The sequence below is a fragment of the Dietzia natronolimnaea genome (assembly GCF_002289575.1).
GTDB classification, from domain to species: domain Bacteria; phylum Actinomycetota; class Actinomycetes; order Mycobacteriales; family Mycobacteriaceae; genus Dietzia; species Dietzia natronolimnaea_A.
Genome location: NZ_NTGA01000024.1, coordinates 1 through 55,873, shown reverse-complemented (window position 1 = coordinate 55,873; position 55,873 = coordinate 1). Strand labels below are relative to the sequence as shown.

At 70.0% G+C, this 55,873-nt stretch carries 58 protein-coding genes and 2 pseudogenes (1 of these 60 cut by a window edge); 31 read left to right on the top strand and 29 right to left on the bottom strand.

Annotated features, from left to right (window positions below):
- Positions 1-183 carry the final stretch of an AzlC family ABC transporter permease gene (locus tag CEY15_RS13730; protein ID WP_031264360.1) on the top strand. 522 nt of this gene lie to the left of the window's left edge, so 183 of the gene's 705 nt are visible here — the last part of the coding sequence; its start codon lies beyond the left edge, outside the window; it ends in the stop codon at positions 181-183.
- The gene (locus CEY15_RS13725) at positions 180-530 is read left to right on the top strand and encodes a branched-chain amino acid transporter permease (protein WP_428844202.1); all 351 of its coding nucleotides are present in this window, start codon (positions 180-182) and stop codon (positions 528-530) included. The genes CEY15_RS13730 and CEY15_RS13725 overlap by 4 nt, the downstream gene beginning before the upstream one ends.
- A 59-nt stretch (positions 531-589) precedes the next feature.
- Here the strand turns inward: CEY15_RS13725 and CEY15_RS13720 are convergent, their stop codons facing one another.
- Positions 590-1,834, bottom strand: a complete 1,245-nt coding sequence (locus CEY15_RS13720; protein ID WP_017835168.1) for a cytochrome P450 — start codon at positions 1,832-1,834, stop codon at positions 590-592.
- 85 nt (positions 1,835-1,919) lie between these two features.
- Between CEY15_RS13720 and CEY15_RS13715 the strand changes: the two genes are divergently transcribed.
- Positions 1,920-2,360 carry a MarR family winged helix-turn-helix transcriptional regulator gene (locus CEY15_RS13715; protein ID WP_017835169.1) on the top strand — a complete coding sequence of 147 codons (441 nt, stop codon included), beginning with the start codon at positions 1,920-1,922 and terminating at the stop codon, positions 2,358-2,360.
- On the opposite strand, the gene CEY15_RS13710 is transcribed toward CEY15_RS13715, so the two are convergent.
- The 3 genes from CEY15_RS13710 to CEY15_RS18170 all read right to left on the bottom strand — a co-directional run bounded on the left by CEY15_RS13710 (position 2,361) and on the right by CEY15_RS18170 (position 4,061).
- Positions 2,361-2,921: a GNAT family N-acetyltransferase gene (locus tag CEY15_RS13710; protein WP_095718924.1), complete on the bottom strand. Its 561-nt coding sequence runs from the start codon at positions 2,919-2,921 to the stop codon at positions 2,361-2,363. It lies immediately after the preceding gene.
- 100 nt (positions 2,922-3,021) lie between these two features.
- On the bottom strand, positions 3,022-3,312 hold the full coding sequence (locus CEY15_RS18175) for a hypothetical protein (RefSeq protein WP_141244266.1): 291 nt from the start codon (positions 3,310-3,312) through the stop codon (positions 3,022-3,024).
- Between the two features lie 542 nt (positions 3,313-3,854).
- The gene (locus CEY15_RS18170; protein WP_141244265.1) at positions 3,855-4,061 is read right to left on the bottom strand and encodes a hypothetical protein; all 207 of its coding nucleotides are present in this window, start codon (positions 4,059-4,061) and stop codon (positions 3,855-3,857) included.
- A gap of 313 nt (positions 4,062-4,374) precedes the next feature.
- Here CEY15_RS18170 and CEY15_RS13705 point away from each other — a divergent pair, with 313 nt between their 5' ends.
- Both CEY15_RS13705 and CEY15_RS13700 read left to right on the top strand, forming a co-directional pair.
- Positions 4,375-5,076, top strand: coding sequence for a type 1 glutamine amidotransferase domain-containing protein (locus tag CEY15_RS13705; protein ID WP_095718923.1), 702 nt, complete (start codon positions 4,375-4,377; stop codon positions 5,074-5,076).
- Positions 5,077-5,080: 4 nt separating this feature from the next.
- Positions 5,081-5,932 (top strand): alpha/beta fold hydrolase, encoded by an 852-nt coding sequence (locus CEY15_RS13700; protein ID WP_095718922.1) that lies wholly within the window; start codon positions 5,081-5,083, stop codon positions 5,930-5,932.
- Between the two features lie 26 nt (positions 5,933-5,958).
- On the opposite strand, the gene CEY15_RS13695 is transcribed toward CEY15_RS13700, so the two are convergent.
- A complete protein-coding gene (locus CEY15_RS13695; protein WP_095718921.1) occupies positions 5,959-6,942 on the bottom strand; it encodes a bile acid:sodium symporter family protein in 984 nt (327 codons plus the stop codon).
- Between the two features lie 106 nt (positions 6,943-7,048).
- Here CEY15_RS13695 and CEY15_RS13690 point away from each other — a divergent pair, with 106 nt between their 5' ends.
- Both CEY15_RS13690 and CEY15_RS13685 read left to right on the top strand, forming a co-directional pair.
- A complete protein-coding gene (locus CEY15_RS13690) occupies positions 7,049-7,432 on the top strand; it encodes a YidH family protein (protein WP_017835177.1) in 384 nt (127 codons plus the stop codon).
- A complete protein-coding gene (locus CEY15_RS13685) occupies positions 7,429-7,797 on the top strand; it encodes a DUF202 domain-containing protein (protein ID WP_095718920.1) in 369 nt (122 codons plus the stop codon). Before CEY15_RS13690 ends, CEY15_RS13685 begins: the two co-directional genes overlap by 4 nt.
- A gap of 81 nt (positions 7,798-7,878) precedes the next feature.
- Here the strand turns inward: CEY15_RS13685 and CEY15_RS13680 are convergent, their stop codons facing one another.
- The 3 genes from CEY15_RS13680 to CEY15_RS13670 all read right to left on the bottom strand — a co-directional run bounded on the left by CEY15_RS13680 (position 7,879) and on the right by CEY15_RS13670 (position 9,688).
- A complete protein-coding gene (locus CEY15_RS13680; RefSeq protein ID WP_031264364.1) occupies positions 7,879-8,457 on the bottom strand; it encodes a hemerythrin domain-containing protein in 579 nt (192 codons plus the stop codon).
- Positions 8,458-8,615: 158 nt separating this feature from the next.
- Positions 8,616-9,161: an SdpI family protein gene (locus CEY15_RS13675; protein ID WP_031264365.1), complete on the bottom strand. Its 546-nt coding sequence runs from the start codon at positions 9,159-9,161 to the stop codon at positions 8,616-8,618.
- Entirely contained in the window at positions 9,158-9,688 is a 531-nt protein-coding gene (locus CEY15_RS13670) for a MarR family winged helix-turn-helix transcriptional regulator (RefSeq protein WP_017835181.1), read from the bottom strand. Before CEY15_RS13670 ends, CEY15_RS13675 begins: the two co-directional genes overlap by 4 nt.
- Before the next feature lie 96 nt (positions 9,689-9,784).
- Between CEY15_RS13670 and CEY15_RS13665 the strand changes: the two genes are divergently transcribed.
- Both CEY15_RS13665 and CEY15_RS13660 read left to right on the top strand, forming a co-directional pair.
- On the top strand, positions 9,785-10,288 hold the full coding sequence (locus CEY15_RS13665; RefSeq protein WP_095718919.1) for a DoxX family protein: 504 nt from the start codon (positions 9,785-9,787) through the stop codon (positions 10,286-10,288).
- A gap of 261 nt (positions 10,289-10,549) precedes the next feature.
- Positions 10,550-13,576: a leucine--tRNA ligase gene (locus CEY15_RS13660; protein ID WP_095718938.1), complete on the top strand. Its 3,027-nt coding sequence runs from the start codon at positions 10,550-10,552 to the stop codon at positions 13,574-13,576.
- 205 nt (positions 13,577-13,781) lie between these two features.
- Here CEY15_RS13660 and CEY15_RS13655 read toward each other — a convergent pair whose 3' ends face one another.
- From CEY15_RS13655 to CEY15_RS13645, 3 genes are read right to left on the bottom strand one after another with little or no spacing between them, the layout of a single operon-like run.
- Entirely contained in the window at positions 13,782-14,171 is a 390-nt protein-coding gene (locus CEY15_RS13655; protein WP_095718918.1) for a hypothetical protein, read from the bottom strand.
- 2 nt (positions 14,172-14,173) lie between these two features.
- Positions 14,174-15,070 (bottom strand): SDR family NAD(P)-dependent oxidoreductase, encoded by an 897-nt coding sequence (locus tag CEY15_RS13650; RefSeq protein ID WP_095718917.1) that lies wholly within the window; start codon positions 15,068-15,070, stop codon positions 14,174-14,176.
- Positions 15,067-15,609: a nuclear transport factor 2 family protein gene (locus CEY15_RS13645; protein ID WP_095718916.1), complete on the bottom strand. Its 543-nt coding sequence runs from the start codon at positions 15,607-15,609 to the stop codon at positions 15,067-15,069. The genes CEY15_RS13650 and CEY15_RS13645 overlap by 4 nt, the downstream gene beginning before the upstream one ends.
- A gap of 24 nt (positions 15,610-15,633) precedes the next feature.
- Here CEY15_RS13645 and CEY15_RS13640 point away from each other — a divergent pair, with 24 nt between their 5' ends.
- On the top strand, positions 15,634-16,068 hold the full coding sequence (locus CEY15_RS13640) for a nuclear transport factor 2 family protein (RefSeq protein WP_095718915.1): 435 nt from the start codon (positions 15,634-15,636) through the stop codon (positions 16,066-16,068).
- A 7-nt stretch (positions 16,069-16,075) separates the two neighbouring features.
- On the opposite strand, the gene CEY15_RS13635 is transcribed toward CEY15_RS13640, so the two are convergent.
- On the bottom strand, positions 16,076-17,452 hold the full coding sequence (locus CEY15_RS13635; protein WP_095718914.1) for a lipase family protein: 1,377 nt from the start codon (positions 17,450-17,452) through the stop codon (positions 16,076-16,078).
- A gap of 394 nt (positions 17,453-17,846) precedes the next feature.
- Here CEY15_RS13635 and CEY15_RS13630 point away from each other — a divergent pair, with 394 nt between their 5' ends.
- Positions 17,847-18,569, top strand: coding sequence for a hypothetical protein (locus CEY15_RS13630; RefSeq protein ID WP_052308359.1), 723 nt, complete (start codon positions 17,847-17,849; stop codon positions 18,567-18,569).
- Positions 18,570-18,584: 15 nt separating this feature from the next.
- Here the strand turns inward: CEY15_RS13630 and CEY15_RS13625 are convergent, their stop codons facing one another.
- The 3 genes from CEY15_RS13625 to CEY15_RS13615 form a co-directional block, all read right to left on the bottom strand.
- Positions 18,585-19,499 (bottom strand): hypothetical protein, encoded by a 915-nt coding sequence (locus tag CEY15_RS13625; RefSeq protein WP_095718912.1) that lies wholly within the window; start codon positions 19,497-19,499, stop codon positions 18,585-18,587.
- Positions 19,500-19,517: 18 nt separating this feature from the next.
- Positions 19,518-20,387, bottom strand: coding sequence for an alpha/beta fold hydrolase (locus CEY15_RS13620; protein ID WP_017835191.1), 870 nt, complete (start codon positions 20,385-20,387; stop codon positions 19,518-19,520).
- A gap of 279 nt (positions 20,388-20,666) precedes the next feature.
- Complete coding sequence (locus CEY15_RS13615; RefSeq protein WP_095718911.1) at positions 20,667-21,884, bottom strand: alpha/beta hydrolase family protein; 1,218 nt, start codon at positions 21,882-21,884, stop codon at positions 20,667-20,669.
- A 110-nt stretch (positions 21,885-21,994) separates the two neighbouring features.
- On the opposite strand from CEY15_RS13615, the gene CEY15_RS13610 reads away from it, so the two are divergent.
- A complete protein-coding gene (locus CEY15_RS13610; protein WP_095718910.1) occupies positions 21,995-22,888 on the top strand; it encodes an SDR family NAD(P)-dependent oxidoreductase in 894 nt (297 codons plus the stop codon).
- A gap of 53 nt (positions 22,889-22,941) precedes the next feature.
- On the opposite strand, the gene CEY15_RS13605 is transcribed toward CEY15_RS13610, so the two are convergent.
- The 5 genes from CEY15_RS13605 to CEY15_RS13590 all read right to left on the bottom strand — a co-directional run bounded on the left by CEY15_RS13605 (position 22,942) and on the right by CEY15_RS13590 (position 25,693).
- Positions 22,942-23,517 carry a hypothetical protein gene (locus CEY15_RS13605; RefSeq protein WP_095718937.1) on the bottom strand — a complete coding sequence of 192 codons (576 nt, stop codon included), beginning with the start codon at positions 23,515-23,517 and terminating at the stop codon, positions 22,942-22,944.
- Positions 23,514-23,657, bottom strand: coding sequence for a hypothetical protein (locus CEY15_RS18510; RefSeq protein ID WP_017835195.1), 144 nt, complete (start codon positions 23,655-23,657; stop codon positions 23,514-23,516). The genes CEY15_RS13605 and CEY15_RS18510 overlap by 4 nt, the downstream gene beginning before the upstream one ends.
- Before the next feature lie 52 nt (positions 23,658-23,709).
- Entirely contained in the window at positions 23,710-24,600 is an 891-nt protein-coding gene (locus CEY15_RS13600) for an alpha/beta fold hydrolase (RefSeq protein ID WP_095718909.1), read from the bottom strand.
- A gap of 65 nt (positions 24,601-24,665) precedes the next feature.
- Entirely contained in the window at positions 24,666-25,514 is an 849-nt protein-coding gene (locus CEY15_RS13595) for a hydrolase (RefSeq protein WP_017835197.1), read from the bottom strand.
- Positions 25,511-25,693 (bottom strand): hypothetical protein, encoded by a 183-nt coding sequence (locus CEY15_RS13590; protein WP_017835198.1) that lies wholly within the window; start codon positions 25,691-25,693, stop codon positions 25,511-25,513. The genes CEY15_RS13595 and CEY15_RS13590 overlap by 4 nt, the downstream gene beginning before the upstream one ends.
- Positions 25,694-25,840: 147 nt before the next feature.
- Between CEY15_RS13590 and CEY15_RS13585 the strand changes: the two genes are divergently transcribed.
- Positions 25,841-26,443: a GyrI-like domain-containing protein gene (locus tag CEY15_RS13585; protein ID WP_095718908.1), complete on the top strand. Its 603-nt coding sequence runs from the start codon at positions 25,841-25,843 to the stop codon at positions 26,441-26,443.
- A 17-nt stretch (positions 26,444-26,460) separates the two neighbouring features.
- Here the strand turns inward: CEY15_RS13585 and CEY15_RS13580 are convergent, their stop codons facing one another.
- Positions 26,461-27,894 carry a sugar porter family MFS transporter gene (locus CEY15_RS13580; RefSeq protein ID WP_095718907.1) on the bottom strand — a complete coding sequence of 478 codons (1,434 nt, stop codon included), beginning with the start codon at positions 27,892-27,894 and terminating at the stop codon, positions 26,461-26,463.
- Positions 27,895-28,071: 177 nt separating this feature from the next.
- On the opposite strand from CEY15_RS13580, the gene CEY15_RS13575 reads away from it, so the two are divergent.
- Positions 28,072-28,446, top strand: a complete 375-nt coding sequence (locus CEY15_RS13575) for an SgcJ/EcaC family oxidoreductase (RefSeq protein ID WP_017835201.1) — start codon at positions 28,072-28,074, stop codon at positions 28,444-28,446.
- 191 nt (positions 28,447-28,637) lie between these two features.
- Positions 28,638-28,919, top strand: a complete 282-nt coding sequence (locus tag CEY15_RS13570) for an Lrp/AsnC family transcriptional regulator (RefSeq protein ID WP_095718906.1) — start codon at positions 28,638-28,640, stop codon at positions 28,917-28,919.
- A 49-nt stretch (positions 28,920-28,968) separates the two neighbouring features.
- Here CEY15_RS13570 and CEY15_RS13565 read toward each other — a convergent pair whose 3' ends face one another.
- The 3 genes from CEY15_RS13565 to CEY15_RS13555 all read right to left on the bottom strand — a co-directional run bounded on the left by CEY15_RS13565 (position 28,969) and on the right by CEY15_RS13555 (position 31,391).
- Positions 28,969-30,042, bottom strand: coding sequence for a 2-dehydropantoate 2-reductase (locus CEY15_RS13565; protein ID WP_095718905.1), 1,074 nt, complete (start codon positions 30,040-30,042; stop codon positions 28,969-28,971).
- 72 nt (positions 30,043-30,114) lie between these two features.
- Positions 30,115-30,789 carry an SDR family oxidoreductase gene (locus tag CEY15_RS13560; RefSeq protein WP_017835204.1) on the bottom strand — a complete coding sequence of 225 codons (675 nt, stop codon included), beginning with the start codon at positions 30,787-30,789 and terminating at the stop codon, positions 30,115-30,117.
- Between the two features lie 65 nt (positions 30,790-30,854).
- Positions 30,855-31,391, bottom strand: a complete 537-nt coding sequence (locus tag CEY15_RS13555; protein ID WP_245847620.1) for a MarR family transcriptional regulator — start codon at positions 31,389-31,391, stop codon at positions 30,855-30,857.
- 103 nt (positions 31,392-31,494) lie between these two features.
- On the opposite strand from CEY15_RS13555, the gene CEY15_RS13550 reads away from it, so the two are divergent.
- Entirely contained in the window at positions 31,495-32,307 is an 813-nt protein-coding gene (locus tag CEY15_RS13550) for an alpha/beta fold hydrolase (protein WP_095718903.1), read from the top strand.
- 72 nt (positions 32,308-32,379) lie between these two features.
- On the opposite strand, the gene CEY15_RS13545 is transcribed toward CEY15_RS13550, so the two are convergent.
- Positions 32,380-34,515: a PhoX family protein gene (locus tag CEY15_RS13545; protein WP_095718902.1), complete on the bottom strand. Its 2,136-nt coding sequence runs from the start codon at positions 34,513-34,515 to the stop codon at positions 32,380-32,382.
- A 217-nt stretch (positions 34,516-34,732) separates the two neighbouring features.
- Here CEY15_RS13545 and CEY15_RS13540 point away from each other — a divergent pair, with 217 nt between their 5' ends.
- From CEY15_RS13540 to CEY15_RS13520, 5 genes are all read left to right on the top strand, one after another.
- On the top strand, positions 34,733-35,788 hold the full coding sequence (locus tag CEY15_RS13540) for an ABC transporter ATP-binding protein (protein ID WP_095718901.1): 1,056 nt from the start codon (positions 34,733-34,735) through the stop codon (positions 35,786-35,788).
- 281 nt (positions 35,789-36,069) lie between these two features.
- On the top strand, positions 36,070-37,344 hold the full coding sequence (locus tag CEY15_RS13535) for an ABC transporter substrate-binding protein (RefSeq protein WP_095718900.1): 1,275 nt from the start codon (positions 36,070-36,072) through the stop codon (positions 37,342-37,344).
- 117 nt (positions 37,345-37,461) lie between these two features.
- Positions 37,462-38,451 carry a carbohydrate ABC transporter permease gene (locus CEY15_RS13530; RefSeq protein ID WP_095718899.1) on the top strand — a complete coding sequence of 330 codons (990 nt, stop codon included), beginning with the start codon at positions 37,462-37,464 and terminating at the stop codon, positions 38,449-38,451.
- Entirely contained in the window at positions 38,448-39,395 is a 948-nt protein-coding gene (locus CEY15_RS13525; protein WP_176475119.1) for a carbohydrate ABC transporter permease, read from the top strand. The genes CEY15_RS13530 and CEY15_RS13525 overlap by 4 nt, the downstream gene beginning before the upstream one ends.
- A 6-nt stretch (positions 39,396-39,401) precedes the next feature.
- Positions 39,402-39,626, top strand: a complete 225-nt coding sequence (locus CEY15_RS13520; RefSeq protein ID WP_095718898.1) for a hypothetical protein — start codon at positions 39,402-39,404, stop codon at positions 39,624-39,626.
- Positions 39,627-39,655: 29 nt separating this feature from the next.
- Here the strand turns inward: CEY15_RS13520 and CEY15_RS13515 are convergent, their stop codons facing one another.
- The 3 genes from CEY15_RS13515 to CEY15_RS13505 all read right to left on the bottom strand — a co-directional run bounded on the left by CEY15_RS13515 (position 39,656) and on the right by CEY15_RS13505 (position 42,172).
- On the bottom strand, positions 39,656-40,456 hold the full coding sequence (locus CEY15_RS13515; protein ID WP_095718897.1) for an LLM class F420-dependent oxidoreductase: 801 nt from the start codon (positions 40,454-40,456) through the stop codon (positions 39,656-39,658).
- A gap of 106 nt (positions 40,457-40,562) precedes the next feature.
- A complete protein-coding gene (locus CEY15_RS13510; RefSeq protein WP_095718896.1) occupies positions 40,563-41,033 on the bottom strand; it encodes a DUF4334 domain-containing protein in 471 nt (156 codons plus the stop codon).
- A complete protein-coding gene (locus CEY15_RS13505; protein WP_095718895.1) occupies positions 41,030-42,172 on the bottom strand; it encodes an acyl-CoA dehydrogenase family protein in 1,143 nt (380 codons plus the stop codon). Before CEY15_RS13505 ends, CEY15_RS13510 begins: the two co-directional genes overlap by 4 nt.
- Positions 42,173-42,286: 114 nt before the next feature.
- On the opposite strand from CEY15_RS13505, the gene CEY15_RS13500 reads away from it, so the two are divergent.
- The 3 genes from CEY15_RS13500 (at position 42,287) to CEY15_RS13490 (ending at position 46,103) form a co-directional block, all read left to right on the top strand.
- Positions 42,287-43,783, top strand: a complete 1,497-nt coding sequence (locus CEY15_RS13500; RefSeq protein WP_095718894.1) for an aldehyde dehydrogenase family protein — start codon at positions 42,287-42,289, stop codon at positions 43,781-43,783.
- Between the two features lie 7 nt (positions 43,784-43,790).
- Entirely contained in the window at positions 43,791-44,888 is a 1,098-nt protein-coding gene (locus CEY15_RS13495; protein WP_095718893.1) for an oxygenase MpaB family protein, read from the top strand.
- Between the two features lie 255 nt (positions 44,889-45,143).
- Complete coding sequence (locus CEY15_RS13490; protein ID WP_095718892.1) at positions 45,144-46,103, top strand: oxygenase MpaB family protein; 960 nt, start codon at positions 45,144-45,146, stop codon at positions 46,101-46,103.
- Between the two features lie 40 nt (positions 46,104-46,143).
- Here CEY15_RS13490 and CEY15_RS13485 read toward each other — a convergent pair whose 3' ends face one another.
- Positions 46,144-47,361 carry a TetR/AcrR family transcriptional regulator gene (locus CEY15_RS13485; protein ID WP_095718891.1) on the bottom strand — a complete coding sequence of 406 codons (1,218 nt, stop codon included), beginning with the start codon at positions 47,359-47,361 and terminating at the stop codon, positions 46,144-46,146.
- 162 nt (positions 47,362-47,523) lie between these two features.
- Here CEY15_RS13485 and CEY15_RS13480 point away from each other — a divergent pair, with 162 nt between their 5' ends.
- The 7 genes and pseudogenes from CEY15_RS13480 to CEY15_RS13450 form a co-directional block, all read left to right on the top strand.
- Entirely contained in the window at positions 47,524-48,741 is a 1,218-nt protein-coding gene (locus tag CEY15_RS13480) for an acetyl-CoA C-acetyltransferase (protein ID WP_095718890.1), read from the top strand.
- Positions 48,742-48,783: 42 nt separating this feature from the next.
- The gene (locus tag CEY15_RS13475) at positions 48,784-50,994 is read left to right on the top strand and encodes a 3-hydroxyacyl-CoA dehydrogenase NAD-binding domain-containing protein (protein WP_095718889.1); all 2,211 of its coding nucleotides are present in this window, start codon (positions 48,784-48,786) and stop codon (positions 50,992-50,994) included.
- Positions 50,994-51,979: pseudogene (locus CEY15_RS13470) on the top strand (NAD(P)H-dependent flavin oxidoreductase). Before CEY15_RS13475 ends, CEY15_RS13470 begins: the two are co-directional and overlap by 1 nt.
- Positions 51,976-52,773 carry an enoyl-CoA hydratase-related protein gene (locus tag CEY15_RS13465; protein ID WP_095718888.1) on the top strand — a complete coding sequence of 266 codons (798 nt, stop codon included), beginning with the start codon at positions 51,976-51,978 and terminating at the stop codon, positions 52,771-52,773. The pseudogene CEY15_RS13470 and the gene CEY15_RS13465 overlap by 4 nt, the downstream one beginning before the upstream one ends.
- 39 nt (positions 52,774-52,812) lie before the next feature.
- Positions 52,813-54,407 (top strand): annotated as a pseudogene (gene fadD5 / locus CEY15_RS13460) (fatty-acid--CoA ligase FadD5).
- Between the two features lie 41 nt (positions 54,408-54,448).
- On the top strand, positions 54,449-55,183 hold the full coding sequence (locus CEY15_RS13455; RefSeq protein WP_095718887.1) for an MlaE family ABC transporter permease: 735 nt from the start codon (positions 54,449-54,451) through the stop codon (positions 55,181-55,183).
- Between the two features lie 59 nt (positions 55,184-55,242).
- On the top strand, positions 55,243-55,873 hold a 631-nt coding region (locus tag CEY15_RS13450; RefSeq protein ID WP_141244264.1), incomplete at its 3' end, for a transposase.

The following is a 55,873-nucleotide window of genomic DNA, read 5'->3' as shown; positions in this document are numbered from 1 at the left end:
CTCGCGGTGGACGCGTGGCGCGCCTCGGGAGATCTACCGGCGCCTGTGATCGGGCTGGTGTGCGGTCTGGTGGCGGCGTGGCTCGCGCCGGACCAGATGCTGATCGTCGGGTTGTGCGCCTTCGTGGTGGTGTTGATCGCGCGGTACGCGTGGGCGGCCCGCGAGGGGCGGGAACCGACGTGAACTCTGCGGTGACCGACGTCCCCGTGCCGGGTGCCGGCTACCTGCTCGCCGGGTTGGGCGTGATGTTCGTCGTGACGGTGGCACTGCGCGCCGCTCCGTTCGTCGCGCTGACCAGGCTCCGCGACTCGCGTCTCGTGCGCTATCTGGGCCGCACGATGCCAGCCGGTGTGATGGCCGTGCTGGTGGTCTACACCCTTCGCGACACCACTGTCGAGCTCGGTTCCTGGCTGCCCGCCGCCGCGGCGCTGACACTCACGCTGACCGCGCACCTCGCATTTCGGCGCGCAGCGGTGAGCATCATCCTGGGAACGGCGACCTACATGGTCCTTTTGGCCGCGCTCGGGTGAGCGTGGCCCGGCCTGTCCCCCGCCGCCAGTGCCACCGCCAGCGTTCGGCGAGTCGCTGCTCAGTGGGCCACGGGGCAGGCGCCCAGCTCCACCTTCCACTCGGTGAGGCCGTTGAGCCACCCGGACCGCAGCCGGGTGGGTTCGCCGAGTGAGGTCAGGTCGGGGAAGAAGTCGGCGACGGCGTTGAAGATCAGCTCGAGCTGCATCCGCGCGAGATTGGCGCCGAGGCAGTAGTGGGGACCCTGCCCACCGAAGGTCACGTGCGGGTTCGGGTCGCGCAGGATGTCGAACGTGAACGGGTCCTCAAACACGTCCTCGTCGAAGTTGGCCGAGCCGTAGCAGATCAGCACGCGGTCGCCCTTGGCGATGGACACGCCGCCGATCTCGACGTCCTCCATGGCGGTGCGCTGGAACTGGGTGATCGGAGACGCCCACCGGAGGATCTCGTCATACGCCGTCTCGGGCCGGTCGCGCTTGAACAGCTCCCACTGGTCGGGGTTCTCGAGCATGGCCACCATCCCGTGGGTGGTGGCGTTGCGGGTGGTTTCGTTTCCGGCCACCGCCAAGAGCGTGACAAACCAGCCGAACTCGTCGGCAGAGAGGTGCTCGCCGTCGACGTCGGCCTGGACGAGCTTCGTCACGATGTCGTCTCGCGGATTGGCGGCCCGGTCCTCGGCCATGGCGTTCGCGTACCCGATGAGTTCCATGGACGCGATGGCGGGAGCGTCCGGGTCGCCGCCGGCGTCGTAGCTGGTCATGATGTTGGACCACTCGAAGATCTTGTGGCGGTCCTCCTGCGGCACGCCCAGCAGATCCGCGATCGCCTGCAGCGGGAGCTCGGAGGCGATCGCGGTGACGAAGTCGTCGGCGTTCGACTCGGCGGCGGCCGTGACGATCTGACGCGCCCTGTCAGCGAGCTCGTCCCGCATCCCGGCTACGCCGCGGGGGGTGAACCCGCGGGAGATGATGCGCCGGTGCTTCTTGTGGATCTCGCCGTCCTCGTTGACGAGCATCTCCCGCTGGGCCTCGATGATCGAGCGGTCGGTGCCCTCGGAGAACCGCGGGATCATCGTGTTCTCCCCCGCGGAGAACAATTCTCCGGTGAGGCGCGAGATCTCCTTGACGTCGGCGTGCCTGGTCACCAGCCAGTAGTGGTCGTCATCGAAACCGTCTGAGCCGGGTCGCTTGTCGACGCGGCGGATCGGCTCGGACTGCCGGAGCTGGCGCCACTCCTCATGTGGGAGCCGCTTCTCGAACAGGTCCGGGTTGGTGAAGTCGAATCCCGCCGGGATGGTCACGTTCACGGTGTCTCCTGCGCCTCGTCCCCCGCCGGGGTCGGCAGGTGTGGGAAAGGTGAATAGTGGTAACTATATACACGTGGCGCTATCCGTGAGTGAGATTCTCGACCGCGCGTTGATGCTGGCCGAGGAGATGTCGGGCTCGATCGAGCGCGCCGCGGCGAACTACGGACTCACCGTTCCTCGGCTCGAGTTGCTGTTCGTGCTGGGCCTCGAAGGCGAGTGCAAACAGGTGGAGCTGGCGACCTTCCTCGACTGTTCTCCGCGGCAGGTCACCGCACTCGTCGACGGTCTGGTCGCGAGCGGCCACGTGGTCCGGACCATGCCGGCGGACGACCGGCGGGTCCGCCTGGTCAACCTCACCGACGAATCGCGACGGATCGTGGATGAGGTCGTGTCGGCGCGCGTCGCCCTGGCGGAGTGGCTGTTCGAGGGGCTCGACGACGACGATCTGCAGACGTTCGGCGCCGTCTCGGAGAGGCTGGTGTCCCGGATGGGTGGGCGGGCCCTGAGTCGGCTCTCAGCCCAGTAGTCAGGGCTGCCGAGTCAGTGCTGTGCAGGCCGTGCAGCCGGTGGCCTCCCGGGCGTATTCGACGAAACCGCGGGACAGGTAGTTCGGCATCGCGGCAGGGGAGTCGTCCACGCAGGTGTGCAGCCAGACCCTGCGGCACCCCTGGACCTGCCACGCGATCCGGGTGACCTCGGAGAGGAACCACCCGCCCAGACCTAGGCCGGCGAATCGGGGGAGCAGCCCGAAGTAGACGATCTCGACATCAACGCCGTCCCCAAGGTCGTCGAGGTCTGCACCCGGTTCGTCCCCGCACGGGCTCATGCGCAGTTCAGCGAACCCGGCTGTCTCGCCACCCCGGCGCGCTCGGAAGGTGGTGACGCAGGGGTCAGCGCAGTAGGAGGCCCAGCGTCCGTCCGACCAGTCGAGTCTGTCGTTCCACTGCCAGTCGGCGCCGATCTCGTGGTACATCTGCGAGTTGAAGGCGGGCTCGGCCGGGAAGACCCGGGAGATCGTCAGGTCCGCGCGGCGAGCCGGGCGCAGCCACGAAGCGTCCGTCTGCTGCAGGTAGGTCACGCTGCTCATCGCGCTAGTCAAACACCGCAGCCCTGCGGCCACCCAACCGGAGTCGGAGGCCGCAGGGCGCGGCTGAGGTCAGTCGTCAGCAGTGAGTGGCGACGGCAGTTCAGTTGACGTGAAACTCCGGAATGCCTGGGAGCTGTAGACCATTGAGTATGTTGGCTGATCCTGCGACGAGATCGTTGTGGCCTTTAAACGCGGCGTTTTCAACACCATCCATCACAAACGGGTTTGACACAGAAGCAGCGGCTCCGGCTCCGCCAACTACTGCGGCGGTTCCGGCTCCCACTGCGATCCCTCCGACCAAGGGTGGCGTCAAGCCGATTGCTGCAGCGGCGGCCGCCGCCGGACCTAGGAGGACTGCGCCGATGAAAGCGAGACCTTCGATGATGCCCATTGTTTTGTCTCCATTCTTCAGGTGTGGCTTGGGGTCAACCGACTTGGAGTTGTCCGAGTCGAACTGGTTCTTGGGGTTTGAGCGGAATCAATGGGAGCTCAACTCGAGCTGGGGGCGCTGACGAGGGCGCCACAGTGGGGGCCGGGATTGGTGCAGGCGCAGGTAGTACCGGCGGAATCGTTCGAGCCGGGGGTTGCGGAGCAAGAGGCTGAACCGCTGGTACAGGCGCCAATGGTGGAACGGGCACACTGGGTGAATCGGGTGGCTCAGCGCCGGGTGACCTCACAGCTGGGGGAGTAGCGGGCATCGCTGCAAGCGACGTCGTGACCGACGTGCCCGCCGCCGTCCCCCGTGGTTCCGCTGGGGGGCGCTGCGAGGTGAGGCCACCTTGTGCGAACTCGCCGCTACGGACCGTCGAGCTGTCGGCTTTCGCGGGAGCGTGAGTCAGTACTCCGACCATCACTCCGCATGAGATGCCAGTGAGGGAAAGCGCACCGCCCGCGAGCCAGAACGCCCCGGTTCGCTGCCAGCGGGCCTTCATCTCACCACCAGCCGTAGGCCATGGCATTGTTCTTGAGGATTTCCAGCTGGTACGCGGGGAGGCCAGCCTCGACACCCAATGCATGCTGAGTGCGGTAGAGATCCGTCGACGCCGCTTGCGCTCCCGGAATCATGTTGATGACTCCGGCTAGTGCTGCGTTGGCCATTACCCAGAGTGGGCTTGAAATGCTTCCGAAGTAGAGGTCCATGGTGACTCCGTGTGTGGGGATGGTCGGGTTCCAGCTGGTCGCAATCAATTCGCACCAGAGGTTAAGTAAGCGATGAGCGGCTCTCAATTGCTTCGTTGGCTAAGCACGAGCACCGCCCCTTTGGCGCTTTGACCTGCTGATACATCGTCAACATTCAGTCGTCGGCGTCGGCCCAGGTAGCGGCCTAAAATCGGGTCGCGAGGGCGTGCGGGAGGACCAAGGTGTGAATTGCTTAATCTGTGACCCAGCGTGATGCAGTTCACTCCTGGAATGTTCAGTTGCGGTTCAGCCCGGCCTCCGTAGGCTCGCGCCCATGACCAGCGTTCTCATGATCCTGTCCGCCGCCGACCACTGGACACTCAAGGACGGTTCCGCGCACCCCACCGGATTCTGGGCCGAGGAGTTCGTCACCCCCTACGAGGTCTTCACGGGAGCCGGTTGGGAGGTCACGGTGGCCACTCCCGGTGGCCGCGCTCCGACGGTAGACCAGGCCAGCCTCGCCGAGGGGGCCGGCGACCCGGAGACCCTCGAGAAGGTCAAGGCCTCGCTCGACCGTCTCGACCCGGTTCTCACGGCACCCGTCGATCTCGCCTCCGTGACTCACGCAGACTTCGACCTGGTCTTCTACCCCGGAGGCCACGGACCGCTCGAGGACCTGGCCGTGGACAGCACCTCCGGGGCCATCCTCTCCGAGCGTGTGAGCGCCGGGTCGCCCCTGGCTCTGCTCTGCCACGCCCCGGCGGCACTGCTCGCAGCGTCCGAGACCCCGGCGTCCTCACCGTTCGCCGGATACCGGGTCACCGGCTTCTCCAACGTCGAGGAGGAGCAGGTCGGCCTGGCCGCCAACGCCCCCTGGCTCCTGGAGGACAAACTGGTGGAGCTGGGTGCCGACTACTCCAAGGCCGCCGAACCCTGGGGCTCGTACGTCGTGGTGGACCGGAACCTCTACACCGGCCAGAACCCGCAGTCCTCCGCCGAACTGGCCGAGCGGCTCGTCGCGGATCTCGCCGGCTGAGCCGATGGAGCAGGTCGTCGACCAGCACGCGATCATCAACGGCCACCGCGTCGCCCACGGTGTCCACGGGGCCGGCGAACCTGTGGTGCTGGTGCACGGCACCCCGTCGTCGTCATATATCTGGCGGAACGTCGTGCCACGGCTCGTCGACGCCGGGTACCGCGTCCACGTCTTCGACCTACTGGGCTACGGCCTGTCGGAGAGGCCGCGGGACCCGGCCGTGGACACGTCGATCACCGGTCAGGTCGCCGTTCTGGCGGAACTGCTCGACCTGTGGAGGTTGGACACGTTCCACCTGGTCGCACACGACATCGGAGGCGGCGTCGCCCAACGGTTCGGGGTCCGCTCGATCGAGCGCCTGCGCACGCTGACGCTGATCGACGTCGTGAGCTTCGACTCCTACCCCTCCGAGCGCACCCGGCAGCAGATGGCCGACGGGCTGGAGGTGCTGGCGAAGAAGCCCGACGACGAGCACCGCGAGCATTTCCGCAAGTGGCTGCTGTCCACCCACAGCGACCCCTCGGGCTTCGACCCGGAGGCCCTGCGCATCTACGTGGACCTCATCAGCGGACCGATCGGCCAGCCGAGCCTCTTCCAGCACCAGGTGGCGCACTACGAGCCCGTCCACACCATGGAGATCAGCGACCAACTGGACACGCTGGGCCGGGTCCCGGTCCAGATGATCTGGGGTGCCGATGACACCTGGCAGGTCATCGAGCACGCCCACCGCCTGCAGCGGGCGATCCCGGGCAGCGGGCTCCACGTGATCGAGCGGTGCGGCCACTTCGCCCCGGAGGAACGCCCCACCGAGGTGGCGGCCGCAGTGCTCGAGTTCCTGGAGCAGAACCGCTCCTAGCTGTGATGTCCAGGGGCGTCGGCGCCTCACACGGCGGGCGCGGCAGACCCCTCCGCCCGGCCGTAGTGCCCCGCCAACCACGCACACACGATGAGCTGGATCTGGTGGAACAGCATCAGGGGGAGCACCAGGAGCCCGACCGGCTGGCCGACGAACAGCACCGCGGCCATGGGCAGCCCGGTCGCCAGAGACTTCTTGGACCCGCAGAACTGCACGACCCTCTTGTCCCGATCGGCGAATCCGAGCGCACGGGAGATCAGCTCGGTCAACCCCAGCACCACCGCGAGCAGGACGCAGCACGCGGCGATCAGCCACGCCAGCTGGGCCGGTCCGACTCTCGACCAGATGCCGTCGGCGACGCCCTCGGAGAACGCCGCGTAGACGATCAGGACGATCACCGACTTGTCGAACAGCGCCAGCCGTCTGATCCTGGAGATGACCGGCAGAACCCAGCGTCGCAGCAGCTGGCCCAGCACGAACGGCAACAGCAGCTGCAGGGCGATCTTCCCGACCGAGTCCCACGTGATCACCACCGCTCCGTCCCGGGTCATGAGGGCGAAGACCAGCAGGGGAGTGAGGACCACCCCGAGGAGGTTCGACACGGACGCCGAGACCACGGCAGCGCTCACGTGGCCGCGGGCGATCGCGACGAACGTGATCGAGGACTGCACGGTCGACGGCACGAGCGTGAGGAAGAGGAATCCGGCGGCCAGCGGCTCGCCGAGCACCGGCGTGAGTGCCCAGCTGCCCAGCAGGCCGAGTGCCGGGAACAGCAGGAACGTCGCGGCCAGCACCACGGAGTGCAGCCGCCAGTGCCTGACACCGGCCAGGAGCTCGCGGGGCTCCAGCCGCGCGCCGTAGAGGAAGAACAACACGGCGATCCCGATGGTCGTGACCCAGCCCAACGCGGTCGCGGCCCCGCCGGTGGCAGGCAGCACCGCCGCCACCACGACGGCGGCCAGGATCGCCAGGATGAACGGCTCGATCCGGACGCGACGCAGGAATCTCATCGGCCCATCTCACCACTCCGCGGCGCAGGAGGTCCGCGCGAGGCCCCGGGACGGGTGAGTTCCCGGCAGGCGCGGGACCCCTGGTGCAGCCCGATAGGCTCGGGGCATGACAGAGAGCGCCCGCCAGGGATGGCGGCCCAGGTCGTTACGCGACGGAGAGGAGCCGGATCCGCGGTTCACGCTCGCCAACGAGCGGACCTTCCTGGCGTGGATCCGCACGAGCCTCGGCCTGATGGCCGGAGCCGTGGCGATGGAGGCCTTCGCCGGGGACGAGATTCCGGAGATCATCCGCACTCCGCTGGCCTGTGTCCTGCTGGTGATGGCGGCCCTGTTGGCCACCGTGTCGTTCCGACGGTGGATCCGTATCGAGGCCTCGATGCGCCACAACAAGCCGCTTCCCGTCCCGCAGGCGTCGATCCTCCTGGTGCTGGGTATCGCGATCGGCGCGATCCTGCTGGTCCTCGCGATCCTCGGTGGCACCATCGCATGAGCGTTCCGCGGCGGCGCATCGGCGTGCGCCCAGAGGCCGTGCCGCCCGACGTCGGCCTGCAGGCCGAGCGCACCAGCCTGTCGTGGGCGCGGACCTGGGCCGTGGTGACCGTCAACATCATCCTCGTGGCGAAGTTGATCGCGGAGACCGCGTGGGTCTGGGCGGCCGTCTTCGCGACCCTCCTGGTGGTCCCGCTGCTCGCGCTGCTCAGGGTGCAGCGGCACCACGAGCAGCGGGTGGGGCGGTTCGTCCGGGCGGGTGAGGTCCAACAGACCCAGGCCCGCTACAACATCGGGCTGGTGGCGATGGTGCTGGTGATGGCCGGGTGCCGACTCGCGGCCGTCCTGGTGAGGGTGCTCTCGTAACAGCAGCACACGGCTCCGAGGGCATCCGGACCCGCGCCCGGACCCGCGCCCGGCCTGGGACGACCGGCCGGGGCAGACGGATCAGGTGTTCTTCAGGCGCCCGCTCAGGGCGTCACGGAGCCGGTCAACCATGCCGACACCGGGCCCCAGCGTCATGTGGAACAGCTCGGAGTGCGGCGACCCGGGGTGCGGCCGGGTGGGGGCGATCTTCTTGGCCGCCTCGACCTTCCGGCCCAGGTCGAGCAGGTCCTCTGCGGAGACGGCTGCCCGGAGCTTGGGGAACTGGTCGGTCTCTTCGTCGTCGGCGTGGTGATCGAGGAGTTCCTTGAAACGCTTCACGGTGGCGATGAACTCGGCGCTCTCGGAGTCCAGGCCCTCGAGCTCCTTCATCACCTCTTCGATCTCCTGGTGCTCCTTCTTGTCGTGCTCGACCTCGTCGCCGCCGTCCGGAATCTCGCGCTCGTAAACGGGGTAGACGAACAGCTCCTCGGCCACCGAGTGGCGGGTCACCTCGGCGATCACGGAATCGGCCAGCGCACGGCGCTCGGAGGGGTCGGTGGTCTCCTCGATCATCTCGATCAGCCCGATCATCTCGCGATGGTCGGCGGTGAGGATGTCGACGACATCCTGGTGGGATTCGGTCGCGGATGTCTGGGCCATGGCGAACTCCTTCACGTGTGGGCCGGATGGATATCCGACCGTAGGCAGCGCGAGGCCAGTGGGCCACCGGTCGAGGTCGGCTGCGCGCCCGGATGCGCGGCCCAGTGGGTGCCCGCGCGCGCCACCGCGGCGCCGTACACCGGGCGTGAATACCGGGACTACCGGGTGGAGGTGCCCTCGGGTTCGCACATGCCCTGCAGGGCGCACGAACCGCACCCGCCGGTCACGCTGCAGTCGGTGGCCGGGTCGGCGGGATCGGCGGGATCGTCGGAGGGGTCACCGGAACCGGAGGCGTGCCCGCCGCACCCGCCCTCGGAGCCGCACCCGCACCCGCTCTCGTCCTGATCCGGGTCCTGCGCGGCGTCCCACAGCGCGGCCGCGCGTGATCCGGCGAGGCCGGCGGCGCTGAGCAGCGCGAGGGAACCCAGAAGGGCGACGACGACGACGAGGCCACCGACCCAGCCCCCGATCAACCCCACGCCGAGCGCGCCGAGCAGAAGCGTCAGACCCGAGCCGATGAGGGCGGGTCCGGCGGCGCGGTTGGCGAGCGTCCAGGCCTCGGGGGAGCGTCGGGTCTCCGGGGTGCGCACACCCAGGACGCCGTTGCCCGGCAGCCGGCCGAGCGACCCCAGCAGGCCGGTGACGCCGACCACGAGGGCGAGACCCGCCAGCACCACCACGACCACCATGAGCACTGCGTTCACGCTTCCGAGGGTACGCCCGCGGCGGCGTAATTCCGATTCGCCTCGTCCCCTGTCGGATCGTTCCCGGCAGTGCCCTCGATCAGTGCCAACAGGCGCGCGAGCTCGCGCTTGCCCTGCTCGTCGAGGCGGTCCAGGAACTCCCGGCGCACGGTGGCGACGTGGTCGGGTGCGGCCCGGGCGATCTCGCGCATCCCCTCGGAGGTGGCGGAGACGAAGGCGCCCCGGCCATCGGTGGGGCAACTCGTCCGCTGAACCAGCCCCCGCCGGACCATCCGGGTGACCTGGTGGGAGAGCCGGCTCCGCTCCCATTGCAGGACATCGGACAGCGCGGTCATCCGCAGCGGTCCGTCGGCCTCGCTCAGGTACACGAGCACCTCGAACTCCGGCTCCGTCAGGCTGGACGTGGCCTTGAGGTCTCGCTGGATGGCCAGGTGGAGGCGCCCCTGGATAGCCAGGTAGTCGCGCCAGAGGGCCTTCTCCTCGTCGGTCAGCCATCTGACGTCGTCGGTCACCGGGGATTCGCTCATGGGCCCAGTCTACGCCCATAGTTGACACGACACCTAGTGCGGCGCTAAAAGTGTGTGACGCATCATCCGGATGCGTGACCCGAAAGGACTGAACACTTGAGCGCCTCAGAACTCGCCACCCCGACGACCGCCGCCCGTACCGCGGCGGCCGACACCCTCGTCCCCGTGCCCGGACTCGTCCGCGACATCGGCCTCCTGCTCACCCGGGTCCTGCTCGGCGTCGTGCTGATCGCCCACGGTTGGGAGAAGCTCGTCACCAACGGCGCGGGCGCCACCGGCGAGTTCTTTGACTCCGTCGCCGTCCCGGCCGCCCAGGCCGCCGCGGTGTTCGCGGGAGTGGTCGAGCTGGCCGGAGGAATCCTGCTGGTGGTGGGCCTGCTCACCCAGGTGGTGGCGGCGCTCGTCGTCGTCGTCATGTTGGGCGCCTACCTGTTCGTCCACCAGGGCGCCGGCATCTTCGCCACGAACGGCGGCTGGGAGCTCGTCGCCGTGATCGCGCTGGCCGCCGTCATCTTCGGCCTGGTCGGCCCCGGGCGGTACAGCCTCGACGCGCTGATCGCCGGACGTCGCGCCGCCGGACGTCGCGCCACCAGGGCCTGACTCGACGCCCGCCGCCCCCGCCGACCCCGGCACCCTAGGCACCCCGCCGCCCCCGCCGCCCCCGTCGACCCGGCGCTCCCACATCGAGAAGAGCGTTCCGCACACCGCCTCTCGCGCGATGTGTTCGGGACACTCTTCTCGACGGGGCGGGGCCTCGGCCCAGCGGTGTCCACACGCTGAGGAGGCCCGGCCCACTCCAGGGTTTAGGCTGGACACGGCCTGCGTGTGGGCACCGGCGAGGATCAGGGAGAGCAGACAACCGTGAGCAGTAGCGACGAGACCGTCACCGCAGATCAGTCCGTCCCCGGGGCGCAGGCGGACCAGGCGGGGCCCGCCCACCGCTACGGCGCCGATCTCGCCGGCCGGATCGAGTCCCGCTGGCAGCGCGAGTGGTCCGAGCGCGGGACGTTCGAGGCCCCCAATCCCGTCGGCCCGCTCGCGCCCGCCGACGGCTCGGCGCCGCCCGAGAACAAGCTCTTCGTGCAGGACATGTTCCCGTATCCGTCCGGCGCCGGCCTGCACGTGGGGCACCCGCTGGGGTACATCGCCACCGACGTCTTCGCCCGCTACCACCGCATGCTCGGGACCAACGTCCTGCACACCCTGGGGTACGACGCGTTCGGACTCCCGGCCGAGCAGTACGCCGTGCAGACGGGCCAGCACCCGCGGGTCACCACCGAGGCCAACATCGTCAACATGGAGCGTCAGCTCGGGCGACTGGGTCTGGGCCACGACCGCCGGCGCGTGGTGGCCACTACGGACACCGAGTTCTACCGCTGGACGCAGTGGATCTTCCTGCAGATCCACGGCGCCTGGTACGACCCGGACGCTCCCGCCCGCACCACCGACGGCGGCGCGCATCCCACCCGCACCGGCCGCGCCCGGCCGATCTCCGAGCTGCGCGAGCAGTTCGCCTCCGGTGCCCGCCCGCTGCCCGAGGGGTTCGCCGGCCGGGCCTGGTCCGACCTCACCGCGGCCGAGCAGGAGAAGGTCCTCGACTCCCACCGGCTGGTGTACCTTTCCGACTCCCAGGTCAACTGGTGTCCCGGGCTGGGCACCGTGCTGGCCAACGAGGAGGTCACCGCCGAGGGCCGCTCCGAGCGCGGCAACTTCCCGGTGTTCCGCAAGAACCTCTCCCAGTGGATGATGCGGATCACCGCCTACGCCGATCGGCTGGTCGACGACCTGGACAGACTGGACTGGACGGACAAGGTCAAGTCCATGCAGCGCAACTGGATCGGCCGCTCGCAGGGCGCCCGCGTGCGCTTCGCGGTGGCCGACAAGTCCATCGAGGTCTTCACCACCCGCCCCGACACGCTGTTCGGCGCCACCTACATGGTGCTCTCGCCCGAGCACCCGCTGGTCGACGAGCTGGCCGGGCCGTTCTGGCCGGACACGGCCGGCGGCGTCGGCGCCGGGGCGGCCGGCGACGCGGGCCCAGGGGGGCTCGACGAGCGGTGGACCGGTGGGCACTCCTCCCCGGCCGAGGCCGTGCAGGAGTACCGCCGCCGGGCCGCCACCAAGTCCGATCTGGAGCGCCAGGAGAACAAGGACAAGACCGGCGTCTTCACCGGCGCCTACGCCGTCAATCCGGTCAACGGACAGCAGGTCCCGGTGTTCGTCGCGGACTACGTGCTCATGGGCTACGGCACCGGGGCGATCATGGCGGTGCCCGCCCACGACTCCCGCGACCACGAGTTCGCCACGGCCTTCGGTCTGCCGATCGTCCAGGTGGTCGCCCCGGCCGACGGGAGCGAGCTCGACGTGGCGGCCGAGGCGTACTCGGGCGACGGCGTCGCCGTGAACTCGACCAACGAGCTGGGGCTGTCGCTCGACGGACTCGGCGTCGACGAGGCCAAGGCCGCGACCATCGCCTGGCTCGAGGGTGAGGGCACCGGCGAGGGGACCGTCCAGTACAAGCTGCGCGACTGGCTGTTCGCCCGCCAGCGCTACTGGGGCGAGCCGTTCCCCGTGGTCTACGACGCCGACGGTGTCCCGCACGCACTGCCCGACGAGATGTTGCCCGTCGAGCTGCCCGAGGTCGAGGACTACAAGCCCGTCTCCTTCGACCCCGACGACGCGGACTCGATGCCCTCCCCGCCGCTGGCCAAGGCCACCGAGTGGATGACCGTAGAGCTCGACCTCGGCGACGGCGTGCAGACCTACACACGCGACGCCAACGTGATGCCCAACTGGGCCGGTTCCAGCTGGTACCAGCTTCGCTACATCGATCCCACGAACTCCGACGAGCTGTGCGCGCTGGAGAACGAGCGCTACTGGACCGGCCCGCGGCCCGAGATCCACGGTGAGGGCGACCCCGGGGGAGTGGACCTCTACGTCGGTGGAGTCGAGCACGCGGTGCTGCACCTGCTCTATTCGCGGTTCTGGCACAAGGTCCTGTTCGACCTCGGCCACGTGACCAGCGAGGAGCCCTACCGCAGGCTGTTCAACCAGGGGTATATCCAGGCGTTCGCGTACACCGATTCGCGCGGCGTCTACGTCCCCGCTGCGGATGTAGAGGAGCGAGACGGGAAGTTTTACCTGGACAGCTCCCCCGACGCGCCCGAGGTGTTCCAGGAGTACGGAAAGATGGGCAAGTCGCTCAAGAACTCCGTCTCGCCCGACGAGATCTGCGACGAGTACGGTGCCGACACCCTGCGCGTGTACGAGATGTCCATGGGGCCGCTCGACACCTCCCGGCCCTGGGCCACGAAGGACGTCGTGGGGGCGCATCGCTTCCTGCAGCGCCTGTGGCGCGTGGTGATCGAGGAGTCCACCGGGCAGGCCCGCGTGACCGGGGACGAGCCTCCGCAGGAGGTGCTCAAGGCGCTGCACAAGGCCATCGCCGGGGTGCGCGATGACTACGCCGGACTGCGGGACAACACCGCGATCGCCAAGCTCATCGAGTACGTCAACTTCCTGACCAAGGCCTACCCGACGGAGGGGCCGGGGGCACCGCGGTCGGTCGTCGAACCGCTGGTGCTCATGGTGGCGCCCGTCGCCCCGCACCTGGCCGAGGAGCTGTGGTCGCGGCTCGGGCACACCGGGTCGCTGGCCCACGGCCCGTTCCCCGAGCACGACGAGTCCTACCTGGTCGAGGACTCGGTCGAGTACCCGGTGCAGATCAAGGGCAAGGTGCGCTCGCGCATCACCGTGTCCGCGGACGCCTCACCGGCCGAGGTCGAGGTCGCGGCCCTGGCCGACGAGAAGGTGCAGGCGAACCTCGACGGGGCGGCCCCGAAGAAGGTCATCGTGGTCCCGGGCAAGATGGTCAACATCGTGCCCTGACGGGAATCGCCCCGGCCTGCTGTGGGCGCGCGCTGCTTGCGGTGGGCCCGCGCGCCGGCGTGCTTTCGGCTTGCGCGCCCGGAATGGTCCCGTCCGGGCGCGCACCACGCCCGAATGCGTGCAGAGGGGCCGCGTAGGTCGGGGTGGGTGGGATGACGAATCAGTCCACCCGGAACCAGCCCACCTGGAATCAGCCGACCTGGGATCAGCCCACCTGGACGAACACCGCCGAGGACGAGCCGATCAGGTAGGTGGTGGTGACCATCCACATGGCGTAGCTGGCGAAGAGCCACGGCCGCCACCTGATGTGCTGCTTCCACCGCCGGTACGTCTTGATGCCCGCCGTCACGGACAGGCCCACCGACAGCAGCAGCGGCAGAAGCACCACCTCGACGCGGTCCTGTGTCAGGCACGTGCCGCCGGGCTCCGTGCACCGCTCGCCGATACCTCCGCCGAATGCGACGAGGGCGACCGCGAAGAGGACGACGGCCGACGCGGAGAGCAGGACGTAGCGGATGGCGTCGGTCGCCTGGCGCTCGTTGCGCTCAAGGCGCTCCAGCGGGTCGTCGGATTCGCCGATCGGCTGAAAAGTCACCGTCAGCCCCCCGCGAATCCGTTGTGCCCGCCGGCCTCGGCCACCTCGTCGACCGTCGCGATCCCCAGCTGCTGGTCTGCCACGGGTGGGAACAGCGGACCCCCGCCGAAGGCACCCCGGTGCGACAGCGGCACCTCGCCGTCGTCGTTCCTCAGGCCCTTCTCGCGACCGTATTCGGCGGTGATGATCGTGGACCCGCTCAGTCCCGGGAGCGACGGGTCCTCGGCCAGCGCCGCGATCACGCGGCCGACGAAGGTCGGGTCCTCGGCGCGGTCCAGGGGGAAGCCGTTGAAGTCGTCCATCCCCAGAGACAGGATGAGCTCGGTGCGGATGAGCCCGAGCCACAGGGACAGGGTGGACACCCCGGTGCCGGCGAGCTCGTGGGCCATGTCGGAGGCCATCTTGTCGAGAGCGGTCTTGCTCATCCCGTAGAGGACGGTGTGGAACGGTGCGCGCGACCCGAACGAGGAGATGTTGACCATCAGACCCGACCCCTGCGGGACCATCACCTTGGCGGCCTCGCAGCACGCCACGTAGTGGGCGCGCAGGCCCACGCCCAGGAGCGCGTCCCAGTCGCCGGCGGGCCGCTCCCAGAACTTGCCGTTGAAGCCCATGAAGCCCTTGGGGTTGGTCCAGACGTTGTTGACCAGCAGGTCGAGGCGGCCGGTGTCGGCGACGATGCGAGCGACGACGGCGACGATCTCGTCGTCCCGGCCGTGGTCGCACTCGAGCGGCCGCACCTGCCCGGGTGCTCCGTCCGCGGCCTCGACCGTGCCGCGGAGCCGTTCGGCCGAGCGCCCGGTGACGTACACGGTCCACCCGGCGTCGGCGAGAGCGGTGGCCACCCCCCGGCCCACGCCGCGGCTGCCGCCGGTGACCAGGGCCACGCGCGCGCTCACGAGTCGACTCCGGCGGCTGCGGGAGCCGAGTCGTCACTCCGGACGGTCTGGACCTCAGGGAACGTCACCGTGGCGCTGTCGAGCGAGCGGGTGATCGACCAGCCCGGTGAGAACAGGCACTCGGCCATCACCCAGCGGCCACTCTCCACCACATAGACATCGGAGTACTCGCCGGTGGACAGGGTCTCGGTGCCGTTCTCCCGGTCCACCTGGCGGAACTGCAGCGTCCAGGTGCCGGTGGCGCGCCGTGGTGCGTCCCCGTCGCCGGGGTCCTCGACGGCGATCGAGGGCATGACGCCGTGGTGCATGTCGAGGATGCGGGGGCCGCCGTCGGAGGCGGTGGCCAGGGCGATCTGGCGGAAGATGCCGACCATCGTGTCCGGGTCCGTGCGGCCGAGCGGGCCGAAGTCCAGGACTCCGCCCTCCGCCACGAAACAGGCCCGGAACCGCTGCGGGTCCTTGGCGTCGCAGGCCCGCCAGTAGCTGTGTTTGAGCTGCTCGATCGCCTGGCGGGCGCGGAATTCGTGCTCGAACTGCATGCGGGCCACGTTAGCCTAGGAAGCATGAGTCGAACACTGGTCGAGCTGTCCGATCGCTGGGATCTTCAGGACCTAATGACCAGGTACGCGACCTGTATCGATGCCCGCGATTTCGACGGGCTGGACAGGGTGTTCACCCCGGACGCCCGGGTGAGTTTCGAGGCCTCGGGAGGCCCCGCGGACGAGTATCCGGCGGTGCGGGCGTGGTTGGCGGAGATGCTCCCGATCTTCGCCTCCACCCAGCACCTCATGGGCAATCTCGCGGTGACCCTGGACGGGGACTGCGCGACGGGGCGTTGCATGTGCTTCAACCCGATGGCACTCAAACCCGTGGAGGAGAAGGACCAGCAGGTGTTCTTCTACGGGCTCTGGTACGTGCTGGATTTCGTCCGCACCGCCGAGGGCTGGCGGATCGACAGCCTCGCGCAGGAGCAGGCCTTTCACCACAACCTGCCCTGACCGCGGGTCAGACGGTGCCGCAGGAGTTCGGCGCCGGCACCCCGTGCACCCGGTCCATGAGATAGCGCGCGTTGGTGGCGCGTTCGGCCAGCATCGGCAGGGCGTGGTCGATCACCAGGCCCGGCGCCACAGCGGGGATCTCGGCGGTGCGCAGCTCGACGGTGGTGCCCTGGGCGCACCAGTCGCGGACCAGGTCGACCGCGGTGTGGTGCGGGACCACGTCGTCGTTCCGCCCGATCAGGACCAGCGCGGGGACCGTGGGGGCCACCCGGCCGAGGTTGTAGCTCTCCAGTACCCGCAGGATCTCCGGCTCGGATCGGGCGGCGTCGGCAAGCGAGTTGCCGCTCACGGTGAACTCGCTGGTGCGACGAAGTCCGTACGCGAAGGCGGTCTCGGCGACACACTGCGTCGAGGTCACCTCGAGCATGCGGCGGCCCTCGTCGTTGAGCTGGCGGTCGAACGCAGGGCGCAGATCGGGGTGCACCTGCAGGATCCCGTTGATGGCGTAGCCGACGGCTCCGGTGAGGACGCCGCCGTCGACGCGGTCGAGGGTGCCGAGCATGTCCGAGGGCGGGGCTCCGGCCGCCACGCCCACCAGGTTGAGGTCCGGCGCGTACTCCCGGTGCATCTCGCCGGCGGCCGCCGCCGCGCCACCGCCCTGGGAGTACCCGCTCACCACCGTGGGGGAGTCGGGGGCGAGATCCGTTCCGGGCAGCCGCACGGCGGCGCGGGCGGCGTCCAGGGCCGAGCGGCCCTGGGAGTCGCGGTTGACGTAGGGATGGTGGCCCGGGGTGCCCAGACCCTCGTAGTCGGTGACGACGACGGCGAAGCCCTCGGCGAGCATCGAGTAGGCGTCGATCAGCGAGTACCCGGCGGCCATGGAGATCGGGGCCGTCCCGACGCCGAGCCCCACCTCCATGGACTTCGAGGGCGCACACTGGTCCCCCTGTCCCTGTGTGCCGGGCGTGACCACGGCGAGCGGGCGCGGGCCGGGTCCGCTCCACGGGGCCCGGGGTTGGAGGTAGGTGCCGGTGACGGCGACGGGCCCACCCGCCGCACCGGTCGAGCGGTACATGATCCGCTGGGCGTCGGCGGTGAGAGTGCCGCCCGCGACGAGATCCGGAACGCTCGGCGTGATGGTCATGGGTTCACTGCGGATGACGGTGCCGGGCACCGCGGGTAGATCCGCCGGCGGGCTGTAGAACGCCGTCTGGTCGGGTGCGTTGGAGGAGCCCTGGCCGCCCGCCACGGGCTGCGCTCCGGCCACCGGCACCGGGCCGATGACCAGCACCGGCGCCAGGGCCGCCGCCAGTCCGATCGCGAGCGCCCCGGCCAGGGTGGCCACGCCGCGGGTCGAGGTCCGGTCGGATGACGGTGATCTCACATGGTCTCCAGGGGTGTCGGCGCCGCGGGGACTACTGGGGCGCGTCCTGCGTCACACGGAACTATAACCGGTGTCTGTTCTAGTCGTGGTCCAGGTCACAGGCGGGGAGCGCCTCGCGGGTTCGGTTCAACGGGAATGAATCGGTGGCCGGTGCCCGTGCTCATTGCTACGGTGGCGCCGTGCAGAACGACGTGTTGATGTGCTGGCGGAGCGACCCCGAGTGGATCCGCGCCGCCCATGCCGCCTCGGCGTAGCAGGCGCCTCACGGGCCCACCGGGAACGGGTGGGCCGAACGACAGTCGGGCAGGCGGACCACTCAGGGCCACGGGCCATCGCCGAACACACACCGCGGCCGAGTCAGGCCGAGCCCGACCTGATCGAGGAGAACGACCAGGTGACCGCTAGCCCCCGCACCATCCACCTTCCCCTGTCGGAGTCGGATGTCCTGGTGAGCGCCCGCTCGCTGGACGAGTACACGGACATGTTCGAGCTGGATGCCGCGGACCTGGGCGGCCGGATCGTCGACTGCCCGGGCGGAGCGGCCAGCGCCGTCGCGGAGATCTGCGCCGCGGGTGGCGACGCGGTCGCGGTGGATCCGCAATACGCGCTCGGTGGTCGTGATCTGAGGGAACGGGTCCTGGCGGATCTGGATCGGTCGCTCCACCACTTCCACTCCCGGGATCTCGAGTACGACTGGGACGTCCGGGGAGGGGTCGTCGGTCACGAATCCGTCCGCCGGGCCGCGGCCGAGTCGATGCTCGCCGACCTCGAGGCCGCTCCCGGCCGGTACATCGCCGGGGCGCTGCCCGACCTGCCTCTGGCCTCCGACTCCGCGGACCTCGTCCTGTGCTCCCACCTGCTGTTCACCTACGCGGACCGGATGAGCACGGCCGACCATGTCGACGCGATCGTCGAGATGGCGCGGGTGGCGCCGGAGGTCCGCATCTACCCGCTGGTCGACCATTCGGGTAACCCCCTGCCCGAACTGGTCCGCAGCGTGATCGCCAAGCTGAAGAAGGAGCGGTTGACCAGCCGCATCGAACCGGTCGTCCGGCCGTTCCAGCTCGCGGCCACCACGAGGTTGGTGGTCGAGCGCATGACCCACCGGCGACCGTGATGCGACAGTCGGGGCTCAGCCGGGCGTGAGGCGCAGGACCTGTTGTCCGGTGAACGGGGAGGCCTCCAAGCTGGTGAGCAGCGGCTGGGGCCCGCCCACCTCCAAGGCCTGACCGGGCTGGAAGATGGTCCCCGAGCCCAGCGTGTACGCGACCAGGTCACACATCTGCCCGTAGAGGGCGCCGGGAGGCCCGGGGACGTCGAGCCGCTCGAGGTCGAGCCGACCGAAACGCCCGAGTCCGGTGGTGTACACGCACGACGTGGTCTCGGATTGCATACCCGCGCGCACTCCGACGAGCGCCGGGACGGGGAGCGGATTGCCGGCGACGAGATCGCGGTAGGGGCCGGCGGGAAGGGTGGTGGCCGCGCCGCCGATGCTCACCGCGATCGCACCGGGGAGCGCGGTCAGCGCGGCGGTCACCGTGGCCACCGCGAGTTCGCACCGGAGCGTGTCGAGCCTGGGGTCCAGGTACTCGGGCTCGGCCGGCTCGCCGTCGTCCCCCACCGGTCCGAGACGGAAGGCGGCCACGACGACCTGCGACCGGTGTGAGTCCACCACACCCTGACCGCCGTTCCAGATGGCCAGGTTCTCGGTGTACCGGGACGCCTCGCCGTCGGCCACGGGCAGGTCGAGCGGGGTCACGACCACCGTGACGTCCTCGACGGACACGGCGGTCGCGGGGTCCTCGTCCGTTCCCGGATCGACGTCGTAGGAACCCTCGAAGATCTCGGCGAGCAGCTCGGTGACGTCGCGGTGGCCGGGCGCGGGGTGGTCGAGCAGGACGATCGCGACCGGGGTGCTCTTCCAGGACAGGTCCTCGCCGGTCTGTGGGTCCACCGCGCCCCCGGCCCCGGCCCCGGCCCCGTCTCCGCTCTGGTGGTCGGAGCGCGTGTCGGCGGCGGGCTGGTCGGACTGCGGCGACTCGCTCATGTCCCCGAGGCTAGCGGGTCAGTTGAGTAGGAAGTCGATCACCAGGCGCTCGAACTTGTCCTTCTGCTCGATCATCGCCCAGTGGCCGCAGCGTGAGAACGCGTGGAGCTCGGCGCGGGGGAGCTGCCGGAACGCGAAATGAGCCTGCTCGTAGGGCAGCATGCGGTCGTCGCGGCCCCAGATGAGCAGGGTCTCCTGGCGGATCTGGGAGGCCCGGGCGTACAGCGGGGTGTAGGCGTTCTCGGGCTTGAGGATCGAGCCGAAGATGGCGTACATCCGCTCGACCGCGCCGGGGGCGGTCGCCGCCTCGGTCCTGGTCCGGATGAGCTCGTCGGACACGACCTTCTTGTTGCCCACCATCGTGTCCACCCAGGCGGCCATGGACTCGTCGGAGGGCGAGGCGAGGAAGTCGAACAGGCGCCGGGAGCCCTCACTGGGTTCGGGGGTGAACAGCGGCGCCGCCAGGCCGCCCGGGCCCATGAGCGCCATCTTGCGGACGCGGCCGGGGTAGGCCAGCGCGGTCTCGCAGGCCACGTTGCCGCCCATCGAGTTGCCGATGATGTCGACCTTCTCGATCCCCTTGGCCTCGCAGAAAGCGTCGATCGCCTCGGCGGCGATCAGGGGATAGGCCTTCTCCCAGTCGAGGTCCGAGCTCTTCCCGAAACCGGGCATGTCGAGCAGGATCGTGTGGAATCGCTCGGCGAAGACCGGGAGGTTGCCCGCGAAGTTGGACCAGGCGGTGACGCCCGGGCCGGAGCCGTGGAGGAAGAGCACGGGCACGGCGCTCTCGGGCTCCGCGACACTCTGCTCTCCCGCCTCGTGGAAGTGCAGCTCGAAGCGGCCGGCGGTGAGGGTCTTGCTGGTGGACTCGAAGTCGAGGGCGCTCATGGGGGCCACGATACTGGAACAGGTTCTAGAACCGGCCGCCTCGCGGGAAATGGGGCCCGGTCGGGGATGGGCCGGAGATCGGCCGGAGATAAGTCAGCCGCGCGGGGAGTCCCAGAACATCCCCGCGCGGCGATGGCGAGGACTTTACTCGGAAATTCTCATGTGACAAGTAGATAACGATTGTGGTGTCGGTCACATCGTTGACGCGACCTCGACCGACCGCTGCCGCGCACGATGGCCGGCCACATGTTGACGGCGTGTCCAGATTCCGCTCGGCCGTCAGCGCATCACCCGATTCAGGAACGCGGTGGCGTCCGGAGTCGCCGCGTAGACCGTCCCGCTGTGGTCCCTGTCCGGATAGACGTGGAGTTCGAGCGGTTGGCGGTTCAGCGTCATCTCCGCCGCGAGCGACAGCGCGGAGGGTGCGGGCACGTCCAGGTCGAGCAGACCCTGGCCCAGGAAGACCGGGCGGTCGTATCCGGTGGCCGGGGTCCCCATGTACCGCTGGAGAAGTCCGAAGACGTCCGGGATGTCCCTGACCGGTCTGGTCAGGGCCTGGGATATCTGGAAATCGCCCACCGCGGCCCGCATGTCCTCGTAGCAGAGGTGTTCGGCGGCGTCGACCATCTCGCGGCCGCGAGGGGTGAGGAAGTCATCGAGGCCGACCTCGGGGTGCTGGTCCCGGAGGCCGGCGAGGATGTAGAGGGCGTAGAGGTTCAGGCCCGTGGGCAGCGACACCGGAGGGAAGCCGGGCCCGCCCCACTGGAAGAGGTGCTCGAGGTTGGCCGGGGCACCCGTGGCCACGACGCCCCGGTAGTCCAGCCCCGACGGCGTGCCCAGTTCGGTGGCCCGGGTGGCGGTGACCAGGGCGGCGCCTGCTCCCTGCGACTGGCCCACCGCGGCCCACGTCGGGGAGAGCGGGAGGCCGTCTGCGCGTGCGGCGATCACCGCGTCGACGATCCCGCGGGCCGCGACCTGCCCGTTGAGGTAGCTGAGCAGGCCCGGCGTCCCGAGCCCCACGTAGTCGGCCGCCACGACCGCGTACCCCTGCCGCAGCCAGTGGCCGAGGTACTCGGCGTCGCGCTCGGAGCGCGGGTGCGTAGAGGGGGCGCAGTCGTCGCCGAGACCGGTGGTCCCGTGTGCCCAGGCCACCACCGGCCACCCGCCCGGCGGGGGAGCCCCGTGCGGCAGGAACACCGCCGAGGTCGCGATCGCGGGGCTCCCGTGCTGGTTGATCGTGCCGTACGCCGAGCGCACCGCCCGCCCGGCCTCGGGTAGCGAGAGCGAGGGGTCCAGTGGCACGGTCGCGGAGGTGACGCCGGGCGCGGGGATCGGTCGGTCCCACTGGCGGGTGTCCAGGCCCGACCACCGCGGTGCTGGTTGGGCGGAGGTTGCCGGTGCGGCGCCGGCGGTGGGAGCGGTGAGGGAGGTGACGACGACGAGGGCGGCGACCGCTGCGGCCAGCGGACGGCGGGGGCGGGGGGCGAAGGGGCGCATAAGCGGAGACTAACCGCCGTGCTCAGTGGGTTTCCGTCTTCCGGTCCAATCCGAAATGCTCGCCCAACCGCGTCCCGGCTCTGCTTCCTGCGATCAGTAACGTGGGATCCGTGGCGCACAGAGGCATAGACATCCCCGACCTCACCGGCCAGACATGGCTCATCACGGGGGCGACCAGCGGAGTGGGCCTGGAGACCGCCCGCGCCGCGTCGGATCGCGGCGCGCGGGTGATCCTGGCGGTCCGTGACACCGGGCGGGGACGCGATGTCGCGACCGCGCTGCCGGGCCCGTCTCGGATCGTCGAGCTGGATCTGGCCTCGCTGGAGAGCGTGAGAAACGCCGCGGACGAGCTGAACGGGGCGGAGTCCGAACCGATCGACATGCTGGTCAACAACGCCGGTGCCATCACACCCCGTCGCCGCGAGACCACAGACGGATTAGAGATGCTGCTCGGCGTCAACGTGCTCGGACCGTTCCTCTTCACTAACCTCGTCCTCCCGAGTGTGCGGCGTCGTGTGGTGATCGTCGGGTCCAACGCCCACAAGGCCGGGACCTTCGATTTCGATGACCCGCACTTCGAGCGACGTCGGTGGACCCCCGCGGCGGCCTACGCCCAGTCCAAGCTCGGGGACATGCTGTGGGGGCTCGCGCTGGACCAGCGGTTGCGGGACGGACGCTCGGAGGCGGCGGCGCCGGGGGTGGACGTGCAGATCACGCACCCCGGCTGGGCGGCGACCGGCATCTCCAATGCCAGTGGTAACGCCGTGGTCGACCGAGTGATCACCGGCGTCTGCTCGGTGTTCGCGCAACCCGCGGACCAGGCGGCGCTCACCACGATGGCCGCCGCCACCCGGCCGCTCCCGCCGTGCAGCTACACCGGGCCGGACGGGCTGCGGAACCTCAGGGGGATGCCCACCCTCATCGGCCGGAGTGCCGAGGCCTCGGATCCGGAGATCGCCGAGCGGTTGTGGCGGTTCGCGGAGTCCTCGGTCGCCCGGGCCTGAGCGGAGGTCTCGGAACACCGGAGGTCTCGGCACCCCGGCGGTCTTGGCACCCCTCATCGTGGGGCCTGCTCAGCGGCCACGATGCCCGACGCCCACCCCGGTGCCGACCCGTGGTCCGGCGGGCCCAGTGCCGCCGCGTCGATCCCCGAGGTCTGCAGAAGCCAGGGGATCAGCGAGTTGGAGTTCCACATCTCGCCCGTTCCCGTCGCATCACGTCCCCAGGTATGCCGCGGGACTTCCGCGACACGCCCCAGCAGCGCGTCGGCCTCGACCGCGGACAGCGCGATCAGAGTGGGCGGCTGCGGTGCCCAGGCGAGATCCGGGATCCGGCCGTCGACCTGGCAGCGGACCTCGTACCGGAACAAGCGCGATCGGCCCAGCCAGTGCAGGCCGACGGGTCCGGTCGCCACGACCCCGTCCGACCCGCTGAGCGGCCCCCACGCCGGCGCCATCTCGATGGCACATCGGCCGTGCCCGGTGAACACCTCGAGCGCGACGTGGAACAGCGGCCGGCTGGGGCGGTGTTCGCGACGCGCGTGGAACTCCTCCCACCAGCGGCTGGTGTGGACCACCACGTGGCCGCCGGCTCCGACCGGCAGCCACCACAGCGCCACGCCCGTCTCCCTCACACCGTCCACTTCACGCCCCACCGCGCCGGGGCCGGCGCCACGGACGTGGGCGCGGGATCGCGCGGCGGGAAGCGCCACAGCAGGAGACCGGGAGCGAGCACGGCGATGCTCACGCCCAGGCCCGCCAGGTGGATCTCCACGTCAGGAACGTTAGTCGCCGGAGCACCACACCCACCGGCGTCGACGACATGATCAGCGCGCGCCGACGAAATCCACGATCAGTCGTGTGACCAGGTCGGGGCGCTCCACCTGGAGGAAATGGCCGGCGTCCGGCACGGTCTCCACCCTGCTCCCGTCAGGGAGAACGGACGCCGCGAGCGTGGCCCACTCCGCGAGCATGCACCCGTCGTCTCGTCCGTGCAGGTAGAGCATCGGGACGGTGGTGGGGCTCAATATCGCCCGCTGGACGGCGGCGCACTCCGGCGGCACCGTCCACGGACGCGCCGCGTGACGGTAATAGCGGAGGACCTCGGTGCGCCGGGGTTCGATCGCCGACCACGCCGCGTCGAGGTGGGGGCCGGCCTCGAGACCGGGCGACCACCGGCGCCACAGCAGGGGAACCACGGTGGGCAGTGACCGTTCCGCGAGCACCGGCAGCTGCTGGAAAGCGATGTACCAGCTCAGCCTCGCCTGCCTGAGCAGCCGGGCGACGGAGACGAGGATGCCACCCTCCCGCGACAAGAACGCGGCCGGCGGGGGCACGGCCATCGTCACGACGCGCCGATAGGGCTGGTCGGCGAGCCCGGCGACGGCGTGCGCGGCGACCGCACCCCAGTCGTGTCCGACGAGGACCGCCCGGTCATCACCGCCGAGCAATGCGTGCAACTCGATCGCGTCGTGGGCCAGGCTGCCGATGTGATACGACCCGTCTGTGGGAACGCCGGAGGGCGCATACCCCCGCGTGAACGGGGCGACCACCCGGTAGCCCGCGTCCACGAGTCCCGGGGCCACCCCCTGCCAGGAATGGGGCGAATCGGGGTATCCGTGCAGCAGGACCGCGAGGGGAGCGTTCTCGGGGCCCCAGGAGAGTGCGACGAGATTGACGTGGCGACCCGCGAGCCGGATGGTTCGGTGCTCCTCCATGGGTGCCCACCTTATTGCCCGCCGGGCCTCCCGACGCGGGTCCTGACGTATCCGGCACCGGCCTGCTACGTGAGGTGGTCGTGCTCGCCGTCGACCCACTCGGCGTAGCGCTCGGCCGAGCGCTGTACGGCGTCGCCGGCGTCATGGGGGACGCAGCCGCCGAAGTTCGCGTAGATCCGGTCGACGTCATAGCGCGAGACGTGGTCGGCGATGCGCCGGACCACCGCCCCGGACAGTGGCATCCAATTGGGGAACGAGCGCATGAACGTGACCCAGCGGGGATCGGCGACGGTGCCGATGGTGTCGCCGGTGAACAGCACCCCCCGGCCGTCGCGCGCGGTCCAGTGGACCACCGCGCTGCCCGGGAAGTGGCCCCCGGGTTGCGAGGCGCGGACACCGGGCAGGATCTCGATCTCGTCGCCCCGGTGACCTCCGCCCCAGACCACGGTGTTGCGGGGCCGAAGTCCCAGCCAGTGTTGGTCCGGGGCCGAGACGTAGACCGGGGCGTCGTCGAACGCCGCGGACCACAGGGACTGGACGCCGTACATGTGCGGATGGGAGGCGATGATGGCCGAGACCCCACCCCACCCGCGTACCGCGGTGACGGCCTCCTCGGTGATGTGGTTCGGCGCCTCGACCATCACGTTCCCGTGGTCCGTGCGGATGAGCGCCGGCTTCTGTCCGATCCCGGGACAGTCCCGGTGGACCAGGTTGATCACGTCCGCCTCGCGCTCGGCGAACTCGATCCGCCCGCCACGCGCCGAGGACTCCCCCGGGTGGGTCCAGCGTTGGCCGCCGGCCGGGACGTACTGCCGATCGTCGGCGCAGATCGGACACGTCTCGGGCAGGGGTTCGGCGCGCTCGACCCCGCAGGTGGCGCACTGCGTGACGGACCCCGCGGCGGCGGGGGTCATGAGATGTCGCCCTCCGTGGCCACGGAATGCCATTCAACGCCGACCAGCACCTCGAGGTCGCCGTTGACCGGACGCGCTTCGGGCTGGAGTGTCACGGCGTGCTCGAGCGCCTCCTGGGCGTTGTCGAACTCGCCCAGATCGATGGTGCGGTCCGGAGTGCGGAGGCGGAAAGTCGACATGTGCTCCAGTGTCCCCGTGCGGCCGCGAGGGTGCATCCGTCGTGCCCCCACTCGGCCGGACCCGCCGCCGTCACTGCCCGGAGACTCTTCCCGGGCGCCGACGACAGGAGCACAATGTGCAGCAGTGTCGCTGCCCGAGGAGGATTCATGATGTCGTCGTCGTCCCCGGTCCCGCCCCGGGACCAGCCGCACGGTCCGCCCCCCGGCTACCCCGACCTCGGCCCGGAGCCCCTGGTCGGCGTCCGCGTGTTCACCGCGCCCGCGGTGCCCACGGCGGTGGTCCGGGCGACGGCCGTGCCCATGGCCACCATCGCTGAGTTCTTCGATTCGGCGTTCGGCACGGCGTTTCCCGCGTTGTTCGCCGCAGGGGTGACGCCTGCCGCCGCCCCGTTCGCGTCGTACACCAGGATTACCGAGGAGCCGGAACCCCAGGCAGACCTGGAGATCGGATTCCCCCTGGCCGAGCCGCTGCCCGATGGGGTCGTCGCAGAGCCGGAGGGAGAGGGCGGGATGCGCGTGGTGGCATCCGAACTCCCAGCCGGGCAGGTCGCCGCGATGAGTTACCTCGGGTCCTACGACGGGCTGGGTGAGGCGTGGCAGGAGTTCATGGGTGAGATCGGCTCCCTGGGGCGAGCCCCGGGAACTCCGTTCTGGGAGGCGTACGTGACCGAACCGTCGCCGGACATCGATCCCGCGACCCTGCGCACCGACCTTTTCTGCCCGGTGCGCACGCCTGACGACGCGGCCTGATCGGCTCGGGGGCCCGTCTACTCCATGTCCTCGAGCGAGCGGCCGGTGGTCTCGGGGATGAACCTGGCCACGAACAGCAACGACAGCAGCGCCGACACCGCGTAGAAGCCGTAGGTGAACGTCAGGCTGAACTCGGCCATCGGCGGGAACGCGGTGGAGACCGCGAAGTTCGCCAACCACTGGGCGGCCGCGGCCAGACCGAGCGCCGCCGTGCGGATGCGGTTGTTGAACATCTCGCCGAGCAACACCCACACCGCGGGGCCCCAGGACATGCCGAAGAACACGACGAAGCCGTTGGCGGCGATCAGCGCGACGAGCCCCTGGGTGTCCCCGAGTTGGGGTGCGAGTTCGCCGTCGGCCCCCGGACCCATCGTGGCGGTGCTGAACATCAGGGCCATCACCGCGAGCGAGACGGTCATCCCCACAGACCCCGTCATGAGCAGTCTGCGGCGGCCGATCTTGTCGATCAGCGCGATGGCCACGATCGTCACGACGATGTTCGTCACCGAGGTGATGACGGTCTGGGTGAGCGCGTCCGCCTCGGTGAAGCCGACCGACTGCCACAGGGAGGTGGAGTAGTAGAAGATCACGTTGATGCCCACGGCCTGCTGGAAGACCGACAGGATGATGCCGATCCACACGATCGGCAGGAGGTTCCTTCCGCCCGGGGTGAGCATGTCCTGCCAGGACCGCTTCCTGTCTTCGCGGACCGTCGCCCGGATCTCGGTGATCCGGTTGTCGACGCCGCTGGACTGGATGGTGCGCAGCACGTCGCGCGCCTCGCTGACCAGACCCTTGGCCAGCAGATAGCGGGGGGACTCGGGGATCATGAGTGCCAGCACCCCGTAGGTGAGGGCGGGAACGAGTTCGGTGAGGAACATCCAGCGCCAGGCCTGGATCCCCATCCACAGCTCCTCGATCGCGCCGCCGGCCACGGACGCCAGCCAGGCATCGGAGAGCAGGGCCACGAAGATGCCGGAGACGATCGCGAGCTGTTGCAGGGAACCGAGGCGACCGCGGATCGAGGGCGGGGCCACCTCCGCGATGTACGCCGGCGCGATGACGGAGGCCGCCCCCACGCCCAGTCCACCGACCACCCGCCAGAGGATGAGATCCCACGGACCGAAGGCCAACCCTGACCCGAGTGCACTGGCGGTGAACAGCGCCGATGCCAGGACCATGACGCGGGTGCGTCCCCAGCGGTCGGCCAGACGGCCCGCGAGATACGCACCTACGATGCAGCCGAGTAGCGCCGAGGAGACCACGAACCCGGTGAGGCTGGCGTTCATCCCGAACGACTCCTGGACGGCGTCGACCGCGCCGTTGATGACCGCGGTGTCGAACCCGAACAGGAACCCGCCGAGGGCCGCGACCAGGGAGATGATCACCACCCGGCCGGTGTGGAAGGACTCCTCGTCCGAGCTCTTGGCCGAGATGTTCGGTGTGGACATGGCGTACCCCGTTCCCGGGCCGGATGGACGTCCAGTTCTCTGGTGAACGGAGCGTAGGCCCGCGACGGGTGTGGTGCAAGTCACACTTTTTTCACCTGTTGTGCGGTACCGATCCTCTCGACGAGAACACGTTCTAGGCTTTGGTGGTCTCGTCGTCACACCGAAAGGGCCATCGCCGTGAGTGCCTCCCCCGAGCAGATCCGTGCCACCGCAGACTCGTACATCGCCGCGCTCGTCGCGGGCGACCTCGAGGCTGTACTCGACCTCTACGCCGAGAACGCCACGGTCGAGGATCCGGTCGGCAACGGCACGGTGCACGAGGGAAAGGCGGCCATCCGCGAGTTCTACTCGTCCGTGGTGGCCCTGAAGATCGAGGGCGAGGTGATCGAGGCGCGGGTGTGTGGGGACGATCTGCTGTTCAACTTCGAGATCACCACCCACTTCGACGAGAACTCCAAAGCCACGATCAACGTCTGGGACCTGATGACCCACGACGAGCAGGGCAAGGTCGCCTCGATGCGCGCCTACTGGACCCCGGAGAACATGCGCTGAGCTGAGGCGGGGTGAGGCGGGCGTCGCCTGCTCGATCCGGCGAGTTCTGTGACGCATCGGTCGAGAGCGGGCCGCCGAGAACGCGACGGGTATTCACAGAACGCGCTCGATCAGCACAGGGCTCAGGCACCGGGCGCAGGACGCAGAACGCGCGACGCGGGGCGGCGTCAGCTGGACTAGCCTTGGATCCCATGATCACCGCCATCGTCTTTGTCCACGCCGAGACGGCGCGCATCCCCGAGGTCGCCGAAGAGATCGCCGAGATCGACGGCGTCTCCGAGGTGTACTCGGTCACGGGCACCATCGACCTCATCGTGTTGGTGCGGGCCCGCCGTAACGAGGACGTGGCCGACATCGTCTCCGACCGCCTGAACAAGGTCCGGGGTGTGGTCGACACCGAGACGCACATCGCCTTTCGCGCGTTGTCGAAGCACGACCTCGAGGCGGCGTTCTCCCTGGGGTACGACGAGTAACCACCTGCCGTCCGACCACCTGCGGCGGTCGACAGGTGAGTCGGCTCAACTATCCGAACTGCATCCGCGCGAGCCGTCGTGCCCGTCGCCGCGCCCGCTGCAACTCCGCGAGCAGCGCCTTGCCTGTCCACTGGAGTCGGTCGGGTCCGGCCCGCTCGGCCTCGTGCACCAACTCGACAATGTGAGCGCACGCGGGCGTCGCGACCCCGAGCCGCCGGCCCATCCGGACGACCTCGCCCTGGAGGATGTCGATCTCGGTAGGTCGTCCGCGGATCAGGTCATCGTTCATCGACGAGGTCCCGTCCGCATCGACCCCCATGACGGTCCTGGCGAGTCTGCGGAACACAGGCGTCGGCAGCCGCATGACGGACGGAAGCATCCCGGCCGGCACGGCGATGGGTACCCGGGGCACCACCCCGGCCGCGGTGAAGACCCGGATGGCCTCGCCCTGGCAGAGCGCGACGCATCTGCGTAGGTCACGATCGACGAGTTCGTCTCGCAGAGGAAGTCCGGACAACGCCTGGACCGCATTGTTGAGGTTCAACAGGACCTTGCCGTGCAGCACCGCCTGGATGTCGTCGGTCGCCCGCACCGGGAGATCGGCCTCGTCCATCACCCGGAGGAGTGGGGCGGCGAGCGGGTGTTCGGCGATCCGGATCTCACCGGCGCTGGTCCGCCGGTAGGTGGAGGGCCCGGTGCGGGCCACATTGAAGGGGATGATCCCGGCGATCACGGGGTTCGTGCCCACGCCGTCGCGGATGGAATCGGCCGAGTGCAGTCCGTTCTGGAGGCCCACCACCAGGGTCCCGGGACGTAGGAACGGGACGAATTCGGCGGTGGCTGCCGCGGAGGACCCCGCCTTGGTGCACACGAGTACCACGTCAGAGCGGCGGACGGACTCCGGCGTCTCGGAGAGCGTGAGCGCCTCGGACGGCACGTGGATGCGGTCGTCCACGCCCTTCCCGGCCTCCACGGTGAGCCCGACCGCACGGATCGGGTCGAGGACATGGGGGCGCCCGACCAGGGTCACGTCGGCGTGGCGCGCGAGTCTTCCGCCCAGGTAACACCCGACGACGCCGGCACCGATGACGGTGATGCGCAAGGGGGTGTCGGAGCCGACCATGGTGCTGGACGATACGACATTCGCGCCGGTCCGGGGAGGGATCGCGCGTGGGCCCACCGGGCGGAGGGGAACTCAGTGACGTCGAGGTCGCACGACGATTTCGGTGGGGTGGGCGTCGGGCGTCGACTCGAGAGCGTGACGCACCGCGGTCGCCACGGAGTCCGGGTTGAGGTGGACCGACGGGTCGTAGGTCCCGCCCTCGGCGGCGACGATCGCCCTCTGCATGTCCGTGTCCACCCGGCCGGGATGGATCGAGGTGACGCGGAGGCCCGGCTCCTCCCCGCGGAGCGTGTCGGTGACGGCGCGGAGTGCGAACTTGGAGGCGCTGTAGGAGCCCCAGCCCGGCTTGGCGGTGGTCCCCGCGCCGGAGTTGATGACGACGACGTGGCCGCGGGCCGCGCGCAGGACCGGGAGCAACACCCTGGTGAGCTCGACCACGGCGAGGACGTTGACCTCGAACGCGCGACGCCACTGGGCGGCGTCGGTCTCGTCGATCCGCCCCAGTTCCGCCACCCCGGCGCAGTGGATCACCCCGTCGAGGGTGGAGATACCGTCGGCCACCGCCGAGACACCATCGGGCGTCGTCAGGTCCGCTGTCACCACCCGGGCGGACCGACACGTGCGTGCCACGGATGCCAGGGCGTCGGCGTCGCGGCCCACCAGGATCAGCTCGTGATCGGCGTCGAGCGCCCTGGCCGTGGCCGCGCCGATCCCACGGGAGGCGCCGGTGATCATGACTGTGCCCATGCCCGGTGAGGGTAGACGCCCCACCGGCCCGGTGGGAGGTCCCGATGGAGTCGACGACGGCTGGATCAGTGCGGGGTCGCGGTGCTGTCGATGGCGTCGAGCAACGCGTTGAGGGCGGGGACCGCAGCGGATAGCGACTCCCGGTGTTCCGAGGACAACATCGACAGGTGGGCGGCGAAGTCCTGGTCGCGCTCCTCGAGCACCTGGTCGATCCGTGTCCGTCCGAGGTCGGTGAGTTGCACACAGACGCCCCGGCCGTCGGACTCGTCCCGCACGCGCTCCACGTAACCCATGCCCTCCACCACGTTCACCGAATTGCTGGTGGTGGGGACCCTGACGTTCTCCAACCGGGCCAGGTCGCTCATGCGCAACCGTCCATGGCTGGCGAGGGTGTGGAGGATGGAGGTCTGGGCGCGGCTGAGGGCGTACTGGGTGTTCTGCCGCCGTACCAGCAGGTCCAGTCGGAGGAGGATGGGACGGAACTGCGTTGCCAACCCCGAGTTCGCCGACCCGGACGGCAGCTGCGCTCTCGCCGCCCCGGACCGCCCCGCCCCCCGCGGCGCCGGATGCCGCGCCGTCATTTCGCCTGCCACAGTGTCCACGTCGTGCCCCCTGACCAGTGGTCCCCTCGGTCGCATGGGAGATGAAAGCACGATCCCGAGCGGTTGTGGGACGTCATCTATTGCTGTGAGGGATACTGCTGGCATGGATTTGTATCACCAGGTGACCGGTTCCGGACCGACGATCATCCTCATGCACGGTGTCTGCCACCGTGCCCATGCGTGGGACCCGGTCGTTCCGCTGCTCGCGGACCGGTACCGCGTGGTCGTGGTGGACCTGCCCGGGCACGGGAAGTCCGCGGATCTCCCCGAGGCGGGTGACGCGCTCGAGTACATGATCGACCAACTGACCGAACTCCTCGCGGAGCTCATGCCCGCCGGGGAGCGCCCCCACGTCGCCGGGAACTCGCTCGGCGGATTCATCGCGCTCGAGTTGGGTGCCCGCGGCCTGGCGGACAGTGTCACCGCGCTCTCCCCGGCCGGGTTCTTCCGCTCCAACGCCGAGTGGCGCTACACGATCACCGTGTTCCGGGGTCTGCGCCGGGGAGCCGCGAAGCTGGGACGGCACATGCCCGTCGTGACCGAGAGGGCCGCGGGCCGTGCGGTGATGATGGCGGCGTTCTGCGCCCGGCCGTGGCGGTATCCGGCCGAGGCGGCGGCGATCGACGGGGAGGCGATCGTCAGCAACACGGTGCTGGACCGCGCGGACCGCGGCACCTTCGTGTTCTCCGCGCCGGTGGATGAGGACCTTCCGATCACCATCCGGTGGGGGCGGTTCGACCTGGTCCTGCCGGTCCGTCAGGTCTCGCTGGCGTCGAGGCTGTTCCCCCAGGCCAGAGTGGAGATCTCGGCAGACGGGCACGTTCCGATGTCGGACGATCCGGAGGGCGTCGCCGCCTCGATCGCCGCGACGGTCGAGCGCGGGTTGGCGCATGCGGGGTCGGCGAGTCGGGTCTGACGGCGCGCGACCGACGGCGCGGGATCGGCCTCTCATCCCTGCCCACCCCGCGCCGGCCCCGCACACGAACGGTCAGGAACCGAGCGACCCCGCCGGCAGGGAGCCCCCGGACAGCGAACCCCCGGACAGCGAACCCCCGGACAGTGAGCCCGTCCCGCCGGTGAACCCGTCCTTCCACGCCACGACCGTCGAGGGCCGCGGCTGGCTGGTGCCGCCGTCCGGCCAGTGGGAGGCGGGGTTCTCGATCGAGGACCCGTCCTTCTCCCCGGGGTGCTGGACGTTGACGATCGCCCGGTCGGAGAAGACGAGCGGGCCGCAGGTCTCCGCACCCACGGGCACGGTGAGGAACAGCTTGGTCTCCCCCCGGTTCGGCCCCTCGGTGGCCACGGAGTACAGCCCGTCGTTGAATCCGAGCGCGTTGCCGTCTGTCGACACCCACAGCCCACCGGCGGGGTCGAAGGCCACGTTGTCCGGGCAGGAGATCGGGCTGACCTTGGATTTGTCGAAGCCGCCGAAGTAGGTGTCGGCGGCGGCGGGGTCGCCGCAGACCAGGAGCAGGTTCCAGCCGAAGGTCGTCCCGGCGTGGTCGTCGGTGATCTCGACTACCTGACCGTGCTTGTTGTCATGCCGGGGGTTGGCCTCGTCGACCTGACCGACGGTGCGGCGGGTGTTGTTGGTCAGCGCCATGTAGACCTTGCCGGTCGTGGGGCTGGGCTCGACGTCCTCCGGACGGTCCATCTTCGTGGCCCCGACCGCGTCACCCGCCATCCGGGTGTACACGGCGACCTCCTCGGCGCTCATGCCGGGGACGTGGGAGACGGCGTTGCCGGCGGAGTCGACGGTCAGGAGCGGGATCCAGGCACCCGTGCCGTCGAATGCGCCGTCCGAGGGGAGGGCGCCCGACCCGTCGATCTCGGACGCCGGGGAGTTGCCGGTAAAGGTGGCCACGTAGAGGGTCCCCTCGTCGAGGATCCTCATGTTCTGTTCCCGGGCCGCCGGGGTCCGCCCCGGCACGATGGTTCGGCTGGAGATGAACTTGTAGAGGTAGTCGAATCGCTCGTCGTCGCCCGAATAGATGACGACGGTCCCGTCCGCCGTCACGTGGACCGTTCCGCCCTCGTGCTTGAACCGGCCGAGCGCCGAGTGCTTGACGGGCGTGGAATCCGGGTTCCACGGATCGACCTCGACGACGTAGCCGAAGCGGTTGACCTCGTGGGGTTCGACGGCCAGGTCGAAGCGGCTGTCGAAACGCTCCCACTTGCGCCCGGACTCGCCGACCGACACACCGTAGCGCCGGAGGGCCTCCACTCGCGCCGGGTCGGTGACGGAGCCGGTGGTGCCGAAGTACTGGTTGAAGTTCTCCTCGCCGGACAGGACCGTCCCCCAGGGGGTGTGGCCGCCGGCGCAGTTGTTGAGCGTGCCCAGCACGCGGGTCCCGGTGGGGTCGGCGGTGGTCCGGGTGAGCGCGCCGACGGCGGGACCACGCAACTCGAACGGCGTCGTCGCGGTGATGCGGCGGTTGTACGAGCCCATCACGGGATCGAGCCCGCCATCGGACGGCCTGCTGGCGAGTTCGACCACCGTCATACCGTGAGCGGCCCAGGCGATCTCGACCTGCTCGCGGGTGGGGGCCGCGGAGTCGTACCCGCGGAACATCATCGGCTCGGTGGTGTACTCGTGGTTGACCGTGAGCAGGAACCTCTCGTCCCGATCGTCCATGGGGAACAGGACCGCCAGGTCGCAGTTGAAGCCGTACTGCACCGCCTGCGCGGCGGCCGACTGGTTCTCGAAGTCGAAGGCGGGGCCTCCGGGGATCACCGGATCTCCCCAGCGGATCACCACGTCGCTGGAGTGCCCGGCCGGCACCGTGACGGCGTCCGCGGTGTTGGGGGACACGGGGAGGAAACCGGTGTCGAGAGTGCCCCCACCCGACGATCCGAGAGCGCCCGCCGACCCGGTGCCGAGGGAGCCCTGCGCGGCGGCGGTGGCCGGTAGAACCTGCGTGGCCCCGACGGCGAGCGCGATCACGCCGGCCGCCTTGAGGGCCCCGCGCCGGCTGATCTCGGCGGCGACGTCGCCGAAGTACGGATTCCCGCTGGCGTTGGGGGCGGGTGACGCACACTGGTCGCCGCACTTGTACAGGCAGGTCAGGTGCTGGCGGTTGGAGATGCCGGGCGTGGCGATGGGAAGCAGAGTGCGGACTGACAACGGTTCTCCCTGAGGGTGTGTGGGTCGCGCACGGGCGCACGAGGACGGTGTGACCCTAGGGAGCGCGGGCGACGGCACGGGCGAGGTGAGGACACGTGCGGATGAACTGTGGGCGCAGTGCCGGTGAACACCGGTCCCGTGACGCTACAGTCGTCGTGACAACCCTCAATCTCGGATCGTCCGGCACGTTCCTGCCGGTGAAGGGAAGGATCTCTCCATGGCTACGGTGACCTTCGAGAACGTGTCCATCATCTACCCGGGCGCCGCACGGCGCAGTGTGGACCGACTCGATCTGGAGATCGCCGACGGCGAGTTCCTGGTCCTGGTGGGACCGTCGGGCTGCGGGAAGTCCACCACTCTCCGCGCGCTCGCCGGGCTCGAGGACGTCTCGGCCGGACGCATCCTCATCGGCGACAGGGACGTCACCGGGACGGAGCCCAAGGACCGGGACATCGCGATGGTCTTCCAGAACTACGCGCTCTACCCGCACTACACCGTGCGCGAGAACATGGGTTTCGCGCTCAAGCTGGCCAAGGCCTCCAAGAAGGAGATCGCGGAGAGGGTGGACCGCGCCGCGGAGATGCTCGACCTCACGGACTACCTCGACCGCAAGCCCAAGGAACTCTCCGGTGGTCAGCGCCAGCGGGTCGCCATGGGTCGGGCGATCGTGCGCAACCCGCAGGTGTTCCTCATGGACGAGCCGCTGTCGAACCTCGACGCCAAGCTCCGGGTGGCCACCCGCGCCCAGATCGCCAAACTGCAACGTGACCTGCGTACCACCATGATCTACGTGACCCACGACCAGGTCGAGGCCATGACGATGGGGGATCGGGTGGCGGTGCTCAAGGACGGCATCCTGCAGCAGGTCGACACCCCGCGCGAGCTGTACCACAACCCGGTCAACGCCTTCGTCGCCGGCTTCATCGGATCGCCGTCGATGAACCTCTTCGACGCGCCCGTCTCGGACGGCAGAGTGGACCTGGAGGGTTTCGCGGAAGAGGTCCCGCCGGGGTCCGGACCGAGGGTCACCGTCGGCGTGCGACCCGAGCACCTGCGGATCGCCGGGGACGGTCACGGGTTGGAGGTGACCGTGGACCTGGTCGAGGAGCTGGGGGCGGACAGCTACCTGCACTGCTCCACCGCGGACGGGCACCCGGTGGTCTACCGGGCCGAATCGGGTGACCACCCGGGTAAGGGCGAGACCATGTTCCTGGCCGCGCTCGACGGCGAGGTCCGCTTCTTCGACGTGGAGACCGGCCTGCGACTGCGGTGACCGGGTGCGCCGAGGCGCGCCACAGGGCTCGATGAGGGCGGTAGTGGCGGACTGCAACATCTGTTGTTGCTAGAGTGTCGCGTGTGATCTGAGTCTCGCGGCCCACGGGCGGCGGTACGGCGGGGAGTCGGCGATGGGACCGTCCATGGTCCGACGCCACAGGCCCCGTGTGGGTTACGCTCAGCGGGACCTCAGAGAGACCCGCGTCACAGTGAACCCGGGATCACCCGACCGCCGGCACACGTCGGCGGTAGGCGAGACACGACAGTAGGAGAGAGCGCATGGCCGTTCACGGCAGGTTCCTCAAGGCGGCGGCGGCCGCATCCATGGTCGCGGTGCTCACCGCGGCCTGTGGCAACGGTGGTGGTGACGACTCCGACGAGCAGGCGGAGGCCGGCACCTCGGGCGTCGGCCCAATCACCTTCGCGATGGGCAGCAACGACACGGACAAGCTCCGTCCCGTCATCGAGCAGTGGAACGCGGAGAACCCCGACCAGGAGGTCACCCTCCGTGAGCTCCCCGCCGAGCAGGACGGCCAGCGGGACACCCTCACGCAGTCCCTCCAGACCGAGAGCGGCGAGTACGACGTGTTCGCTCTCGACGTCACGGACACCGCGTACTTCGCGGCCAACGGGTGGCTGCAGCCGATCGAGGGCGACACCGAGGTCGACACGTCCGGCCTGATCGAGGCCGCCGTGGACTCCGCGACCTACAACGGCACGCTCTACGGCATCCCGCAGAACACCAACGCCCAGCTGCTGTACTACCGCACGGACCTCCAGCCGGAGGCGCCCGCCAACTGGGACGCACTGGTCGCGTCCTGCGAGGCCGCGGAAGGCGCCGACGTCGACTGCCTGCAGACGCAGCTCAGCCTCTACGAGGGCCTCACCGTCGCCGCCACCCAGTTCATCCACAGCTGGGGCGGTCAGGTCGTGGGTGACGACGGGCAGACCCCGGAGCTCGACACCGATCAGGCACGCGCCGGCCTCACCGCCCTGGTCGACGCCTACCAGAACGGCGTGATCCCCCCGCAGACCGACGCCTTCACGGAGGAGGAGACCGCGCAGGCCTTCCTCGCCGGCGAGACCATGTACTCCTACAACTGGCCGTACATGTACGAGTCGGGCCAGTCCGATCCCACGTCCCAGGTCCAGGGCCGGTTCGAGGTCGCACCCATCGTCGGCCAGGACGGCGCAGGCCGGTCCACCCTCGGCGGCTACAACAACGCCATCAACGTGTTCTCCGAGAACAAGGCCACGGCCCAGGCGTTCCTCGAGTTCATCATCTCCGAGGACGTCCAGATGGGCTTCGCCGAGCAGTCGTTCCCGCCGGTCCTGTCCTCGATCTACGACGACGAGGCGCTGCAGCAGGAGTTCCCGTACATGCCGGCCCTCAAGGCGGCTCTCGAGAACGCCGAGCCGCGCCCGGTCACGCCGTACTACCCGGCGGTGTCCAAGGCGATCCAGGACAACACGTTCGCCGCGCTGCGTGGCGAGAAGAACGTCGAGCAGGCGCTCACCGACATGAGCGCCGCGATCGACCAAGCGGCTCAGTGACACCAGAGTCCGAACAGCAGGTATGACATCACCGCGCTGATGGGCCCCGGGTAGCATTCCCGGGGCCCATCGGCCGTCGTGGTGAGGGCGGGTGCGATCCGATGAGGAGCTGCAGCGATGACGACGAGTGAGAAGTCCCCGGCGCCACTGGTCGAGAAGAGATTCGACTGGCGTCCGGTGTGGATGGTGGGCCCCGCGCTCGCGATCCTCGCGGTGGTGATCGGTTACCCGGTCGTCCGTGCGGTGTACCTGTCCTTCCAGGCCGACCGCGGCCTCGATCCCGCCACGGGGATGTTCTCGGACGGTGGGTTCGCCGGGTTCCAGCACTATCTCTACTGGCTCACCCAGGCGTGCCCGGCCCGGGGCGGCGACGGCACCATCCCCTGCCCGCCCGGTGTCTCGGCCGTCGACTTCTGGCCCGCCATGGGCAACACCCTGTTCTTCACCGTCACCACCGTCTCGCTCGAGACCGTGCTCGGCTTCGCCATGGCGGTGGTCATGGGCAAGAGCATCTGGGGACGCTCGCTCCTGCGCGCGGCGGTCCTCGTGCCGTGGGCGATCCCCACCGCCGTCACCGCCAAGCTCTGGGCGTTCATCTTCGCCCCCAACGGGATCGCCAACACGATGCTGGGCACCAACATCGCCTGGACCACCGACCCGTTCTACGCCCGTATGGCCATCATCATCGCGGACGTGTGGAAGACCGCGCCCTTCATGGCGCTGCTGATCCTCGCCGGGTTGCAAATGATCCCCGGGGACGTCTACGAGGCGGCCCGAGTGGACGGCGCCTCACGGTGGCAGCAGTTCACCAGGATCACGTTGCCGCTGGTCCGGCCGGCCCTGATGGTGGCGATCCTCTTCCGCACCCTCGACGCGCTGCGCATGTACGACCTGCCCGTGATCCTCGTGTCGGCCAACTCCGGCTCGCCCACCGCGACGGTGTCCATGCTGGTGGTCAACGAGATGCGGATGGGCAACTTCAACAGCGCGTCCGCCATATCGACACTGGTGTTCCTGCTGATCTTCGCCGTGGCGTTCGTCATGGTGAAGTTCCTCGGCGCGAATGTCGTCGATGACCGCACCGGCAAGAAGGAGGAGATCCGGTGAGTCACCGAGCGCCTGAACCGTCCACGTCGTCCACCACGCGGCCGCCCACCTCGTCGTCGTCACACCCCGGTCTCCACGATCGGGACAACAACGACGACCTCCGGCCGCCCCGCAAGCCACTCGGCCCGAGGATCGGCACCTACATCGGGGCCCTGCTCATCCTGATCTGGGGGCTCGCGCCGTTCTACTGGATGCTCGTCACGGCGTTCCGCGACAACCGGTTCGTGTTCTCCGCCAGCCCCGTGCCCTCGCACCTCACCCTCGACAACTTCCGTGAGGCGCTGGCCACGGACGCGGGCAACAACTTCTTCGGTGCGATCATCAACTCGGTGATCATCAGCTCCATCACCACCGCGCTGGCGCTGCTCTTCGGCGTCTTCACCGCCTATGCGCTCGCGCGGGTGGACTTCCGCGGGAAGTTCCTCGTCACCGGCGTCATCCTGGCCGCGTCGATGTTCCCCGGCGTCGCGCTGGTCACGCCGCTGTTCCAGCTGTTCACCGACATCGGCTGGATCGGCACCTATCAGGCGCTCATCATCCCCAACATCTCGTTCGCGCTGCCCCTGACCATCTACACCCTGACCTCGTTCTTCAACGACCTGCCCTGGGAGCTGGAGGAGGCGGCGCGCGTCGACGGCGCCACCCGCGGCCAGGCGTTCATCAAGATCATCCTGCCGCTCGCCGCGCCGGCGTTGTTCACCACCGCGATCCTGGCGTTCATCATCACGTGGAACGAGTTCCTGCTGTCGCAGCAGCTGTCCAACTCCTCGACCGAGCCGGTCACCGTGGCGATCGCCCGGTTCTCCGGGGTCAACCCCTACATCCCGCCGCACGCGGCGATCATGGCGGCGGGTGCGCTCGTCACCGTCCCGCTGGTGATCATGGTGCTGATCTTCCAGCGACGGATCATCTCCGGCCTCACCGCCGGCGGTCTGAAGAGCTGACCGGTCGTGGCTCGGAGCGGCGGGGACGCGCTCGGGACCCGGCAGCGGCTGGAGGTCCTGGGCGGGTTCGTCGGGTTCTTCACCGTGCTCGCGCTGGTCAACGCGGTCGGCCTGATCGTGGTCGGGCGCCCGTCGATCCTCGCCTCGTTCGTGCTGGTGCTCATGCTCGCGGCGTCCGGCTACACCTTCCGCGTGTGGCGCCGGGCCGACCGCGCCGTCAACCGCGGCTGAGTCCGCCCCTCAGCGACGGAGCCGGGCCGTCAGCGGCCGTCGCGCCAGGCCACCAGCGACTCCACCAGATCCAAGGGGTAGTCGGGCCCGTTCAGGCCCACGGTGAACAGCGTGACGCCCTCGGCCAGCAGGGCGTCCGCCGAGCGCCGCGCGTCGTCGGCGGAGGCGGCGCCGCCGATCTCGGTGGAGCGCTCGATCTCGGCCGGGTCCCGACCGACGTCGGCGCAGTGCCCGGCCAGCACCCCGGACTTGTGGCGGTAGGTCTCCACGTCCACGAACGAGTGCCAGATGTCGGCGTGGCGGGCCACGTGCTTCAGGGTCTTGCGCTCGCCCCCGCCGCCGAGGAGCACCGGGATGTGCCGGGTCGGGGGAGGGGTGAGCGTGGCGAAGCGACGGTCGATCCGCTCGAGCGAGTCGCCGAGGTCGTCGAGGCGCGACCCCTTGGTCCCGAAGTCGTACCCGTACTCGGTGTAGTCCCGCTCGAACCACCCGCTGCCCAGGCCCAGGATCAGGCGGCCGCCCGAGATGTGGTCGACGGTGCGGGCCATGTCCGCCAACAGGTCCGGGTTCCGGTAGCTGTTGCAGGTGACCAGGGCGCCGATCTCCACCCGCTCGGTCTGCTCGGCCCAGGCGGCGAGCATGGTCCAGCACTCGAAGTGCGCGCCGTCGGGGTCGCCGTAGAGCGGAAAGAAGTGGTCCCAGTTGAACACCACGTCGACGCCCGCGTCCTCGGACCGGCGGACGGCATCGCGCAGGAGACCGTAGTCGGGCGCGTGCTGCGGTTGGAGTTGGACGGCGATGCGGACCGGGCGGTCGGTGTTCGGGGTCATGCGCCCAGTCTGGTCCGTATCGCCGCCCGGCGCACCCGACCCGCGATGTCGCCGGGTGCACACGCGTCGCGCACCCGGGCGCGGGTCGGATGCACCCCGGCCCTCGCTACCGCTCGCGTTCGAGGAGGAACCAGAAGTGCTCGCCCTCGTGGAGGGTCCCCCGGCCGTTCATCACGGCCAGGAGGGTGTCGGGGTCGACGACGGCGAAGTGGTCGATCACCGGCAGCCGGTCGTACACCATGGAGGCGCACGGGCGGCCGCGGAACGAGACCTCCCAGAGCGAGGCGCCGCCCCCGCCGGTCGCGGAGGTGTCCGGGACGACCGCCCCGGACTCGTCGGTGACCAGGATCGGGTCCACCTTCCGCGGGTCGGTGAAGTCCTTGCCCCACCAGCGCATCTGCCCGAGCATCGCGAACATCGGGTGCCTGGTGTCGAGGCCGGTGCCCTTCCACCGGGTCCCGGCGATCTCGTCGATCCCGGCGGGCTCCAGCGAGTCCCACAGTGCCGACACCCGGTCGGTGGGGACGGTCTCCAGGGCCCGGATCGCGGCCAGCTCGTCGGTGTGCGGCGCGTTCACAGCCCGTACGTCTTCCCGATGATGTCGCGCTGGACCTCGTTGGTGCCGCCGTAGATGGTGGACACCACGGCCTGGCGGACGAGGCGCTCCATGCCGTACTCGGTGGCGTAGCCGTAACCGCCCATGGACTGCATGCACTCGAGGGTGACCCGCTTGCTCAGCTCGGAGGCCTTGAGCTTGGCCATGGAGGCCTCGCGCGGGAAGAGTGCCTGGGGGTCGGACTCGTCGATCTTCCTGGCCACGGCGTAGACCAGCAGGCGGGTGGCCTCGATCTCGGTCGCCAGGTCCGCCATCCGGTGCCGGATGACCTGGAACGTGCCGACGGGGCGGCCGAACTGCTCCCGCTCGCGGATGAACGTCAGGCAGTCGTCGAAGGCGCGCTGGGCCACGCCGAGCTGCATGGCGGCCAGGATGAGCCGCTCGGTGTTCAGGCCGGTCATGAGCTGCTTCCAGCCGCCGCCGACCTCGCCGATCACCGAGTCGGCGGGCAGGCGGACGTCCGTGAAGTACAGGTCGTTGACCTCCTTGCCGCCCATGGTCTCGATGCCGGTGATCTGCAGACCCTCGATGTCGGCCGGCACGTCGAACATGGTGATGCCCTCGTGCTTGGCGCCGGACGAGTCGGTCCGCGCGACAAGGAGGATCCGGTCGGCGAAGTGGGCGTTGGAGCACCAGGTCTTCTGGCCGGTGATCACCCAGTCGTCGCCGTCGCGGACGGCCTTGCAGCGCAGCGCCGCGACGTCCGACCCGGCGCCGGGTTCGGACATCGAGATGGACAGGGTCCCGCCCTTGACGACCAGGTCGAGCGCGCGTCTGCGCTGCTCCTCGGAGCCGAACTTCTGGTAGGCGGCACCGGTGATGAGGGTCGGGCCGATGCCACCGATGGGGGCGAGGCCGCGCAGCGAGTGCTCGAGCAGCAGGCACAGTTCCACGGCTCCGGCGTCGGCGCCGCCGTACTCCTCCGGGACGGTCAGCCCCAGCCAGCCGAGCTCGGCCATCTTGGCGTAGATCTCGGGCGAGTGGGTGCCGCCCTCGGTGGTGAGCTCCCGCCGCTTCTCGGCGCTTCCGACCTCGCGCGCGCAGAAGTCGTCGATGGACCTGGCGAAGTCCCGCTGTTCTTCGGTGAGGATGTCGAACACGTCTGGCCTCGGTTTTCTGTCAGGGGGTGACGGTGGCGGGCACAGTCGACTACTGTGGTCCGTATCACGGACGGTACATCAAATATATGTGATCGGAAACTGGAGGGAACCCGAATGACGACCACCGAACCCAGCAAGACCGGCCCCACGCTCGCGAGCCTGGATCCCCGCGACGGCACGGTCCTGGCGGAGTACCCGATCGCCGGACCCGAGGAGGTGGCGCTCGCCGTCGAGCGTGCGCGCGCCGCCGCCCGCTGGTGGGCCGCCCAGGGTCCGCGCGGTCGTCGGGAGTGGCTGCTCGAGTACAAGCGGGCGATCGCCTCCCGCTCCGACGAGTTGGCCTCGCTCATCTCCGCCGAGACCGGCAAGCCGGACGAGGACGCGACGCTCGAGGTCATGCTCACGGTGAGCCACCTGGAGTGGGCGGCCAAGAACGCCGACAAGGTGCTGCGCCGCCGCTCGGTGTCCGCCGGACTGCTCATGAGCAACCAGGCGGCCTACGTCGAGTACCAGCCGTACGGCGTCGTCGGCGCGATCGGCCCCTGGAACTATCCCGCGTTCACCCCGATGGGCACCCTCTCCTACGCCATGGCCGCCGGCAACGCCGTGGTGTTCAAGCCCAGTGAACTCACGCCCGGAGTGGGCGTCTGGCTCGCCGAGGTGTGGAACTCGCTCGGCGCCTCCCAGCCGCTGTTCCAGACCATCACGGGTGACGGCTCGACCGGCGCCGCGCTGTGCAGGGCGGGCGTGGACAAACTGGCGTTCACCGGGTCGGCCGCGACGGGCCGCAAGGTCATGGCCGCGTGCGCGGAGACCCTCACCCCCGTCGTCATCGAGGGCGGCGGCAAGGACGCGTTCCTGGTGGACGCCGACGCCGACCTGGACTCGGCCGTCGACCAGGCGGTCTTCGGCGCCATGGGCAACGCGGGGCAGACGTGCGCCGGCGTCGAACGGATCTACGTCCACCGGGACGTCCGGGACGCCTTCGTCCACAAGTTCACCGCGAAGGTCCGGGCGCTGACCCCCGGCACCTCGGTGACCTCCAGCTACGGCCCCATGACGCTGCCGTCCCAGATCGACATCGTCCGCCGACACGTCAAGGACGCGCTGGCCCGGGGTGGCACGGCCGTCATCGGGGGCGAGGAGTCGGTGGGGGAGCGGGTCGTCGAGCCGGTCGTGCTGGTCGACGTGCCCGAGGACTCCACGGCGATCACCGAGGAGACGTTCGGGCCGACCGTCGTCATCAACTCGGTCGCGGACCTCGAGGAGGCGGTCGAGAAGGCCAACGCCAGCAGCTACGGCCTCGGCGGCGCGATCTTCACCGGCAACCGCAAGCGGGGACTGGCGCTGGCGGAGAAGCTCGACGTGGGCATGGTGTCGGTCAACGCGTTCCTGGCCTTCGCCGGGATCCCCTCGCTCCCGTTCGGTGGGTCGGGCGACTCGGGCTTCGGCCGCATCCACGGCGCCGACGGGCTCCGGGAGTTCTCGCGGCCCAAGGCCATCACGGCACAGAAGTTCGCCGCCCCGCTCAACCTCATGACCATGACCCGCAAGCCGAGGGACATCAAGGTGGTCAAGTGGATGCTGGCCAACGTGCAGGGAAAGCTGTGATCTCCCGATGACCGCCACCGCCTCGAACAGGACGACGCCGGAGGAATTCCGGGACACGACGACGACGAGCTCCGCGGACACGGGACGGCGCACCCTGCCCGGGGTGTTCGGACCGATCCCGTCCGAGCTGGTGGCCGACGCCGCCGTCGAGCACCCGCTCACGGCGTCGCCGCCGCTCAAGCCGGGCCGCTGGTACTGGCGGGATCTCATCGCGTCCCTCGACCCGGTCGCCGACGCGGCGGAGATCCACCGCATCACCTCCTCCTACGAGTTCCCCTGGGACTACCAGCGGGCACTCGAGCTGGCCCTGTACCGCACGTACTGTGTGCCCTCGGTGTCGGCGGTCCTGGAGCAGGCCGGCCAGTTCCGCGACAACCCCCAGAAGCGGTACGACGACACCGCGTTGCTGATGGTGGAGCTGGTCGAGCACGGGTACGACTCGCCGCGCGGCAAGGAGGCGCTGCGGGTGATCGACCGCCAGCACGCGCGGTACGAGATCACGAATGACGACATGCTGTACGTGCTGTCGACGTTCATCTACGAGCCGCTGGAGTGGATCGACGCGATCGGGTGGCGGCGCCTGCACCCCCACGAGCGACTGGCCGCGTTCCACTTCTACCGCGGGGTGGGGCAGCGGATGAAGATCGCCGACATCCCGGAGGACATCGGGGAGTTCCGCCGGTGGCGTGACGACTACGAGGCCCGCACCTTCCGCTACGACCGGAACAACGAGCTCATCGGCACGTACACGCTCGATCTCATGTGTTCCTGGTATCCGGAGGCGGTCCGCCCCGCGGTCCGCAAGGTGGTCCTGTCGCTGGTGGACGACGACATGACCCGGGCCTTCGGCTTCCCGTGGCAGCCGCCGGGACGACGCAGGGCCGCGTACGCGGCGCTGCGGGCCCGGTCCGCGGTGGTCCGGTGGCTCCCGGTGCGTCGACGGGCGCTGGGGTCGAGCGCGACCGAGAACCGGACCTACCCCGGGTATCCGAACGGCTACCGGCCCGCCGACCTGGGGGCCTGCCCCATCCAGCCGCGGGACCGGATCGAGGGCTGCCCGGTGATGCACGGCGGCGGGGAGGGACGGGGAGAGGACCGCGCATGACCACCGCCTCCGCTCCGCCGAGGCCCCCCGGGGCTCCGGCCCGCTTCGCCGCCGACGAGCGGTGGGGGCGCCGGGCGGCACGCCTGCTGCGGCCGTTCGCCGACGTGCGCTCGGGCCCCACGCCCGCCGATCGCGCGCGGATCTCCGAGGCGTTGATGTCCGGTGACCCGCGTGCCGACGCGGTCCTGGAGGCGATCGACAGGGGTGAGACCTCCATGGCGCGGGTGCGCGCGGCGCTGAGGGCGGCGGCGGCCGGTGAGTCCTCGCCCCCGGGGGGAGCCGGCCGAGGTGGGCGACTTCGTCGGCGCCGTCACCGAGATCCCCGACTGGCTGGATCCCGACCTCGCCGACCACGGTGCCCGGGTCTGCCTCCGCGCCGGGCTGACCGGACAGGATGTGCTCGGTGACCTCGCCCTCCTCGGCGGCTACCGGCCGGCGGCCACGACCGAGGTGCTCACCTCGACCGGTCGCCTGACCGGGGAGGGGACCGCCACGCGGGTCGCGGAGACCATGGCCTGGTGGCACGCGGTCGCGGCACCTGACGGCTGGCGCCCGGGGAGTGCCGGCTGGGAAATGACCGTGCACGTGCGGCTCATGCACGCCCGGGTCAACCGCGCGATGCTCGCGAAGGGGTGGGACACCTCGGCCAAGGGGTTGCCCATCAACCAGGCGGACATGGCAGCCACCAACGGCCTGTTCTCCGCGACGTTCCTGTTGGGCACCCTCGTGCTGGGCATCCCGCACTCACGCGCCGACGGGCGGGCCGTCATGCACCTGTGGCGCTGGATCGGCCACGTGATGGGCGTGGACCCCGACTTCCTCCACGACCGACCGCGTCGAGGCCTGCGGGACATGTACCACTTCCTGCGCACCTCGCCGCCGCCCGACGCCAACTCGGCGGTACTCGCCGAGGCGCTGCTGGAGTCCTACGGACTGTCCGACTTCCCCCGCTTCGCCCCGGTGCGCCGCCGCCTGGACGTGGCAAGACACCGCAGCCTCGCGACCTACCTCAACGGCGTCGCCGGGATGCGCGAGTTGGGCCGGCGGCCCGCGCTGCCGTGGTACCCGGCCCTGGTGTTCCCGGCCAACCTCGTGACCCACGGGGCGGCCGCGGTGAGCCCGAGGCTGCGTACCGCACTCGAGGCCCGCGGCTACCGGCGCATCCGTCGGCAGATCACCCGCTACTCCCGCGGGACGGTCGCCCCGCTGGCCTGAGGCGAGTCCGGCCGGCCCCGGGTGACGAGGGCCGCGGCCGTCAGCGGGACAGCAGGGTGAGCCGCGCCAGTTCGCCGAGTCGGGCGGTGGCCGAGGGGTGGAAGCCCGAGCCCTGCCCGCCGTCCAGCACCACGGCGAGGGCGGCGTGGACCCGGATCCGGGCCGTCGCGTCGTCGACGGCGGATCCCGCAGGCGCCGCCTCGCGGACCAGCCCGGCCCAGCGCTCGAGCTGGCGCAGCTGGGACCGGCGGATCCGCCGCCTGTCGTCGGGGTCGAGAATGCCGAGTTCCGAGTGGTAGAGCATGAGCTCGGGTCCGTGGGAGAAGGAGATGGAGACGTACTGGTCGAGCAGATCGACGAGTGCCCGGGCGGGGTCGTCCCCGGAGCCGTGCAGGGCGGCGTGGCGGTCGAGTAGGTCGGAGACCAGGGTCGCGGTCCGGTCGACGGCTGCGGTGAGCAAGGCGGATTTACCGGGGAAGTGCCGGTACAACGCCGACGCGGCGACGCCCACGTCGGCGCCGATCGCCTCCATCGTCACCTCGTCGTATCCGGAGGAGTGGAACCGGGCTATCGCGGCGGTGATCGCGCCCTCCCGGGTGGCGGCCCCGCCACGGAGCCGGCCCGGTGCCGTGGGCCCGGGCGCGGGCGGGTGTTCCGCTCGTGGAGTCGTCGACCTGACGCCCGGGGTGGATCCGGCCAGGTCCGCCGCGATCGACTGCATCAGCGCCACCGCGCCCGCTTCGGTGACCTCGATGCGGTGATGGCCGAGCGAGGCGATGCAGGCGAGGATGGCGCCGGCCGCGCCCCGGGTCCCGGTCCGGGCGACACCGCCGTGTCCGCGGATCGCGTCGGAGAATCGCTGGCGGATCCGGATGTCGGCCGCAACGACCGCCGCCCGGTCCTCCGGCGTGAGATACCGGATCTGCCAGCGGTACAGCGCGGCGCGGGAGCGGTGGGTCAGCGTCGCCCGGGTGACCGAGTCGACCAGGTGGTCGAGGTCATCGGAACCGGACGTGGCGGCGTCGAGTTCCCCGACGAGCGTGGCGACCGCGTCTCGGAACATCGCGTACTTGCCCGGGACGTACCGGTACAGCGCACCGGGGGTCACCGCGAGTCGATCCGCGATGTGCTCCACACGGGTCGCGTGGTATCCGCGTCGCGTGAACTCCTCGGCCGCGGCCAGCGCGATCTCCGCACGTCGGGACCCCGGCGGAGGGGCGTCCGGGAACCTCGTGGGCAGTGGTGGTGACGACGTCATGACCTCTCGGATCTCGTGAGGGCGGATCGGGGTGTGATCTTGACAACAGCGGATACAGTGGCCATAGTAAACCCGAATTCACAGATATATGTGATCGAATCCATGTGAGTGTCTCGAGTGCGTCGTCGCAGACCGGCTCGGGACGGAAGGGACAACCCACCCATGTCAGTGCCCGAGGCCTACATCTACGACGCGGTGCGCACGCCACGCGGTAAGGGCAAGTCCAGCGGTTCGCTGTACAGCGTCGCCCCGATCGACCTCGCCGTCGGCGTGCTGCGTTCGCTGGTCGAGCGCAACAGCAGTCTCGATCCCGCACAGATCGAGGACGTCGTCATGGGCATCGTCGGTCCGGTCGGTGAGCAGGGCGCGGTGTTGCCCCGCATCGCGGCCCTCGCCGCCGGACTGCCCGAGACGGTGGCCGGGGTGCAGCAGAACCGCTTCTGTGCCTCCGGGCTCGAGGCCGTGAACCTGGCCGCGCAGAAGGTCCGCGCGGGGTGGGAGGACCTCGTCGTCGCCGGTGGCGTGGAGTCGATGTCGCGGGTCCCGATGGGCTCCGACGGCGGCGCCTGGGCGCAGAACCCCCGGGTCAACTACTCCACCTCGTTCGTCCCGCAGGGGATCGGCGCGGACCTCATCGCCACGATCGAGGGCTTCTCCCGCGGGGACGTCGACGAGTTCGCCGCGCGGTCGCAGGAGCTCGCCTCCGCCGCCTGGGACGAGGGCCGCTTCGCGGGCTCGGTCATCCCGGTGGTCGACTCCGCCGGTCTGGTCGTGCTCGACCATGACGAGCACATCCGGCGGGGCACCACCGCCGACGATCTCGCGTCACTCCGGCCGTCGTTCGCGGCGCTCGGTGAGCAGGCCGGTTTCGACGCCGTGGCGCTGCAGAAGTACCACTCGGTCGAGCGCATCGACCACGTCCATCACGCCGGGAACTCCTCCGGGATCGTCGACGGTGCCACCGCGATGCTCATCGGCAACGCCGAGGCCGGCGAGCGCAACGGCCTCGCGCCGCGCGCCAGGATCGTCTCGGCCGCCGTCATCGGTTCGGAGCCCACGATCATGCTCACCGGCCCCACCCCGGCCGCCCGCAAGGCCCTCGCCAAAGCCGGCCTGACGATCGACGACATCGACTTGTTCGAGGTCAACGAGGCGTTCGCCGCCGTGCCGATGAAATTCGCCAAGGACCTCGGGGTCCCCATGGAGAAGATCAACGTCAACGGCGGCGCGATCGCCATGGGGCACCCCCTCGGCGCGACCGGCGCGATGATCCTCGGCACCGCCCTGGACGAGCTGGAACGCCGCGACGCCCGCTACGCCCTCGCGACCCTGTGCGTGGGTGCCGGCATGGGCATCGCCACCATCATCGAACGCCTGTAGACGACCCGGCCGCCAGCCTTGACAAGGACGAGAAAAACCCCAATGAGCAGCGAATTCACCAACACCATCACCTACGAGCGCGACGCCGACGGCGTCGTCGTCCTCACCATGGACGATCCGGGTCAGAGCGCCAACACCATGAACGCCGACTACCTGGCGTCCATGGAGGCGGCCGTCGACAGGATCGCCTCCGAGGTCGACGAGATCACCGGCGTGATCCTGACCTCCGCCAAGAAGACCTTCTTCGCCGGCGGCGACCTGGGCGACATCCTGTCGATCCCCGCTGACGGGGCGGACCTGGCCGTGGCCACCGTCGAGCGGGCCAAGGCGCCACTGCGGCGACTGGAGACCCTGGGTAAGCCCGTCGTGGCCGCCATCGCGGGTGCCGCGCTCGGCGGCGGTCTCGAGATCGCGCTGGCCACCCACCACCGGATCGTGGTGGACTCGCCCGCGATCCAGCTGGGCCTACCCGAGGTGAGCCTCGGTCTGCTGCCCGGTGGCGGCGGGATCGTCCGCACCGTGCGCATGCTCGGTGTGGCCACGGCCCTGACGGAGGTGCTGCTCGAGGGCAGGCGCCTGCGTCCGGGCAGGGCCCACGAGCTCGGGCTCGTCGACGAGCTGGTGGCCGGCCCCGACGACCTGGTGCCCGCGGCGAAGGCGTGGATCGCCGCCAACGCCGACGATCCCGAGGCGGCGACCCAGCCGTGGGACCGCAAGGGCTACCGCATGCCCGGGGGCACGCCGTCGAGCCCGGCGCTCGGCGCCACCCTCCCCGCGTTCCCCGCGATGCTGCGCAAGCAACTCAAGGGCGCGCCGTACCCGGCCCCCGTCGCGATCATGGCCGCGGCCGTGGAGGGCGCCGGGGTGGACTTCGCCGCCGCCCAGGCGATCGAGGCCCGCTACTTCGCCGGACTCGCCACCGGGCAGACCGCCAAGAACATGATCCGCGCGTTCTTCTTCGACCTGCAGAAGGCCAACGGGCTCGCGAAGGCGTACGGGTCGGCTGACCGCGAACCGATCACCAAGGTCGTGGTCCTGGGCGCCGGGATGATGGGCGCGGCGATCGCCTACGTGTGCGCCAAGGCCGGTATGGAGGTCGTCCTCAAGGACATCGACCAGTCCGCCGCCGAGCGGGGCAAGGGCTATTCGGAGAAGCTCGTCGCCAAGACCGTCGCCCGCGCCACCGAGGGCGAGGCCCGGGACGCCGCGCAGGCGAAGGGCGAGGCGCTCCTGGCGCGCATCACCCCCACCACCGACGCCGCGGCCGCCTCCGGTGCGCAGGCCGTCATCGAGGCCGTGTTCGAGGACCCGAAGGTCAAAGAGACGGTGTTCGCGGAGATCGCGCCGCACATCGCCCCGGACGCGCTGCTGTGCTCCAACACCTCGACCCTTCCCATCACCATGCTCGCGGGCGGCGTGGACCGGCCGGCCGACTTCATCGGCCTGCACTTCTTCTCGCCCGTCGACAAGATGCCGCTGGTCGAGATCATCAAGGGCGCCGAGACCTCGGAGGATGCCCTCGGGCGCGCCCTGGCACTGGTCGCGCAGATCGGCAAGACCCCCATCGTCGTCAACGACTCCCGCGGGTTCTTCACCTCGAGGGTCATCGGGACCTTCACCAGTGAGGGCATGGCGCTGCTCGCCGAGGGCGTCCCCGCGCCCACCGTCGAACAGGCCTCCTCGCAGGCCGGCTACCCGGCGCCGGTGCTCGCGCTGATGGACGAACTCACGTTGACCCTGCCCCGCAAGATCCGTGACGAGACCCGCCAGGCGGCCGAGGCAGAGGGCCGGCCGCTGCCCGACCACCCGGGCAACGCCGTACTCGACACGATGATCGACGAGTACGACCGCAAGGGCCGCTCCACCGGCGCCGGCTTCTACGAGTACACCGACGGCAAGCGCTCCGGACTCTGGCCGGGCCTGGCGGAGGCTTTCGGCCCCGCCACCGAGATCCCGCTGCAGGACGCGATCGACCGGATGCTGTTCGCCGAGGCGATCGAGACCGTCAAGTGCCTCGACGAGGGCGTGCTGGAGACCACCACCGACGCCAACGTCGGCTCGATCCTGGGCATCGGCTTCCCGGGCTGGACCGGCGGCGTCGCCCGCTACATGGACCAGTACCCGGGCGGCCTGCCCGGCTTCGTCGCCCGCGCCGAGGAGCTCGCCGAACGCTACGGGGACCGTTTCACCCCGCCGGAGTCCCTGCGGTCCAAGGCCGCCTCCGGCGGCACCTACGAGGAGGTCCAGCCGTGATCCGTACCCGCTTCACCGAGGAGTTCGGCGTCCGTCATCCGATCGTCCAGGGCGGCATGATGTGGGTCGGCCGCGCCGAACTCGCGGCCGCCGTGTCCGAGGCGGGAGCGCTGGGAATCATCACCGGGCTCACCCAGCCGACGCCCGAGGACCTGGTCCGCGAGATCGCCCGGTGCCGGGAGATGACCGACCAGCCCTTCGGGGTCAACCTCACGATCCTCCCGTCGATCACGCCGCCCCCGTACGCGGAGTACCGCCAGGCGATCGTCGAGTCGGGCGTGAAGATCGTCGAGACCGCCGGGTCCAACCCCAAGGACCACTCCCTGTCTTCCACGCCGCCGGCGTCAAGGTCATCCACAAGTGCACCTCCGTGCGGCACGCACTCAAGGCGGAGAAGCTCGGCGTGGACGCCGTCTCCATCGACGGCTTCGAGTGCGCCGGACATCCCGGTGAGGACGACGTCCCCGGTCTGGTGCTCATCCCCGCCGCGGCGGCCCGGCTGACCATCCCGATGCTGGCGTCCGGGGGCATCGCCGACGCCCGCGGCCTCGTGGCCGCACTGGCCCTGGGGGCCGACGGCGCCAACATGGGGACGCGGTTCATGTGCACGGCCGAGTCGCCGGTCGCGGACCAGGTCAAGCAGCAGATCGTCGCCAACTCCGAGCTCGACACCACGCTCATCTTCCGCACGCTGCACAACACCGCGCGGGTCGCGGCGAACGCCGTCTCGGCGGAAGTGGTGGCCAGGGAGGCCGAGGGCGTGGAGTTCTCCGACATCCAGCACCTCGTCGCCGGGGCCCGGGGCCGCAAGGTCTTCGAGGACGGCGACCTGGACGCCGGCATCTGGTCGGCGGGTCAGTGCCAGGGCCTGATCGACGACGTGCTCACCGCGGCCGAGCTGGTCGACCGCATGATGGCCGAGGCCGAGTCGATCATCACCGACCGGCTGGCCGGCATGGTCGCCGCCGCGGAGACGGTCCGATGACCCCCACGGGCCGGGACGCGGTCATGGTCGACCGCGACGACCTGGGTGTCGCGACTATCAGCATCAACCGACCCGACCGGATGAACGCGCTCGACCACCCGACGGTGTGCGCACTGGTGGAGATCATCTCCGAGCAGAGCCTGGACCCCGACACCAGGGTCATCGTGCTCGCCGGCGAGGGCGGGGCGTTCACCACCGGGGCGGACCTGCAGGCCATCCGGGACGGGGCCGGGACGGACGAGGCGCCCAGCCCCGAGGCCACCATGACCAGCGCCGCCGAGCTGGTGCGGGCGGTGCTGACCGCCCCGGTCCCGGTGATCGCCGCGGTCAACGGTCCGGCGGCGGGGGTGGGCGTCTCGCTGGCGCTGGCCTCCGACCTCGTTCTCATGTCCGACGACGCGTACCTGCTGTTCGCGTTCACCAACATCGGCCTCATGCCGGACGGCGGGGCCAGCGTGCTCCTTCCCGCGGCGGTCGGCCGCTCGGTCGCCTCCCGGATGCTGCTGCGCGGGGACGCCGTGGCGGCAGCGGAGGCCCAGCAGGTGGGTCTGGCACTCGACGTCCTGCCCGCCGCGGACCTGCGCCCCGCCGCCGCCACGCTCGCCCGCCGGCTGGCCCGCGGCCCCCGCCGCGCCCTGGAACTCACAAAGAAGTCGGTCACCGGGGCCACACTCGCCGAGCTGGACGCCGCGCTGGCCCGCGAGCACGAGGGACAGTGCGAGCTCCTGGTGTCCGACGACTTCGCCGAAGGGGTCGCCTCGATCCTCGAGAAGAGACGCCCCGACTTCTCCTGACCCGGTCCTCCACCCTCACCGCCCACGAAAGGCCGAATCATGACCACCGCCACCATGGACCCCGTCGCGGAACTCCACGCCGCGCGTCGCAACCACTGGAACACGTGGGTGGCTACCCACGCCGAGATGAACCCCGACGGCGAGGCGCTGCGCTACCTCGGCCAGACCACCACCTGGTCGCAGCTACACGAGCGCAGCGGTCTCTTCGCCGACGCGCTGGCCCGTCGTGGGGTCGCCAGGGGTGATCGGGTCATGCTGATCACCCTCAACAACCCGGAGTTCGTCGAGGCGGTGCTCGGCATCAACCGGTTGGGTGCCATCGCGGTGCCGGTGAACTTCCGCCCACCCCGGCCGAGCTGGCCTACCTGGTGAGCGACTGCGCGCCGAAGGTCGTCGTCACCGACGCCCTGCTCGCCCCGCTCGTCGGGGCGATCCGTGCCCAGGGTGAGGAGCCGGGAGACCACATCGTCATCGGGGGCGAGTCCGGAACGGAGGACCAGACCACCTTCGCCGACGCGCTGGCCGAGGAGGGCGAACCGCATCCGCCGGTCGACGTCCCGGAGGACGCGACCGCTCTCATCATGTACACCTCGGGCACCACGGGTCGGCCCAAGGGCGCGATGCTCTCCTACGAGAACCTCACCGCCCAGTCCCTGACCTGTATCCGGGTGTTCCGGCTCTTCGACGAGGAGGGGCGCGCACTGTGCGCGGCCCCGATGTTCCACATCGCGGCGCTCGGTTCGATCGCCCCGAGTCTCCAGCTCGGCGGCGTCACGGTGGTCCACCCCCTGCAGGCCTTCGACCCGTCCGCCCTGCTCGACACCCTCGAGGCGGAGCGGATCACCAGCGTCTTCCTCGTGCCCGTGCAGTGGCAGGCCGTCTGCGCCGAGCAGAAGGCCCGCCCGCGGACGCTTGTGCTGCGCAACATCTCGTGGGGTGCGGCCCCGTCCACGGACACGATCCTGCGCGCCATGTCCGAGACGTTCCCGGACGCCCTCAACTGCGCGGTGTTCGGCCAGACCGAGATGAGCCCCATCACCTGCGCGCTCGACGGTGACGACGCGATCCGCAAGCTCGGGTCCGTCGGCAAGGTCATCCCCACCCTGCAGGCCCGTGTCATCGACGCGTTCGGGGAGCCGGTCGGTCCCGGCGAGGTGGGCGAGATCGTCTACCGCGGACCCACCACCATGTCCGGTTACTGGAACAAGCCCGCGGAGACCGCGGAGGCCTTCGAGGGTGGCTGGTTCCACTCCGGTGACCTGGTCCGGATGGACGACGAGGGCTTCGTCTACGTCGTGGACCGCAAGAAGGACATGATCATCTCGGGCGGCGAGAACATCTACTGCGCCGAGGTCGAGAACGTGATCGCGGGCCACCCGCGGATCCGCGAGGTCGCGGTGATCGGCCGGAGTGACGACACGTGGGGCGAGGTCCCGGTCGCGGTCGTCGCCCAGCACGAGGGGGAAGGTGCCCCGGACCTCACCCTCGACGAGCTGACCGGGTGGCTGCGCGACAGGCTCGCCGGTTTCAAACTGCCCAAGCACCTCGTTCACGTGGACGAGCTGCCGCGCAACGCCAGCGGCAAGGTGGTCAAGGGGGCCCTGCGTTCGGCGCACGGCACCATCGGCGTCTGACCCGCCGGCCGAGCCGACTGCGACGCCCGGACACCGCTGACATGGTCTTCCACCTCCCCGCGGGCCGGGGTCCGGTACGCGACCTGGCGGGTCAGGTCGGGTCCCTGGTCGGGTACTCGGTCTTCACCCTGCTGAGCTGCGTGCGCACGGTCGTCACGGGACGTCTCTCGCTCGCCGAGACCCGCGACCAGGCCCTGTTCGTCGCCCGCGTGTGCTTGGTACCCGCGCTGTTGCTGATGCTGCCGGTCGGCGTGCTCGTCGCCGTGTCGGTGGGGGAGTTGGCGGGCCGGCTGGGTGCGGCCGGGTACGCGGGCGCCGTCGTGGCCTTCGTCGTGGTGGGGCAGGCCTCGGCGCTGGTCTGCGCGCTCATGCTGGCCGGGGTCGGCGGCTCGGCCATCTGCGCGGACCTGGGCTCCCGCACCATCCGCGAGGAGGTCGAGGCCATGGAGGTGATGGGGCTCGACGTGATCGAGCGACTGGTGGTGCCCCGCGTCATCGCCACCGTGCTGGTCTCCATGGTGTTGTGCGCCCTGGTCACCGCGATGGGCGTGACCGCGTGCCTGATCTACCAGGTATACGGCCAGGGGGAGTCGGCCGGGGTTTCTGGAGGTCACCGCGGCGGCCAATCGACTGGTGCCGTGGCCGGTGCGCACGCTCACCTACCGCGTCCTGCTGCTCGAGCTCAAGTGGCGCCTGCGGACCGGGCGTCCGTTGACCCCGGTGATTCACGGGGATCTGCGGATCGCTGGGCGAAAATAGACCGAAGTGCTTCCTGAACAGGGGAAACTGGGACTTGTCTAAGGTTCCATGTTCGCCAGCAGAAAGCACTCGGTAAGTGAAGCGTACTTCGTGGTCGTCCGGTCTGTCCGTTACTGCTGATGGTGTCGGGGTGATCTCCCACGCCGGGGCCATCGCGCCTCGGCTTCTGGCTGATCAGGTCGGTCTGGCCGCCGAGCTGTCAGGGGCCATGGCTCGCCGAGAATTTATCCCGATCCACGACCGCGGCCGGGTGCTGATCGACGTCGCGGTGATGCTCGCCGATGGCGGCGAGGCCATCTCCGACATCGGCGTCCTGCGCCACCAATCCGAGGCCCTGGGCCCAGTGGCGTCGGCGCCGACGGTGTGGCGCACGCTCGATGAGGTCACTGCCGGCAAGCGCAAGAAGATCCAGGTCGCCCGTGCCCGCACCCGGCGGCACGTGTGGTCGCACCTGCCCGGCGGGGTGCCCGCATCGGCGTGTGCGGGGCGGGATCTGGGATCGACGATCGTGCTCGATGTGGACGCCACCATCGTGGTCACCCACAGCGAGAAGGAACATGCAGCTCCGACATATAAGCGCACGTTCGGCTACCACCCGATCGGCGTGTGGTGCGACAACACAGAAGAGTTTCTCGCCGCGAGCTTGCGCCCGGGCAATGCTGGCTCCAACACCGCTGCCGACCACATCGACGTCCTGGGCCAGGCAA

Coding starts and splice junctions, on each gene's coding strand:
- CEY15_RS13565 (WP_095718905.1), bottom strand. CDS start 30,042: ATGGTCGGCTCCGACACCCCCTTGCGCATCACCGTCATCGGTGCCGGC.
- CEY15_RS13485 (WP_095718891.1), bottom strand. CDS start 47,361: ATGACGTCGTCACCACCACTGCCCACGAGGTTCCCGGACGCCCCTCCG.
- CEY15_RS13465 (WP_095718888.1), top strand. CDS start 51,976: ATGACCCCCACGGGCCGGGACGCGGTCATGGTCGACCGCGACGACCTG.
- CEY15_RS13550 (WP_095718903.1), top strand. CDS start 31,495: ATGGATTTGTATCACCAGGTGACCGGTTCCGGACCGACGATCATCCTC.
- CEY15_RS13670 (WP_017835181.1), bottom strand. CDS start 9,688: ATGAGCGAATCCCCGGTGACCGACGACGTCAGATGGCTGACCGACGAG.
- CEY15_RS13475 (WP_095718889.1), top strand. CDS start 48,784: ATGAGCAGCGAATTCACCAACACCATCACCTACGAGCGCGACGCCGAC.
- CEY15_RS13515 (WP_095718897.1), bottom strand. CDS start 40,456: ATGACCCCGAACACCGACCGCCCGGTCCGCATCGCCGTCCAACTCCAA.
- CEY15_RS13680 (WP_031264364.1), bottom strand. CDS start 8,457: ATGGCCCAGACATCCGCGACCGAATCCCACCAGGATGTCGTCGACATC.
- CEY15_RS13495 (WP_095718893.1), top strand. CDS start 43,791: ATGACCGCCACCGCCTCGAACAGGACGACGCCGGAGGAATTCCGGGAC.
- CEY15_RS13620 (WP_017835191.1), bottom strand. CDS start 20,387: ATGAGCGCCCTCGACTTCGAGTCCACCAGCAAGACCCTCACCGCCGGC.
- CEY15_RS13500 (WP_095718894.1), top strand. CDS start 42,287: ATGACGACCACCGAACCCAGCAAGACCGGCCCCACGCTCGCGAGCCTG.
- CEY15_RS13585 (WP_095718908.1), top strand. CDS start 25,841: ATGATGTCGTCGTCGTCCCCGGTCCCGCCCCGGGACCAGCCGCACGGT.
- CEY15_RS13570 (WP_095718906.1), top strand. CDS start 28,638: ATGATCACCGCCATCGTCTTTGTCCACGCCGAGACGGCGCGCATCCCC.
- CEY15_RS13625 (WP_095718912.1), bottom strand. CDS start 19,499: ATGAGCGAGTCGCCGCAGTCCGACCAGCCCGCCGCCGACACGCGCTCC.
- CEY15_RS13590 (WP_017835198.1), bottom strand. CDS start 25,693: ATGTCGACTTTCCGCCTCCGCACTCCGGACCGCACCATCGATCTGGGC.
- CEY15_RS13690 (WP_017835177.1), top strand. CDS start 7,049: ATGACAGAGAGCGCCCGCCAGGGATGGCGGCCCAGGTCGTTACGCGAC.
- CEY15_RS13710 (WP_095718924.1), bottom strand. CDS start 2,921: ATGAGCAGCGTGACCTACCTGCAGCAGACGGACGCTTCGTGGCTGCGC.
- CEY15_RS13580 (WP_095718907.1), bottom strand. CDS start 27,894: ATGTCCACACCGAACATCTCGGCCAAGAGCTCGGACGAGGAGTCCTTC.
- CEY15_RS13615 (WP_095718911.1), bottom strand. CDS start 21,884: ATGCGCCCCTTCGCCCCCCGCCCCCGCCGTCCGCTGGCCGCAGCGGTC.
- CEY15_RS13540 (WP_095718901.1), top strand. CDS start 34,733: ATGGCTACGGTGACCTTCGAGAACGTGTCCATCATCTACCCGGGCGCC.
- CEY15_RS13560 (WP_017835204.1), bottom strand. CDS start 30,789: ATGGGCACAGTCATGATCACCGGCGCCTCCCGTGGGATCGGCGCGGCC.
- CEY15_RS13640 (WP_095718915.1), top strand. CDS start 15,634: ATGAGTCGAACACTGGTCGAGCTGTCCGATCGCTGGGATCTTCAGGAC.
- CEY15_RS13480 (WP_095718890.1), top strand. CDS start 47,524: ATGTCAGTGCCCGAGGCCTACATCTACGACGCGGTGCGCACGCCACGC.
- CEY15_RS13600 (WP_095718909.1), bottom strand. CDS start 24,600: ATGGAGGAGCACCGAACCATCCGGCTCGCGGGTCGCCACGTCAATCTC.
- CEY15_RS13645 (WP_095718916.1), bottom strand. CDS start 15,609: ATGCAGTTCGAGCACGAATTCCGCGCCCGCCAGGCGATCGAGCAGCTC.
- CEY15_RS13685 (WP_095718920.1), top strand. CDS start 7,429: ATGAGCGTTCCGCGGCGGCGCATCGGCGTGCGCCCAGAGGCCGTGCCG.
- CEY15_RS13705 (WP_095718923.1), top strand. CDS start 4,375: ATGACCAGCGTTCTCATGATCCTGTCCGCCGCCGACCACTGGACACTC.
- CEY15_RS18175 (WP_141244266.1), bottom strand. CDS start 3,312: ATGGGCATCATCGAAGGTCTCGCTTTCATCGGCGCAGTCCTCCTAGGT.
- CEY15_RS13530 (WP_095718899.1), top strand. CDS start 37,462: ATGACGACGAGTGAGAAGTCCCCGGCGCCACTGGTCGAGAAGAGATTC.
- CEY15_RS13595 (WP_017835197.1), bottom strand. CDS start 25,514: ATGACCCCCGCCGCCGCGGGGTCCGTCACGCAGTGCGCCACCTGCGGG.
- CEY15_RS13535 (WP_095718900.1), top strand. CDS start 36,070: ATGGCCGTTCACGGCAGGTTCCTCAAGGCGGCGGCGGCCGCATCCATG.
- CEY15_RS13455 (WP_095718887.1), top strand. CDS start 54,449: ATGGTCTTCCACCTCCCCGCGGGCCGGGGTCCGGTACGCGACCTGGCG.
- CEY15_RS18170 (WP_141244265.1), bottom strand. CDS start 4,061: ATGGACCTCTACTTCGGAAGCATTTCAAGCCCACTCTGGGTAATGGCC.
- CEY15_RS13695 (WP_095718921.1), bottom strand. CDS start 6,942: ATGAGATTCCTGCGTCGCGTCCGGATCGAGCCGTTCATCCTGGCGATC.
- CEY15_RS13700 (WP_095718922.1), top strand. CDS start 5,081: ATGGAGCAGGTCGTCGACCAGCACGCGATCATCAACGGCCACCGCGTC.